The organism is Mesorhizobium sp. M00.F.Ca.ET.216.01.1.1 (assembly GCF_004010325.2).
Taxonomy (GTDB): domain Bacteria; phylum Pseudomonadota; class Alphaproteobacteria; order Rhizobiales; family Rhizobiaceae; genus Mesorhizobium.
Map to the genome: position 1 here is coordinate 1 of NZ_SADR02000036.1, position 52,592 is coordinate 52,592.

Sequence of the window (52,592 nt, forward strand, 5' to 3'; positions counted from 1 at the left end):
TCGGCGATGTCCTCGAAATCATCGCCCGCCGCGATCGTGCCGCAGACCACCAGCAGCAGAACCTCAGACAGAGGATGCGCCACCCGCCACCCCTCCCGGTCATCCTCGATCAGGGCGAAATGGTCCAGCAACAGCCGCAGACGCGGCTTCTCGGCAGTCTCAGGCATGGCGGTGCTCTCCGAATCAACGCCACCAACAGAATCAGAACCGTCGCAATCCCGAAACCGCCGTTAACCCGAGTTCAATGCCGTGTATCGGGCATGCTTGCGGTTGACACGGGCAAGGCTCCTCGTTTATGAGCCACGCACAAGTTCAAAGGCGCGCTTTTTCGAGCGCGCCTTAATAATTCGGCCCGCGACCGGGCCCTGACCGACGGGCAAGACCATGAAGATCAAGAATTCGCTCAAGGCGCTGAAGGCGCGTCACCGCGACAACCAGCTGGTTCGCCGCAAGGGCCGCATCTACATCATCAACAAGACCGCCCCGCGCTACAAGGCGCGCCAGGGTTGAATGCGCAGGGGCCCATGTCCCCCGCATGATGGCTTGCCGGCCCTTTCACGCTAAATTCAGTTTGACGATCCGCCGTCCGGGATTAGATTCCGGTGATGCGGATTCTTTTTGCATTTTTCGCAACCATTTTCCTGTCCAGCGCTGTCTTGCCAGCATGGGCGGACGATCCGGTCGCGCCTCCGGTTGCCGCGACGAAACAGGCCCGGCTCGATCAGTTGTTCGCCGACCTGAAGCGCGAGCGCAATGAAAAGGCCGCCGAGCGCATCGCCGGGAGCATCGGGAACGAATGGCTCCAATCCGGCAGCGCCTCGATCGATCTGATGATGCAATGGTCGCAAAAGGCAGCCGAAGACCAGAAGTTCGACGTGGCACTCGATTTCCTCGATCAGGTGGTGACCTTGCAGCCAGCCTATGCCGAAGGCTGGAACCGGCGCGCGACCGTGCATTTCATGATGAAGAACTACGGGAAGTCGATGTCGGACATCGACCATACGCTACGGCTCGAACCTCGCCATTTCGGCGCGCTTTCGGGCCTGGCGCAGATCATGGCCGAGACCGGCCACAAGCAGTCGGCACTCGAAGCCTGGCAGCGTGTGCTCAGCATCTATCCGATGATGCGCAGCGCCCAGGATCAGGTCGCCACACTTTCGGAAGAGCTTGCCGGCGAAGGCATCTGATTGCCCGGTCGACGGGCAGCTCCGCTAGACTTACGATTTTCAAGGTCATGCGCTAGGGTGAGAACTAATTTCGCTCCGGTCCGTACCTCCACTGCATGAACCTGGTCTATGCCGCCCTCGCCTTCTTCATGGCGCTTGTGTTCACTCTTGCCGGTGTCACTCGCGCCGGTTCGTGGCTGATCGAGCGCCGCAATCCGCCGATCGGCGACTTCGCCGACATCGATGGCGCCCGCATCCATTATGTCCATGTCCCAGTGCCGGCCAATGCCGACCTGCCGCCGGTTGTCTTCATCCACGGCGCCAGCGCCAATCTCAGGGATCAGATGCTGCCGCTGAGGCCGCTGCTCGAAGGCCGCGCCGAGATGCTGTTCTTCGACCGGCCGGGCTTCGGCTGGTCCGGGCGCGGCCCCGGCAACAACGAAACCCCGTCGGCTCAGGCCAACACCATAGCGGTGCTGATGGACCGTCTCGGCATCAAGAAAGCCATCATCGTCGGCCATTCCTTTGGCGGCGCGATAACCACCGCCTTTGGTCGTGAGCATCCCGACAAGACGCTCGGCCTCGTCTTCATCTCGCCTGTTAGCCACCCTTGGCCGGGCGGCGCGACCGCCTGGTACTATAATTTGACGACCATTCCGGTCGTCGGCTGGCTGTTCTCCGAAACGCTGAGCTATCCGGCGGGAACTCTGCGGATGACCGCCGCCACCGGGTGCGTCTTTGCCCCCAACACGGTGCCTGACAGCTATGTCGGCGAGGCCTCCATCCCGCTGGTGCTCCGCCCCGGCGCCTTCCGCGCCAATGCCACCGATGTCGCCGGGCTTTATCGCTATGCGCTCGGCGCTGCGCCGCATTATCGTGACATCAAGGCGCCGACCGTGATTATCTCCGGCGATCGCGACAAGGTTGTCTACGCAACGGTCCATTCGCTCGGTCTTGTCCGCGACATTCCCGGCGCCGAGCTGGTCTGGGTCCACAATCTCGGCCATAAGCCGGACTGGATCGCGCCCGATCTCGTCATCGGCGCGATCGGCAAGGTTGCCGGCAACGACGTGGATCTGCAGGCGATGGCGAAGACGGTGGAAGCGCGGATCGCCGATGACATCCAAGGCGCGGGCAAATGCGCCGACCTGAAGGTACCGGAGGCTGAGCTCGCGCCGATTTGAGCGACTTCATTCGAAGCGGCGGCCGAGTTGCTCGAGGCTCAATCGCGCTCCGGCCTCGTTGTCTTCTGCCCGCAGGCCTTGCGGCAGGTTCTCGAACAGAAGCGTGACTTCCGTTCCACCGGGCACCTCCTCGAACGTCGCCGTCATCGTCATCTCGCCCAGCAAGGCCGGATCGTCGGTGACGAAGTCGATGGCTTCGACGATCCGGTGCGGCGGCGTCAATTCGACGAAGCGCACCTTGACCATGTCCTCCTTGTCGGAGGTCTTGCCACGGAATACGCGCTCGTCGGGCGGATAGAACAGCGACATCCGATATCCGCCGCCGACCCGCGCATCGAACGCGTGGATGAAGCCCGTCATCTCGGCCGGCGGCAGCCAGGCGACGAGCGCGGCCGGATCCGTGAAGGCCGCATAAAGCTCCTCGGGCCGCGCCTTGATCACCCTCGACGTGCGGGTCCAGCTGCCTGTATGATTTTCGCTCATGAGACGGCTCTCCCGTCGCAATCGACAGCTGCATTCGGTCGCGCTACGTCGAACAGGGCTCCGCTGCTGCGCGTTCGGCCGCGCCGATGAACCGGCTCAGCGGCTGGCCTGCACGTCCGATCCGATATAGGCGATGCGCAGCATGTTCGTCGACCCCGGCGTCCTCAGCGGCACGCCGGCCGTGATGATGACGCGGTCGCCTGGCTTGCCGAACCCCTCGTCGAGAGCGATGCGGCAGGCACGATCGACCATATCGTCGAGATCGATGGCGTCGGGAGAAACGACGCAATGCGTGCCCCACAACAGCGACAGCCGCCGCGCCGTGTTGACGATCGGCGACAGCGCCACGATCGGCACTTGTGGGCGCTCGCGCGCAGCGCGCAGGCCGGTCGTGCCGGATGCCGTATAGGTGATGATCGCAGACAGTTTCAGCGTCTCGGCGATTTCGCGGGCGGCAAGCGAAATGGCGTCGGCGCCGGTCGCCTCCGGCTCCGAGCGCTGCGCATTGATGATGCCGGCATAGTTCGGATCGGTTTCCACCTTGGTGGCGATCCGGTTCATCATCGCCACCGCTTCAACCGGGTAGGCACCGGCTGCGGACTCCGCAGAAAGCATGATGGCGTCGGCGCCTTCGAACACGGCGATCGACACGTCCGATACCTCGGCGCGGGTCGGCACCGGCGCGGTGATCATCGATTCCAGCATCTGCGTGGCGACCACCACCGGCTTGCCGGCACGCCGCGCGGCGCGGGTGATCTGCTTCTGGATGCCGGGCACGGCTTCGAGCGGCATCTCGACGCCGAGATCGCCGCGGGCAACCATCAGAGCGTCCGAGAGCTCGATGATTTCGGCCAGCCGGGACACGGCCTGCGGCTTTTCGATCTTGGCCATGATCAGCGCCCGGCCGCGTGCGATCTTGCGTGCTTCCGCCAGATCCTCAGGCCGCTGCACGAACGACAGCGCCACCCAGTCGACGCCGGTGGCCAATACCGCATCAAGATCCTTGCGGTCCTTTTCGGTGAGTGCCCCGACCGGCAGGTCGGTGTCGGGCAGGCTGACGCCCTTCTTGTCGGAAATGCTGGTGCCGGCGACGACGGTGCAGACGATCGCCTTGCCGTTGCTCTTCACCGCCTTCAGCTCGAGCTTGCCGTCGTCGATCAAAAGACGGTCACCGGGCTCGACCGAGCTCAGGATTTCCGGATGCGGCAGGTAGACCCTGGTCGAGTTGCCGGGCTCCGGATTGTTGTCGAGCGTGAAGGCTTGGCCGACGGTCAGCACTTCCTTGCCGTTGGCGAACTTGCCGACGCGCAGCTTGGGCCCTTGCAGGTCGGCGAGGATGCCGATCGGCCGGCCGACCGCTTGCTCGACGGTGCGGATGCGGCTGACAAGTGTGCGCATCAGCTCGTGATCCGTATGGCTCATATTGATGCGGAACACGTCGGCGCCGGCTTCGAAAAGCTTCTTCAGCATCTCCTCGGACGAGGAAGCCGGACCGATGGTAGCGAGGATCTTGACCTTGCGGTTACGTCTCATTGACTGCTTGTTCCCGGGGCGGCTGGAGCGCCTCCCGTTGCGGGCTCATCGGTCAGCTGGACCATCCAGCTCGCCTGTTCACCCGTGTCATATTCCTGGAATCCGGCGCGCTGAAAGCCTCGGGCGACGCAATCGGTCACGCCGGCGATCTTGAACTCTTTTTCGGCCACGCACATGTTGATCGGGCCATCCCAGCGCCCGCCGCGCTCGGCGTCTTCTGCATAGAGATAGTAAAACCTTGATGACAGCGGTCCTTCGATCAGCGTTTTGCAGCTAGAGCCTTCGATGTGCCACCAGCCCTCGGTGATCCAGCCGGCCTTGGCGCGGTAGCCGATGCCGACGCCGACCAGGTTCTGCGTGGCGTTGCAGACGCGGAAGTCGGCGCGGGCGGGCGAGGCCGCGACCACCGACAAACCTGCGATCAGGATCAGGAGCGGCATGGCGAAGGCATAGCGCATGCGCGGCCTGCCGGCGGAACCCATCCTGAAACCCCTTAAGAACCACATTTGCATCTCTCAACGCCCCTTTTGGGAAAAGTCCGGGCGCATGTCAACGCGCCGTTCTGTCCAATTCCAATCGATTTAGGAAGGCCCCGGCGCGCGTTCTGTCGCCTCGGGCCGGATTTTCGCAGAAACCGTGGCCAAACAACGGCATTGCGCAAGTTTCCTCTTCGTGGAATGACGATACCACCCTCCCCGGAAGCCAGCGAACCGACCATTTTCAGCCAATGACCCGATCCACAGTTTTCGCGCCTTTCGATATCGTCGAAGGCGACCGCAGGCGAGGCATCGTGCTTCTGGCCGATCACGCCCGCCGCGATCTGCCTGAGGAGTATGGCAGCCTCGGCCTGCCGGCGGCGGAATTCGACCGCCACATCGCCTATGATATCGGCGTCGAGACGGTGACGCGCGAACTGGCGGCGATGCTCGGGGTGCCGGCGGTGGTCGCCAATTTTTCGCGGCTGCTGATCGACGCCAACCGCGGCGAGGACGACCCGACACTGATTCGCCAGCTCTATGACGGCACCATCGTGCCGGGAAACTATCCTATTGCCTCGGAGGAGCGCGAGAAGCGCCTCGACCGCTTCTACCGGCCCTATCATGACGCGGTCGACGCCATGATCGCCTCGGTGGCGCATGCTTCCGGGCACGCGCCTTTTATCTTGTCGGTGCATTCCTTCACGCCGGTCATGCAGGGGTTTGTGCGACCGTGGCACGTCGGCATATTGTGGGACCTGGACGACCGGGTGGCGCGGCCGCTGATCGACATGCTGGCGGCCGACAAGAATCTCGTCGTCGGCGACAACGAACCTTATGACGGCGCGCTGCGCGGCGATACCATGTTCAGGCACGCCATCGTCAACGGCTTTGCCCATGCGCTGGTCGAAATTCGCCAGGATCTGATCGCAGACCGGAAGGGCGCGCTCGACTGGGCCGAGCGGCTGGAGCCGATCGTTGACGCGATCAACCACCGTCCCGATATACATGTGGTGAAGATCTTCGGCTCGCGCACCGGGCCGCTATGACGGAGGCCGAACAATGACCGAACTCAGCGACGAGCAAAAGCGCGATTTCGAAGCCGCCGCCTTCCGCCGGCTAGTGACGCTTCTGCGCGAGCGCAGCGACGTGCAGAACATCGACCTGATGAACCTTGCCGGCTTCTGCCGCAACTGCCTGTCGAACTGGTATCGCGATGCCGCGGAGGCCGAGGGTGTCGCGCTTTCCAAGGACCAGTCGCGGGAAATCATCTACGGCATGCCTTATGCCGAATGGCAGGCACTCAACCAGACCGAAGCGTCGGACGCCAAGAAGGCGGAATTCGAGGCAAGGCGGCCCCGGGATCACTAGCGGATCCGATCAGCCTATGCCTGGCCCAAGCACTTTCGGGCGAGAGCGCTTGACTGAAAATTGAATCGATCTAATTTGCCGCGCGGCGCCATTTTCGGGACCGATTCTACTCAATGGACGCGCGAAACGTCATGCAGACCGCCATTCGCGGGCGATGGGCCGTCGCCGGTATCTTCCTCGCCAACGGCTTCCTGACCGGCAGCTGGGCGCCGCAGATTCCGGTGTTCCTGACCCGGCTCGACATTTCCAAATTCACCCTAGGTCTTTTGATCCTACTGTTCGGCGCTGGCGCCGTCACCGCCATGACCTGGTGCGGCCATCTGATCTCCAGGCACGGTTCGCGCACCGTGCTGCGCTGGTTCGGCCTCGCCGGCAGCTTCGGCCTGCTGGTCGTGGCGCTGGCCCCCAATGTGCCGCTGGCGGCCATCGCCATGTTCATCTTCGGCGGCTCGATCGGCGGCATGGATGTCGCCATGAACGCCAATGCGGTCGCGGTGGAGCGGCGCTTGTCGCGCGCCATCATGTCGTCCTCGCACGGCTTCTGGAGTCTCGGCGGCTTCGCCGGCGGCGCTCTCGGTGGCTTCGCCATCCAGAATTACGGTCACCTCGCCCATGCCACGGTGGTGACGGCTCTCGCCTTTGCGGTGATCGCGGTGGCAGTCCGCTACCTGATCGCCGAGGGCAAGCCGCAGGTGGCCGAGCACCACAAATTCTCACTGCCGGCAAACCCGGTGGTCTATCTGGTCGGACTGATGGCGTTGTTGACGATGATTTCCGAAGGCGCTGTGCTCGACTGGGCGGCGCTCTACCTGCGACAGGAGCTTGGCGCCGACCTTGCCGTCGCCGGTCTGGCCTACGCCGCCTTTTCCGGCGTCATGGCCGTCATGCGTTTCTTCGGCGACGGGGTTCGCAACCGCTTCGGCGCAGTGATGACGCTGCGCGCCTCGGCTCTTGTCGCCGCAGCAGGCATGCTGGTGGCCGGCCTGTCGCCCTCGCCCTGGCTCGCCATCGCGGCTTTTGCCTTTTGCGGTTTCGGCATCGCCAATATGGTGCCAATCATCTTTTCCGCCGGCGGCAACCAGGAAGGTATGTCGTCCGGCACCGGCATGAGCGTGGTCACCACAATGGGTTACTCCGGCATCCTGGTGGCGCCGTCTGCGATCGGCTTCATCGCCGAGCACTCAAGCTTCGGCCCAATCTTCGTCGCTCTGTCGGGGCTGCTGGTCATCGTGCTGTTGATGGCCGGGCTCGCTCACCGCGCCGAATTCGCTCCCGACGCAGCACCGGCCGAATAGCGCTTCAGCTCCTCGTAGAGGAAATCCGCCACCCGACGGATGCGCACACTGGTGCGCACGTCGCGGTGCATGGCCAGCCACACCGGCAGCACCGGCAGCTTGAGATCCGGCAGCACGGTCTCCACCAGCGGATCACGGTCGGCCAGCGGCTCCTGGCCGAAGCCGATGCCGTTTCCCGCCCGCACCGCTTCCCACACGACGATCTGGTTGTCGGCCCGGAAGCGGAAGGCATTACGGGTCAGCGAAACGCCGAACTGGGCAAAGCCGCGAATGATCTCGTCGCTGCGGTCGAAGCCGATCAGATCGTGGTCGATAAGATCGCCGGGCCGGTGCGGGCGGCCACGCCGATCGAGGTAGGATCTTGCTGCGCAAGCGCGGAGCGGAATGTCGGTGACCTTGCGCGCCACCAGCTCGTTCTGTGCCGGCTTGACCATGCGGATGGCGATGTCGGCATCGCGGCGCAAAAGGTTCTCGACTTGGTTCGATGCGACGATCTCGACCTCGATGCCGGGTTCCTCGACGCCCAGCCTGGCCGTCATCTGCGGCAGCACATAGGCCGCCACCACTTCACTGGCGGCAATGCGCACCGTGCCCTCGATTGCCTCGACCGAACCCAGCGCCAGCAGCGAGAAGGCGCTGGCCTGCTCGCTCACCGCCCGGCCGCGTTCATAAAGCGTGCTGCCGGCCTCGGTCAGCGCATAGCCACGCCGTCCGCGCCGGAACAGCGTGACGCCAAGCACCTGCTCCAGCTCGGCGATATGGCGGCCGAGCGTCGGCTGGCTTGCGGCCAGCTTGCGCGCGGCAGCCGACAGGCTGCCGGTTTCCGCCACGGTGACAAAACTCTTGATCAGGTTCCAGTCAATGTCTGCCATTCAAAATTGAATAACAGATTGCCGATTTCAGTCAATTTCCATTCGTCTGCGATCCGATCATATTCTGGTCGTAACGCAAACACGGAGACGAAAAATGACCAAGATCGCAATTCTGGGCGCCAATGGCCGGCTCGGCCGTGTGGTAGCCAAGGCCTTCATCGACGCCGGCTACGACGTCCGCACCATCACCCGCAACGGCAAGGTGCCGGCGGAGCTCAAGGGCGCTATCGCCGTTGCCGGTGACGCGCTCGACCGCGATGCGCTGATCCGCGCCACGCAAGATGTGGACATCATCTTCAACGGCCTCAGCCCGCTCTACACCGACTGGAGCAAATGCCTGCCGATGGCCGGAAATGTCATGGCCGCCTGCAGAGCGAACGGCGCGCTGCATCTCTTCCCCGGCACCATCTATAATTACGGCTCGCCGACGCCCGTCGTGATCACCGAGGATACGCCCTTTCACCCAACGACGGAAAAAGGCCGCATCCGCGTCGCCATGGAAGACCTCTTTCGCCGCGAGGCCGATGCCGACCGTGTGCGCACCATCATTTTGCGGGCCGGCGATTTCTTTGGCGGCACCGGCAGCGGATCGTGGTTCGATCTGGTCGTCGCCGCCAAGATGAACAAGGGCGTCTATACCGCACCCGGACCGGCCGAGCTCCTGCATGAATGGACCTACCTGCCGGACTTCGCCAAGGCCTTCGTCGGACTGGCTGAGAATCTCGACAAGCTAGGCACCTACGAGGCACTGAACTTTCCCGGCCATGCCGTCACCGATATGGAGATCAAGGCGGCTGCCGAGAAGGCACTCGGACGCACGCTGAAGCTGACCTCGATGCCGTGGTGGGTGTTGCGCGCCGGCAGCCCGTTTGTGGCGATGTGGCGCGAGATCGTCTCGATGTCCTATCTCCGCTTCGAGCCGCACCGGCTTGTTTCCGCCCGGCTTGAAGGCGTCATCGGCACGATCCCGCATACGCCGTTGGACAAGGCTGTCGCCGACGCCCTGAACGACATCGGTATCTCGACCGTTGTCGCACCCAGCAGCCGGAAGGCGGCCTGACAGAACCTGATTAAGAAAGGCAGCGGGCGTCCGATGGGCGCTCGCTGTTTTTGCATTGCATAGATTGGGTCAGATCCTGCCCATCAACACCAGCACCAGCAGCACGACCAGGATGACGCCGACGATACCGGAAGGGCCATAGCCCCACGCGCGCGAATGCGGCCATGCCGGCACCGCGCCGATCAGGATGAGGATCAGAATGATGACGAGAATGGTGCTTAGCGTCATGAAAGATCCCCGCTATGAGGTGCTCCTATACCAGCACAATGCAGAAGGCCGCCCGGTTGTTCCCAGACGGCCTCTTTGCGCGTTCCACTGGACGCACGGTGCTCCAAGCAAAGTCAATCTATTCGGCCGCCTTCGGGAAGGCAATCGCCGGTTCGGCGTCCAGAGCCGGTGCCGGAGCCTCCGACGAGACCTTGCCGCGCCGCAACAGCCGGCTGAGCCAGCCGCGCCGTGCGCCGGCCTTGACCTTGGCTCGGGTGAAGACCATCAGCATCGACGGCGTCACCACCAGTGTCAGCACGGTTGCGAAGGACAGGCCGAAGACGATCGCCGAGGACAGCGAAATCCACCATTGTGTCGACGGCGCGTTGATCGTCGTCTCGTGATGGAAGATTTCGAGGCCGAGGCCGAAGGCGATCGGCAGCACACCGAGGATCGCCGACACTGCCGTCAGCACTACGGGACGGGCGCGTTCGCGGCAGGTCTGCAGAACTGCCTCGACCTTGTCCCAGCCCTCTTCGCGCAGCCGGTCATAGGTATCAATCAGCACGATGTTGTTGTTCACCACCACGCCGGCCAGCGCGATGACGCCGATGCCGGACATGACGATGCCGAATGCCTCGCCTGTCAGCAGAAGCCCCAGGAACACGCCGATCGTCGCCATGACCACGCAGGACAGCACCAGCCAGACGCTGGTGAACTTGTTGAACTGCGCCAGGAGCACAAGGAAGATCAGGAAGATCGCCGCGCCGAAAGCCTTGCTGAGGAAGGCGCTGGCCTCGGCGCTGTCCTCGTTCGAACCGGCCAGCTTCCAGCGTATGCCACTGCCCAGATCCATGTCGGCGACAGCCTGGGTGACCTGCTGCTGGACAGCCGCGACCTGGGCGCCGGCGGCGACGTTGGCCTGGACGACCACTGTGCGCGCGCCGTCGATGCGGTTGAGGATGCCGACCGTCGGCTCGGGCTTGCGCACGACGAAGTTCGAGATCGGCACCGAGCCTTGCGAGGTCTGCACCCGGAGTTCGTCGAGCGTCGACAGCGTCCGCCGGTTCTCGGGCAGGCGCAGCCTGATGTCGACGGCATCGTCGGCGCCGGCGGGTCGGTATTCGCTGAGCTTCAGCCCGTTCGTCACCAGTTGCACAACGGTTCCGACCGAGGTCGGGCTGATGCCGTATTGTGCCGCCTTGGCGCGATCGACCTCGAGTGCCCAGTCGACGCCGGGCGGCGGCAGGCCGTCGGAAATGTCGATGACACCCGGCACCTCGGCAATCCGAGCTGCCACTGCGCGGGCCTTGTCGTCGAGGCCTTTGGGATCGACGGCCGAAAGCCTGATCTGGATCGGCTTGCCGGTGGGCGGGCCGGCTTCCGGCACGCGGACCTCGACATCGACGCCGGGAATGCCGGCCATGACGCCGCGCAATTGGTCGAGGATCTGGTTCGCCGACTTGCGTTCGCGCCAATCGACGAACTCGTACTGGATCACGCCGACCACGTCTTCCGGGATATCCTGGCCGCCGCCTTGCGTCTTGCCGACGCGGGTATAGACCGATTTCACGCCCGGCCAGCCGAGAAGCCGGTCTTCCGCCGCCTTCGTGGCAAGGTCCATTTCGGCGAGCGAAAGGTTGCCGCGGGCGTGCACGTAAAGCAGGCCGTAGTCCGGCTCGACATTCGGGAAGAACTCGACTCCAGCGCCGAATTTTGAATAGGCGTAGCCGACGCCGAACAGCAGCGCGACGGTGAGCACAAGCACGGTGACCGGAAACCGCACCGCCTGCTTGACCACGGCCATGTACCAGCCGTCGCGATTGTCATCCTCGTGGTGAGGCGGCGCCTTGGCGAAAATGGCGCCCAGCGTCGGCGCAAAGACCAGCGCGTAGAGCATCGAGGCCGAGAGCGTGACGATCAGCGTTATCGGCATGTATTTCATGAAGTCGCCGATGATGCCTGGCCAAAACAGCAGCGGCGAAAAGGCAGCGATGCGCGTCATCGTCGCGGCGATGACCGGGCCGGCCATGCGCCTGGCGGCCAGCGCGAAAGCTTCCTCCTTCGGCATGCCTTCGCTCATCCGCCGTTCGGCGAATTCGGTGACGATGATGGCGTCGTCGACCAGCATGCCGACCGCCAGGATGAGGCTGAACAGCACGATCATGTTGATCGTGTAGCCCATCATCGCCAGCAGCAGGATGCCGATCAGGAAGGACGACGGGATGGCCAGTCCGATCAGCAGCGATGCACGGCCCGACAGCGCGTAGAGAATGACGATGAACACCAGGATGACGGCGATCATGACATGGTTCTGCAGATCGCCGAGCAGCTGGTTGACGAACACCGACTTGTCCTGCGTGTAGGTGACGTGCATGCCTTCCGGCATGGACTTGACGAAGGCGTCGGACACCTCCCTGACCTTGGAGATGGTGTCGATGAGGTTGGAGCCGATGCGCTTCTTCACCTCGATGGCGATCGCCGGCTTGCCGTCGAGGCGGGTCACCGTCTCGGCGTCCTTGAAGGTGGAGCGAATGGTGGCGATGTCCTTGGCCTGCACCACGGCATTGGGCGTGGCGACGATCGGCAGGCTGGCAACGTCCTCCGGCGTCTCGATCAGAGACGGCACCTTGACGGCATATTTGCCTTCCGAGCCTTCGATGTTGCCGGCAGCGACGAGGCTATTGGAGGCGGCGACGCCCTGCATCATCTGGTCAAGCTGCAGCCCATAGGACGACAGCTTCATCGGGTCGACAACGACTTCGACGAGGTCGTCGCGGGCACCTTGCAGCGAGCCTTCCAGCACACCAGGCACTTCCTCGATCCGGTCGCGCAATTCGCGCGCCGCCGCCGTCAGCACGCGCTCGGGCACTTCACCCGACAGCGTCACCACTAGGACAGGAAATTCGGAGACGTTGACCTCGGTGACGGTCGGCTCCTCGGCCGCCTGCGGCAGGTCGGCCTTGCCGTCCTGCACCTTGCTGCGCGTGTCCTGCAGCGCCGTCGCCAGGTTCGTCTGTGGCTGGAACTCGACCAGCACGTAGCCGCCGCCCTGGAAGGCGGCCGAACGCATTTCCTTGAGGCCTTTCAGGCTTTTCAGCTTGGCTTCCATCGGCCGCAGCAGAAGGCGCTCCGAATCCTCCGGCGAAATGCCTTGATAGACCAGGCTGACATACATCATCGGGATCGGAACGTCGGGTTCCGCTTCCTTCGGTGTCGACTGATAGGCGACCGCACCCGCAAGGATGAGGAAGACCAGGACCGAAATGGTCAGGCGGGCGTTGTGGATTGCAAGTCTGACGATATCCATGACTGATGCCTGCTGTTAACCTCGGGGCTGCACAGCAGCCGATTTCCGTCACTCAAGGGATATCCCCTCCACAAGCCGGGCTATTGCGTCCCGGCCGTTGCTTCGTCCAACAACTTCTTGATCGTCGCCTGGTCGGCTTCGACCGGGTTGACCACTTCGCCTTCCTTCACCAGCTCCTGGCCAGCGACGATGACGCGCGCGTCGGCCGGGATGCCGCCAAGCACCAGGCCCGTCGGCGTGTCGTCGACCAGGTCGATCGGGAAGAACACGACCTTCTTGTCCTTGTCGACGGCGCGGATGCCGAGATCTCCCTTGTCGCCGAGCGTCACCACTGAGCGCGGCAGCATGACGGCGTCGGTCGGCAGTGCGCTGAGTGCGATTTCCGCCGTCATGCCGGCCGGGATGGTGCCCTCCGGATTGGGGATCGCGACCTCGACGCGGAAGGTGCGGGTCATGGATGACGCGTCGCGGCTGATGTAGCGCACGGTGCCCTTGACCGTCTGGTCATTGACCAGGCGCACATTGGCCTCGTCGCCGATCTTGATGTAGCGCAGGTCGCGCTCGCTGACTTCACCCCTGGCGATCACCGGGTCGAGGCTGAGGATGGTTGCCACCTCGCCGCCCTGCATCACGGAGCTGCCGAGTTCCACCGGCACCCGGTCGATGACGCCGTCGAAGGGCGCCTTGACTTCGTTGCGGTCAAGCTCGGCTTGCGCCGTCTCCAACAGGGACTGCGCCGAGGTCAAATTCGAGCGTGCGGTATCGAGCTGCAGCTTGGGCAGGTTGCCGGTCCGCGCCAGCCGCTGTGCGGCATCCAGCTCGGCCTGGCGCTGAACCAGGAGCTGCTTGGCGTTGCTGACAGCCGAAAGCTTTTCCTCGGCGGCAAGCATCAGCACGAGATCGCCGGTCTTGACGTGCTGTCCCTGCTTGACCGGCAGCTTGTCGATGACGCCGGCGACGCGTGTCGCCAGGACCGCGCGCTTGTCGGCTTCGGTCAGCCCGGAAATACGGATGGCGCGGGCAAAGGTGCGCCGCGGCGGCGCCACCACCGCGACGGTACGCGGGGTTGCCTTGGGCTGCTCGGCTTCGGCAGGCTTTGGCTTGCCGGCGTCAGCCGTTTTGGGCTGCTCGGCTGCCTTCGCCTTGCTGTCGGCGGATGCACTGCCGACGGACGAGAACACGCCTGTTCCAATCCAGGCGGCGAACCCGATAAGCACAACCACGGCTGCAAGCTTGTGAAACTTGAATTTCGGCATCGTCGTTTTCCACTGCGCGGGGTTCGGCCAGGCCGCGTCTTCTACTCGGGCGCGTCGCCGATATGGGTGCGCGCTAGGCCGTGCTCAAATTGCCGTGATCGGCGAAGCGCGCTTGTACATCAAAGTTGCATCGCAATATAGTCAGAAAAGTTGATAGGTTATTGCGTTGCTGGACAAGATATCCCTGCCGCCATCCACCTCTCGATTACCTGATACGCCTCCGGCGCCAGCTCACGGTCCGCTCCTGGCGCCCAGCCCAGCCGACCAGCCGGTCGTCGCGGACATGCAGCGCGACATCTTGCAAGCAGCGACCGCCCGCGGGCGGCTCCTTGATCTGGACGCAGATTTCCGTCGGGGATTTGTCGAACCAGGTCATCTCCGACGGCACAAGGCGCCGGTTCTCGGCGCCGGGTGGCCCATCTATTGCATTGCAATTGCTGGATAAATTGCAAGGCGTGCAGCGCAGGCCCGGATTGCCTAAGCCAGCCGTCCGCGCCGCGCTGGACGTTGAAGTCATGAACGCGCGTGCCACCGCAATGCGCGCCGGACCAGCGGCCGGCGTCCGCGACATGACAGCCGGCGCAGCAAGGATGCGAGAGCACCGCATAAACCCTGTCCAATTCGGCCAGACCTCTGCGGCCTCGACCGCCACCGGCGCCGGCGCCCGGCTTTCTTGTGCGGTTGCGAAAGGCCTAGCCGAAACCAGAATGGCAGCAGGCGTCAGCATGATAAGAAATTTTTTCTCAATAGGGTCGTCGTGATCAAAAATTTTTTCACGCGAAGGCCACTCCTTTGGACAACGGCAGCGTCCGGATGCGTTTGCCGGTAAGCGCGAAGACGGCATTGGCGAGCGCTGGTGCCGCCGGTGGCGTACCGATCTCGCCGACGCCGCCCATCTTGTGGAAATTCTCCAGGATGGCGACTTCGAAGGTTGGGCATTGGAAAATGCGCATGGCATCGTAGTCATGGAAGTTGGACTGTTCGACCATGCCGTCGGCAAAAGTGATTTCCTGCGCAACCGCCGCAGACAGACCATAGATGGCGGCGGAGATGAGCTGTGCTTCGATGATATCAGGATCGAGCGCGGTGCCGACATCGGCGGCAATCCACACCTTCTCAATGCGGATTCCGGCAGGCGTGTCCGCCACCTGGACGATCTCGCCGACCCAACTGCCGAAGCAGAGCGTAAAGGCCATGCCCTTCGCCTTGCCGGCGGGCAGCGCCTCGCCCCATTTCGCCATCGCGGCAACTTTCTCGACCACCTTCACCGCCGCCGGATAGGCTGCCATCAGCATCTTGCGCAATTCGACCGGATCGGTTTTTCCAGCCACGGCGATCTCGTCCAGGAAGCCCTCGTGGAAGAAGCTGTTGATCGAGCTGCCCACTGATCGCCAGGAGCCGACAGGAATGGAGACGGTGGCCGCAATGCCGCTCACCCGGTAGTTTGGGATGGTGTAGGGCTGGTCGTAAGCCCCGTCGACGATGGTCTTGTCCGGGCCGAGCGGCGATATCGAGGGAAATAGCCGGCGCAAGGTGCCGGCGATCACCGACGGCGAAGCGATCTTCATGTCGACGGCGACCGGCAGCCCATCGTCGCCGAGCCGAGCCTGAAACTTGCCGACGGCAGCCGGCCGGTAAGCGTCGTGGCGCATGTCCTCCTCGCGCGTCCACGTCACCTTGACCGGGCGCCCGCCCGCTTGCTTCGCCATCAGCGCGGCACAGAGCGCATAGTCCATCTCGACGCGGCGGCCGAAACCGCCGCCCATGAAGGTGGTGTGAACCGTGACCTTGTCCTGTTCGATGCCGACCGCATTGGCGCAGAGCTGCCGCACCAGGGTCGGCGCCTGGTTGCCGCACCAGATATCGAGCGCCCCGTTCTTCAGCTGCGCCGTGGCATTCATCGGCTCCATCGTCGCATGCGCCAGGTAAGGCACGGCATAGTCCGCCTCGACTATTCTTTCGCGCGGTGCATCGGCGAAGGCCGTATCGACATCGCCATCGTCGCGCATCGCCGAACCTTTGGCGCCAAGCGCCTGCTTCAGCACCTCTGCAATGGCGGCGCTGTCCAGTGGATATTCGGGATCGGCCCATTTGGCGTCGATCGCTTCCGCCGCCTTGAACGCCGCCCAGGTGTTTTCCGCGATGATGCCGAAGCCATGGCCGTAATTCGTTTCGATCGACACGATCTTGATTACGCCCGGCATCTTTTCGGCCTTGGAGAGATCCGCCGTGACCGGCCTGGCCCAGAAGCGCGGGCTCATCTTCACCGTGCCGTACAGCATGTCCGGCAGCCTGACATCGATGCCGAAGATCGGTGCTCCGGTGACCTTGGCCAGCATGTCGATGCGCTTTTGCGATTTTCCCAGCAGCTTCCAGTCGGCTTTGTCCTTGAGCCTGACTTCCGCAGGCGGCGCCATCGCGGCAGCGGCCGCGGCGACCGCTCCATAGGTCAGCGATTTGCCCGACGCCTTGTGCAGGATCGAGCCGTTGGCCGTTTCCAGCTCGGCGGCGGCGACGCCGAGCTTCTGCGCCGCCGCCGCAATCAGCATCTGCCGCGCAGCGGCACCGGCCTGCCGCATCTTGTCGAAACCGTCGCGCGTCGAGGCGGAGCCGCCGGTGGCCTGCAAAGCGAGGAATTTCCCGATCACGCCCATTCCGGCGCGCACGGCTTCAGCCGTCATGCTTTCGTCGAAAAAGGCAAACGGGCCACCCTCTTCCAGGATCGCTGCGTTGTAATAGGCGTAGGAGGCCGGCCCGTGTTCGACCTTGACCTGGTCGAGGTCGACATCGAGCTCTTCGGCGACCATGGCGGCAAGCGTCGTCGAGATGCCCTGCCCCATCTCGGCGCGCGGCGCGACAATGGTGATGGTGTTGTCGGCGCCAATCTTGACATAGGGGTTGAAGGTCGCTTCGCCCTTGGCGAGATCGCCCTCCAGCGGATTCGGAAAAGGCTTGCGATAGTAATAATAGCCGACGGCTACACCGCCCGCGATGGCAGCCGCACCGATGAGAAACGTGCGGCGGGCGATCTTTCCCACACTGGCCATGATCAGAGCCCCGCCGTCTTGAGCACGGCAGCTCGTTTAATGGCTGTCCGGATCTTCGGATAGGTGCCGCAACGGCAGAGATTGCCGCCCATGGCGTCGTCGATGTCGGCATCGCTCGGGGCGGCAACCTCTTCAAGCAGCGCCACCGCGCTCATGATCTGGCCGGCCTGGCAGTAGCCGCATTGCGCGACCTGTTCCTCCAGCCATGCCTGCTGCACCGGGTGCAGCTTGCCGTCGATGCCGATGCCTTCGATTGTGGTGACCGCACCGGTGACCTGGCCGACCGGAAGCGAGCAGGAGCGAACGGCCTGGCCGTCGACATTCACCGTGCAGGCGCCGCAGGCAGCGATGCCGCAGCCGAACTTCGGCCCTGTCTTGCCCATGAGATCGCGCAGCGCCCAAAGCAGCGGCATTTCGGGATCGGCATTGATGTCGAATTGCTGGCCGTCGACGGTGAGGCGCATGGGGTACCCTTGTTGATCCCGGCGGCGAAACAGCCCCCATTGGGCTAGCTCGTCCCCTTACATCTTGACAAATTACGTCATTTTGTCAATAGAGCTTTTGCAGGATAAAGTTGCACCATGATCGAGATCGAGGACATCGCCGCCGACCCAAAACGTGCCCGCATTCTGGAGGGCGCGATGAAGGTGTTTCTGGCCTATGGTTTTGCCCGCACCACCATGGACGACATTGCCCGCGCCGCCGAAATGTCGCGGCCGGCGCTTTATCTCCTGTTCAAGAACAAGACCGACATTTTCCGCGCCATCGCCCTGATGCTGCTTGGCCGCTCGGTCGAGCAGGCGAAAACGGAACTCGAAAGCAAGGGCGCTTTCGCCGAACGCATGATGCGCGCAGTCGACGCCGCACTGATTTCGATGATGGGCGTCGTCCATGCCTCGCCGCACGGCGCCGAGCTGCTCGATATGAAGTCGAGCGTCGCCGACCTCGTCGGCCGCTGGCGTGGCGGTCTTGTCGAACACATCGCCAAGGCGGTGGAGAGCGAAGCCAGGCAGAACGGCGTCGATCTTGCCGCCAAGGGCCTGTCAGCGCGGCTGCTCGCCGACATGCTGCTCGACGGGCTGGAAGGCATGAAGACGCGTATCAGTGATCCGAGCGAGCAGCGTCAGGCGGCGGCAGCGCTGATCCGGGTGATTGATCTCGCGCTAAGTGCTGAATGAGGTACGGCATGGCAGGATCTGTTGAGATTCGGGTCAGGCCGAGTCGAGAACGGTGGGTTCCGAGAACCGGAACGGAGCGTACTTTTGGGTACGTGAGTACTGGAAGCGCAGGAAACCGCCGTTCGCAGGCCGGCATCACCCGAATATCAACAGATCCTAAGCCTGACGGCGCGCTGACTCGGGCTTCTTGCGCGCTGCAAGAAATTCCTTGACCCGCCGGCCCGGCGCCGGACCGCGCATCGGCTTGAAGCCGTCGTCGAGTTCGCCGGAGAGATCGAGCGTCGGCCGTTCACCGACGGCGTCGTAATTCTCCTCCAGCCAGTCGCTGGCCGCGGTGCGGCCGAGGTCGCGCAGATAGGTCAGGAACGCCCATTCTGCATTGACCTTGGACGATGCCGACAGGTCCTTGAATGCCTCGTCGGCATCGATGCGGTGCATGCGGATGTCGCGGTATTCGCCATGCGGCAACCGGCCGGCAGCGATCAGTTCCTTGACGAAGGCGATCGAACGGAACTCGCGCAGCAGCCCGGCATTGAAGGTGATCTCGTCGATGCGGTTCTGGATCTCGTTGGCACTCTTCGGCGTCCCTTCGCGAACCACCGGATTGATCTGTACCAAAAGCACGTCCTCGGTCGCCGCCGTCTTGAAGAACGGGAACAGTGCCGGATTGCCGCCATAGCCGCCATCCCAGTAGGGCACGCCCTTGATATCGACGGCGCGAAACAGCTGCGGCAGACAGGCTGAGGCCATCACCGTGTCGAGGTCGATCTCGCCGTCCGAGAAGACGCGCAACTGTCCGGTCTCGACATTGGTCGCGGAGATGAACAGCTCCATCGACTTGCAGGCGCGTACATTGCCGAAATTGATCTCCTGTTCGACTACGTCGCGCAGCGGGTTGAGGCCGAGCGGATTGGCGACATAGGGCGAAAACACCCGCGACATGGTGTCGAAGAAAAAATAGCCCGGCGTGTTCTCGATCGACCAGTTGCCCCAGGCGACATCCCACGGCATGCGCTGCACCGGGCTGAACCGGCCCTTGAGCGCCACCGCGTGCCAGAAGTCGTCGAGTTTGCGCCGCGCGCCTTCGACACCGCCGCGGACGAACCCATCGGCCAGCGCCACCGCGTTCATGGCGCCGGCGCTGGTGCCGGAAACCGCCGTGATGTCGAGCCGTCCGTCCTCCAGCAGCCGGTCGAGCACGCCCCAGGAAAAGGCGCCGTGCGAGCCGCCGCCCTGCAGCGCGATGTTGATCTTCTTGATCTCCTCCGCCTTGCCGTTTTTCGTCATGGCGAATTCCTTCGATGTTGGGGGATTGCGGCAGAAGCTACGCCCGCCGCCGAGCCGTCCCCTGTTCGCGAGAGAAAAGAACCGAGCGCGGTCGAGCTAGATGCGCGTTGAATGATGGCGGTCTCCGGCCTCACTCGGCGGTCCAGCCGCCATCGACCGAAATATGCGTGCCGTTGACTTGCGCGGCCGCATCCGAACACAGGAACACCGCCGCGGCGGCAATCTGCTCAACCGTGACGAACTCCTTGGTCGGCTGCTTTTCCAGCATGACCTCGCGGATCACCGTCTCGCGGTCCATCTTGTTGGCCTTCATCTGGTCGGGGATCTGCGCCTCGACCAGCGGCGTCAGCACATAGCCGGGGCAGATGGCGTTGCAGGTGATCTTGTCGCGCGCCAGTTCAAGCGCCACCGTCTTGGTCAGCCCCATGATGCCGTGCTTGGCCGAGACATAGGCCGACTTGAACGGCGAGGCGACAAGGCCGTGGGCCGAGGCGATGTTGACGATCCTGCCGCCGCCGGCCTCTCTCATCAGCGGGATGGCGGCAGCGATGGTATGGAAGGCCGACGACAGGTTGATGGCGATGATCGCGTCCCACTTCTCGATCGGGAATGTTTCCACCGGCGCGACATGCTGGATGCCGGCATTGTTAACCAGGATATCGACCGAGCCAAATGTCTCGGCGGCCTTCGCCACCAGCGCCCGGCACTCGGCCGGCTTCGACATGTCGGCCTTGATGTAGGCGGTCTTCACCTTGTGGTGCTTCGCGATCGCATCGGCAACTGCATGGTCGTCGGCCGTGTCGGAAAAGGAATTGACGACGACGTTGTGGCCTTCAGCGGCAAGTGCGTGGGCGATGGCCAGACCGATGCCCGAGGTGGAACCGGTGACGATGGCTGTCTTTGTGCTGGGCAAGGCGAAATCCTTCAGTGCTGCTCTGACGGGACATGTTGCACTGCAGCATATATGTCTTATGCGGCGCAAGAAACAGCGATGCGGCTTGCCGGCGACATGAAATTTTTGTCATGAACGGCCGCCTTCTCAGGTTCGCCGAGAGGAAGAGGCCGAACCGGTGTGGACAGCCAAGGGCCGGCGTTGTCCGTCATACGGCTCTTTGGATGCTGCTCCGCCCGTACAACGGGCGGAGCAAGGGCGGTTTCAGGCGACAAGGTCCCGCATCGGCCCGACATAGCGCGACTGCGGGCGGATCAGCCGGCCGGCCGTCTGCTGCTCGCGCGCATGGGCGATCCAGCCGGCCACGCGGCCGGTGGCAAAGACGTTGGTGAACGCATCCTTGGGAAAGCCCGCCGCCTCCAGCAGAAGCGCGGTGTAGAACTCGACATTGGTCTGGATCGAGCGCGACGGCTTGGCGGCCCGAAGCACGTCGAGCGCCGTCTGCTCCACTCGTTCGGCGAAGGCGAGCCGCCGGCCGGTTCCGTCCTCGCTGCCGAACTGTCTTACGACCGCTTTCAGCACGTCGGCGCGCGGATCGCGCACGCGGTAGATGCGATGGCCAAACCCCATGATGCGCTCGCCGCGCGCGATTTCATCGCGCAGCCAGCCGGCCGCATCGCCATGCGCCCTCGATCGCGTCCAGCATCTCGATCACCGGGCCGGGCGACCGCCATGCAGCGAGCCCTTGAGCGCACCGAGCCCGGCCAGCACGGCCGAGGTCAGGCCGGCCTGCGTCGAGGCTACCACGCGCGTTGCGAAGGTCGATGCGTTGAGGCCATGGTCGCGCACCATCAGCGATCCCGGGCCCTCGTCGCGTGCTCCTGGGATTGCGCTTTAGATGGAATGGTCATCTGGCTCATGAAAAGACGCAGAGCCCTCTGCACGGCGAGAGATGGCGGCTCGGACGGATGCCACTCCGGAAAATGACCATCAATCGCCATGCGTGCCAACCCATAAACAAACGCACGCGCGGCGAGCACCAGATGATCGAAGTCGGTGTTCGGAGCAAGCCGACCCTGTTGTTGGGCTTGGGTCAGCAGGTCAATCATCTTCCGGCGAATGGCTTCATTCTGATCACGAAGACTTTCCGACGCATCAAAATCGATCAGCGTCCGGGAACTGATGATCTGGAAATGCGTGGGATTGGTAATCGCCCATTCCAGATAACCTTGTCCGATTGCTTCAAAAGCCGCGACGGGATCTGCGCTGTCGACTTTTGACTGTGCATTGGCAACGGCCTCTGTCAGCCGGTTCATGGCCTGTTCGGCGACTGCGGTCAGCAGTGCTGTTTTCGATCGAAAATGCCGGAATGGCGCACCGGGCGAAACGCCGGCACGCTTTGCGGCCTCGCGTACAGACACATGCTCTGCTCCGCGTTCCTCGATGATCTCCACGGTTGCAGTGATCAAGGCCTCGACCAGATTGCCGTGATGATAACGCTTGGTGTTGCCGGCTTCGCCGGAATCAGTGGTCTTGGTCATGCCTCCCAATAGCACGAGGCCAAAATGTAATCACTGATTATTTTCCTTGCGCCTGAGCGATTTAAATGTAATCAACGATTACACATCAACGGAGATTACCATGCTTCGCATCATCGCAACGACTGCCCTCGCTTTCTCCTTATTGTCGCTCGGATCAGCCCAGGCGGGGGATCGGCCCATCCTGGAAATCGTCTGGCCGACGGCCGGTTCCGTCATCGAACTCGGCGACGATTCCGAGAAGGCGATAGGCGTCGTCGTTAGGAGCAACTACAAGCTGCTCCCCGCGGGTGAATGCGGCGACGTCAGCCAATGCGGCCATCTGCATATGAAGATCGATCCCGCCGGAGACAGCTGCAACATCCCCGGCAAGCCGTACAACAGCATGAATAGCGATTTTGGCGGTGACCTTATCAAGGCTCGCTTTGGCCATTGCCCGGATGCCGCCAGCAAACACGTGATCGGCGTCCTCCTTGCCGATGATTATCACCAGCCCATTCTTGTGGACGGCAAACCTGTTACCGCTCTGGTGACCGTGACGACGAAGTAGGCCGATAAGACTGCTGTGCCGGAAAGGGAGGGGTATATAGCCGGGTTATGTAGCCGGGATCGATCGTCGACAGACGTCTCTGTCAACAGGGAGCAAGCAGCGAAATGGCACTGTCGGTCCTCGCCTTCAATCTTTTTCGCTGCATTGATATTGATCTGAGGCCAATGGCGAAATAGGCGGGGGCGGGATGGTATCTCTGCCTCATTCAAGGCAGAGACGTTTTGACACGGCCTGCTGGGAGAGGTTTCGGCCAGCCTTCGTCCAGTCGGTGATCACGACATGGTGTCGAGCTTGCGCTGCATGGCGGCGATCTGTTCCTTCAGCTCCTGAAGGTCATCGGTTTTTTCCGGCGCTTCCTTCCTGGCCGGCTCACTTGGAGCCGCCGCCGAGTTGTTGCCGGCAGGCGGGAAGGGCGTGAACAGCCGCATGGCGTTCTGGAACATTTCCATGTTGCGGCGCGTCTGCTCTTCCAGTGCCTTGATCGGCGTGGTCATCTTCATCATGTCGATCGGCGACTTGCCGAATGCGCCCTTCATCTGCTCGCGGAAGCGTTCCTGCTCCTTGGCGAAGGCGATCATCGACTGTTCGAGGAAGCTCGGCACGATCATCTGCATCTGGTCGCCGTAGAAGGCAATCAGCTGGCGCAGGAACGGGATCGGCAACATGTTTTGCCCATCCTTGTTCTCTAGCTCGAAGATGATCTGGGTGAGCACCGGATGCGTGATGTCGTCGCCTGTCTTGGCATCCTGGACGGTGAACTCCTCGCCCTTCTTGACCATGTCGGCAAGGTCTTCGAGCGTCACATAGGTGCTGGTTCCGGTGTTGTAGAGGCGGCGATTGGCATATTTCTTGATGATGATCGGGTCGTCTTTTGCGGCCATCAGTATCCTCCCGGGACACCGGCGCGCTTGAGGTAAGCAGCCGGGAACGATTGTGCCTTTTTGAGGATATGCGAAAAAGTGTCACAATTCCAAGTGGTTTGTGCAGTGCGGGATCAATTAATGCTGCACGGCAGGCGGAATATGCTGCGCAGCAAAGGCCGAGCTGCCACGATGGCAGCGAGTGGCCCGCTTGCAGTGCATGGCCGGGATGTCCATTTCCGGTTTGACTTGGATCATGGAAAGGGCAAGAAAAGTCCCTGACCATAACCCTAAAACCTCGACAACCCCGAAGCCTGGAGAAGAAAATGTCCGCTGCCATCGTTGTCGCAAGCGCGGCGCGTACACCCGTCGGTTCCTTCAACGGTGCCTTTGCCGCCACCCCGGCGCATGAGCTCGGCGCCGTCGTCATCAAAGAACTATTGTCGCGTGCCGGTGTCGAGCCGGCCGAGGTCGACGAGGTTATCCTCGGCCAGGTGCTGACCGCCGCTCAGGGCCAGAACCCTGCCCGTCAGGCATCGATCAATGCTGGCCTGCCAAAGGAAACCACCGCCTGGGGCCTCAACCAGGTCTGCGGCTCGGGCCTGCGCGCTATCGCGCTCGGCATGCAGCAGATCGCCACTGGCGATGCCAGGGTGATCGTCGCCGGCGGGCAGGAATCGATGTCGCTGTCACCGCACGCTCAACACCTGCGTGCCGGCGTCAAGATGGGCGACTACAAGATGATCGACACCATGATCAAGGACGGCCTGTGGGATGCCTTCAACGGCTACCACATGGGCAACACCGCCGAAAACGTCGCCCGCCAATTCCAGATTACCCGAGAGGACCAGGACCGGTTCGCATTGGCCTCCCAGAACAAGGCCGAGGCTGCCCAGAAGGCCGGCAGGTTCAAGGACGAGATTGTTGCCGTCACCGTTAAGGGCAGGAAGGAGGATACGATCGTCGATCAGGACGAGTACATCCGCCACGGCGCCACGATCGACGCCATGACCAAGCTGAAACCGGCCTTCGACAAGGACGGCACGGTGACCGCCGCCAACGCCTCCGGCCTCAATGACGGCGCCGCCGGCGTGGTGCTGATGACCGAAGCGGACGCCGCAAGGCGCGGCATCATGCCCTTGGTGCGCATCGCTTCCTGGGCGACCGCCGGCGTCGATCCGCAGATCATGGGCACCGGGCCTATTCCTGCCTCGCGCAAGGCGCTGGCGAAAGCGGGCTGGTCGGCTGGCGATCTCGACCTAGTCGAGGCCAACGAGGCCTTCGCCGCCCAGGCCTGCGCCGTCAACAAGGACATGGGCTGGGATCCGTCCATCGTCAATGTCAATGGCGGCGCCATCGCTATCGGCCATCCGATCGGCGCCTCCGGTGCCCGTATCTTCAACACGCTGGTCTACGAGATGAGGCGCCGCGGCGCCAGGAAAGGCCTCGCGACGCTTTGTATCGGCGGCGGCATGGGCGTCGCAATGTGCGTGGAAGCGATGTAGCGGTAGAGATATCCGGGCGGCGCAAGCCGCCCGCTCTATCCAGTGCATGAAAAGCCCGAAAACAGGGCTATATCAAAAAAGGGGAAACGGATGAGCAAGGTTGCAATCGTCACCGGTGGGTCGCGCGGCATCGGTGCCGCGATATCGATCGCGTTGAAGAATGCCGGCTATTCGGTTGCCGCGAATTACGCCGGCAATGATGAAGCGGCACAGAAGTTTAGGGCGGAGACCGGCATACCGGTCTACAAATGGTCGGTCGCCGACTACGACGCCTGCGCCGCCGGCATCAAGCAGATCGAGGCCGACCTCGGCCCGGTTTCCGTGCTGGTCAACAATGCCGGCATCACCCGCGACGCCATGTTCCACAAGATGACGCGCGAGCAGTGGAAAGAGGTCCTCGATACCAACCTGTCCGGCGTCTTCAACATGACGCACCCGCTGTGGGGCGGCATGCGCGACCGCAAATTCGGCCGTGTCATCACCATCTCCTCGATCAACGGCCAGAAGGGCCAGACCGGCCAGGTCAATTATTCGGCCTCGAAGGCCGGCGACATCGGCTTCACCAAGGCGCTCGCGCAGGAGGGTGCGCGGGCCGGCATCACCGTCAACGTCATCTGCCCCGGCTACATCGCCACCGAAATGGTCAGGGCGATCGACGAGAAGGTGCTGAACGAGCGCATTATCCCGCAAATCCCCGTCGGCCGCCTCGGCGAGCCGGAAGAGGTTGCGCGCTGCGTCGTCTTCCTCGCTTCCGACGATGCCGGCTTCATCACCGGCTCGACGATCACCGCCAATGGCGGCCAGTATATTGCCTGAAGCTTCATCAGCAGCCTGGAGACGAGGCGCTGTAACGGACAAGCACCAAGGCAAAGGGGCGGGAGCCGGTCCGTTTTTTCATTTGTAAGCTCGTTACGGCGGGCTCCAGTGCGACGCACTGCCCCAATCCGGCACGCAAAGGTTAACGGCGGCTGCGCAGCTTGTGCGAAATTTGTTCCCCAACCTGTGGATTCTCGGTGGAAAACCTGTTCACAACACAACATGTTGGGGTGAACAAATCGGGAAAGTTTAGCTATCGCTGATTCGTCGCCGATTCGTTCCGGCTTTGGCCAGAACGTTAACGGCAAAGGCCGAAACCAACGCCCAAATTATTAACGCCCGTTAAGAAAAGTCAATAATTTCATAAGCTTGGACGACGTCGGGCCGGCGGCGACGATCGTCCGCCGGCAAAGGTTAACGGCAATGCCCGCCTTGCATGAATCGGGCCAGTTCGGGCGATTCAGCATGTGGTGAGACTCACCGTAAAAAAATCCACATATAGCCGTGAACAAACCCTGAATCTGGATGAGTCAGTGATTCGTCGCCGATTCGTTCCAGACTCGTTCCACCTGTTAATCGGGAACGGATTACGGACCTCGGGCAGGAGCTGCTGGCCCGCCGGCGGAACATTCTGCTTTCGCTTCGCGCGCTAAGTCCCTATGTGTCGCCTGTCATACGCGCCACAACAAGGCGCGCTCCCGACAACACGCGGCAGAAAGCCTTGTTTCCGAGCCGATGAATATCCCGCCAAAACACATTCAGCCGCTGATCTTGTCGGGCCGCGACGTGACTGCTGTGCTTGGCCCGACCAACACCGGCAAGACCCATCTCGCCATCGAGCGCATGGTGGCGCATGAGAGCGGCGTCATCGGGCTGCCGCTCAGGCTGCTTGCCCGCGAGGTCTATTCGCGCGTCTGCGAGAAGGTCGGCGCACACAAGGTGGCGCTCATTACCGGTGAGGAGAAGATCCAGCCAGCCGGCGCCAGATATTCGGTCTGCACGGTGGAGGCCATGCCGCGCGAGACCGACGCCGCCTTTGTCGCCATCGACGAGGTGCAGCTGGCCGGTGATCTCGAGCGTGGCCATATCTTCACCGACCGCATCCTGCATCTGCGTGGCCGCCAGGAAACGCTTCTGCTTGGCGCAGCGACCATGCATGGCATCCTCCAGCGGCTGCTGAAGGGCGTGTCGGTGGTGACGCGGCCACGGCTGTCGCATCTCGCCTATGCCGGTTCGAAGAAGCTCACCCGCCTGCCGCGACGCACGGCGATCGTCGCCTTCTCCGCCGACGAGGTCTATGCCATCGCCGAGCTGATCCGCCGCCAGCAAGGCGGTGCCGCAGTCGTGCTCGGCGCGCTGTCGCCGCGCACTCGCAACGCTCAGGTGGCGCTGTTCCAGTCGGGCGACGTCGACTACCTGGTCGCCACCGATGCCATCGGCATGGGGCTCAATCTCGATCTCGACCATGTCGCCTTCGCCCAGAACCGTAAATTCGACGGCTTCCAGTATCGCAACTTGGCGTCCGCTGAGCTCGGCCAGATCGCCGGCCGCGCCGGGCGGCACCTGCGCGACGGCACCTTCGGCGTCACCGGCCAGGTCGACCCGCTGGATGAAGAGTTGGTCAAGAAGATCGAAGGGCACGAATTCGATCCGGTGAAGGTGCTGCAGTGGCGCACCGCGCATTTCGACTTCGCCAGCCTCGACGCGCTGAAGCGCTCGATCGAGGCCAATGCGCCGGTCGAAGGCCTGACGCGCGCCCTGCCGGCGGTGGACGCTCAGGCGCTCGAGCACCTGTCGCGTGACGAGGACATCCGCGCCTTGGCCACCGACGCCAGGCGCGTGGCGCTGCTGTGGGAAGTCTGCGCCCTGCCCGACTACAGGAAGATCGCGCCGGCCCAGCACGCCGATCTCATCGCCTCGATCTACATGGACCTTGCCAGGCATGGCCATGTCGACGAGAATTACATGGCCGAGCAGGTGCGCCGTGCCGATACGACCGAGGGCGATATCGACACGCTGTCGCACCGGATAGCTCAGATCCGCACCTGGACTTTCGTATCCAACCGGCCGGGCTGGCTGGCCGATCAGGCACACTGGCAGGAAAAGACACGCGAAATCGAAGACAGATTGTCGGATGCGCTGCATGAGCGGTTGACGAAACGCTTCGTAGACCGCAGGACTTCCGTCCTCATGCGGCGCCTTAGAGAAAATACCATGCCTGAAGCCGAAATTAGTCCAACCGGAACCGTCCTCGTAGAAGGCCACCATGTCGGCGAGTTGCAGGGCTTTCGCTTCACCGCCGATCAGAGCGCCGGCGGTGAGGATGCCAAGGCCGTGCGCACGGCCGCCCAGAAGGCGCTTGCAGCCGAGTTCGAGGCGCGGGCCGAACGCTTCGGCGCCTCGGCCAATGGCGACATCGCGCTTGGCTCCGACGGCACGCTGCGCTGGATCGGTGCGCCGATCGGCACGCTGGTCGCAGGCGACGAGGCACTGAAGCCGCGCCTCGTGCTGCTGGCCGACGAGCAGCTCACCGGTCCCGCCCGCGACAAGGTTGCGGCGCGCGGCGAGCGCTTCGTCAATTTCCAGATCGAGTCGCTGCTGAAGCCGCTGGTCGACCTCAAGAACGCCGAGCAGATCACCGGCATCGGCCGCGGCATCGCTTTCCAGCTCGTCGAGCATTTCGGCCTCATCAACCGCCGCGACATCGCCGAGGAGATGCGGTCGCTCGATCAGGAAGGCCGCGCTGCGCTGCGCCGGCTCGGCGTGCGCTTCGGCGCCTACCACGTCTTTGTGCCCGCGCTGATCAAGCCAGCGCCGGCCGGGCTGGTGACGCTGCTGTGGGCGTTGCAGAACGACGGCAAGGACAAACCGGGATTTGGTGACGTGGTTCACGCGCTGGCTTCCGGCCGTACCTCAGTGGTCATCGACCCGACCTTCGACAAGACGTTCTACAAGCTGGCCGGCTACCGCAATCTCGGCCGGCGCGCGGTGCGCGTCGACATTCTGGAACGGCTGGCCGACCTGATCCGGCCGGCGACCAACTGGAAGCCGGGCCTCGGCCAGCGCCCCGACGGCGCCTATGACGGTCAGTCTTTCATGGTGACGCCGCCGATGATGTCGATCCTCGGGGCGACGGCCGACGACATGGAAGAAATCCTGAAAGGCCTTGGCTATCGCGCCGAGCCGAAGCCGGCGGCCGAGGTCAAGGCGCGGCTCGAAGCACAGGACAATGCCGCGCGTGAAGCTGCCGCGGCCAAGCTGGCGGCGGAAGAGGCGGCGAAGGCCGAGCAGGCCAGGGCGCCGGAAGCTGCGGCTGCGGAAGCCAGTGCCGAGACGCCGGTCGAGGGTTCTGAACCTGTCACGGATGCAGCTGTCGTGACGGAAGCCGCGATCGAAGTTTCGGCCGAGCCTGTTGCCGACGTGGCGGAGCCTGTCGCGGAAGAGCCGCCTGTGGCTTCAGCCGAAGTCACGCAAGAGGCGCCGCTCGCCGGGGAAGCCGTCGCCGAAAAGCCTGCTGAAGCTGCGCCCGAAGCCGAGTCGCCCGAAGCTCCCGAAATTGAAGCCGCGCCGGCAGAGCCGGCTGCTGAGGCTTCGCCTGCGGAAGAAGCGGTGCAGGCCGACCCTGCCGCGGCGGCCGAAGCCGCCACCGGCGAGGCTGCGCCCGAGGCCGAGGAGCCAAAACCCATATTGTTGTGGCGGCAGGGCCGCTTCGACCAGCGTCCGCGCCACCGTCATGACAACCGCAGAGACAATCGCCCGCGCCACGGACAAGCCGCAAGCGATTCGCAGGCAGGCGCTGATGGCGCGCAGGCCAGCCGGCCGGCCCATGAGGGACGCCGCGACCAACGCGACGGCGCCAGCAAGCCGCGCTTCGATCGCAGCAAGTTCAAGCCCAGGCCGCAGGCCGAGGCAGGAGAACGGCGCGATGGCAAGCCGCAAGGCGAACGCCCCGAACGTCGCGAAAACCGCTCCGACTGGAAGGGCCGACAGGACGGCAAGGGCGCGCAAGGCGGAAAGCCCGCGTTCCAGCCGAAGCCGCGCGAGGAGCGTCCGGTGCGCTTCGACCCGGACTCGCCCTTCGCCAAGCTCGCCGCATTGCGCGACCAGCTGAAGAAGTAGGCGCTGCCAAGTCCGATGGTTGCCGAAGGCCGCCAGCGCATTGACAAATGGCTGTTCTTCTCACGCGCGGTGAAATCGCGTTCGCTGGCGGCCAAGCTGGTGGTCGCCGGGCGCGTCCGCATCAATCGCGACAAAGCAGCGCAGGCCTCCGATATGGTCCGGCCCGGTGACGTTCTGACCATAACGCTCGAGCGGCGCATCTTCGTCTGGAAGGTGCTGGGCACGGGGACCCGGCGCGGCCCTGCCGAGGAGGCGCGCACGCTCTACGAGGACATCTCGCCTCCGCCGGCACCAAAGGGCGAGGCCGTTCCCGATGCGATTCCGCCACTGCGCGAGGCTGGCAGCGGCCGCCCGACCAAGAAGGAGCGCCGGGAGACCGACCGGCTGCACGGCGAAGACGAACCATAACCGGTCTTCACCACGCCGGCCCGCTGGAATTCCATTCCGGAAACGCTGGCCTCACCGGGAATGGCTGCCCTTGCCAGCGGCTGGCAAAGGCGTTACCTCACCAAAAAAGCTTAACAAAACGGGATGTCCCGGAGCCAAACGATGACCTATGTCGTGACCGACAATTGCATAAAATGCAAATACATGGACTGCATCGAGGTCTGCCCGGTCGACTGTTTCTACGAAGGCGAGAACATGCTCGTCATCCATCCCGACGAGTGTATCGACTGCGGCGTCTGTGAACCGGAATGCCCAGCCGATGCGATCAAGCCCGACACCGAGCCAGGCCTCGAAAAGTGGCTGCAGATCAATACCGAGTATGCCGAGAAATGGCCGAACATCACCGCCAAGAAAGAGCCGCCGGCCGACGCCAAATCCTTCGACGGCGAGACCGGCAAATTCGAGAAATATTTCTCGGCCGAGCCCGGCGAAGGCGACTAGCGCATGACCCCGAAAATCGGATTCGATTTTCGGAAAGGATCATGCGCAAAGTCAAAAATGTTACAGCGTCTTTGTGCGCCAGAAAGAGCGCGCGGCACTGTAATGGTGACGTCGGCTGGGCCGGCATGACGTTGCGTAACAGTCCTGACACGCCAACTGTCTTGACAGGCGGCGTGGGTTGCGGCCCTCGCGTATGCAGCAAAACCTTGATTCTTCCGACTTTTTGTGTTATATGAGCGAAACATGCCGGTGACACAACGTCGATTTATGGCGCAAACGCCCCAAATCACTGAAAGGTGAGTCCTCAATCCGGACCAGAGCGATCTGGGGCAGGCGGTCGCATTTTATGCGATTTGCCGGTCCTGGCTTTTCCGGTGGGTTCATCTGTTGTGCGGCTAACGGTCGGTGACCCGATCTAGCGAGTTCGCCGGCAGGTTGCCGGCACCACAACAAGGAGTTCAGGGCGTAATGGCAACGATCACCCCGCAGAAGAAGTCCACCGCGGCACGCCACGGTTTCAAGACCGGCGAGTACATCGTCTATCCGGCGCACGGTGTCGGCCAGATCGTCTCGATCGACGAGCAGGAAGTTGCGGGCCACAAGCTGGAACTGTTCGTCATCGACTTCCAGAAGGACAAGATGCGCCTCAAGGTACCGGTCGCCAAGGCGACCTCCATCGGCATGCGCAAGCTGTCGGAGGAGGACTACGTCGAGCGCGCGCTGAAGGTCGTTCAGGGCCGCGCCCGCGTCAAGCGCACCATGTGGTCGCGTCGCGCCCAGGAATATGATGCGAAGATCAATTCCGGCGACCTGATCTCGATCTCGGAAGTGGTGCGCGACCTCTATCGCGCCGACAACCAGCCGGAGCAGTCCTATTCCGAGCGCCAGCTCTATGAGGCAGCGCTCGATCGCATGGCCCGCGAGATCGCGGCCGTCAACCGCATGTCGGAAACCGAAGCGGTGCGCCTCATCGAGGTGAACCTCAACAAGGGCCCGAAGCGCGGCGCCAAGGCCGACAACGAGGAAGCCGAGCAGGAAGAAGCTGCCTGAGCCTTTTCGCTTTCGAATTCAAGAAAACCCGGCCTCGCGCCGGGTTTTTTGTTTGCTGGCGAAGCGCAATGTGAAGCGATCTCTCATCCGGACCTCCCTATTTAGCCTTCGCCGCCTTCCTTCTCCGCCTCCTGCTTCAGCGTCGCAATGAACCGCTTGGTCCGCTGACGCTCCGGATTGCTGAACAGCACGGCTGCCGGGCCTTTCTCGACAACCGTGCCGGCGTCCAGGAACACCACTTCCCGAGCGATCTTGGAGGCGAGCCGCAGATCATGCGTCGCCATCACCATCGTCGTGCCTTCGCTGGCGAGCTGGCCGAGCACGTCGACCACTTCCTGTGCCAGTTCCGGATCGAGCGCCGAGGTCGGTTCGTCGCAAAGCAGCACTTTCGGCGATGGCGCCAACGCGCGTGCAATCGCCACGCGTTGCTGCTGGCCGCCCGACAGCGTCGCCGGCCAGGCATCGGCCTTGTGCACCATGCCGACCTTTTCGAGCAGAGCGAGCGCCCGCTCGCGCGCCCGGCCCGCTGGCCATTTCAGCACCGTCACCAGCCCCTCCATGACATTTTCGATCGCGGTGCGATGCGGAAACAGCTGGAAATTCTGGAACACCATGCCGGTCTGCAGCCGCAGGCGTTGGATGGCCTTGGTGGAAACCCTGGCGCCGGGGTGGAACTCGAGCGCATCGTCGCCGATGCGCACCGTACCCGAGGTCGGGATCTCAAGCAGGTTGATGCAGCGCAGAAGCGTGCTTTTCCCGCCACCCGAAGGCCCGACAAGGGCGGTGACGCTGCCTTCCTCGATGGTGACGGTCACGCTCTTCAGCACCAGGTTGTCGCCAAAGCGCTTCTCGATATTGATGAGGCCGATCATGAGCGCGCCTCCAGGAAGCCGCCATAACGGTTGAGCCGCTTTTCCAGCCGCGCCTGCAGCGCCGACAGCACCGAGCTCATCACCAGATAGAGCGCCGCCGCCTCGACATAGAGGATCAGCGGCTCATAGGTGGTGGCGACGACGCGCTGCGCCGCCTGGAACATTTCCGGCACGGTGATGGCGGCTGCCAGCGAGGTATCCTTGACCAGGGAGATGAAGGTGTTGGACAGTGGCGGCACCGCGACGCGCCCTGCTTGTGGAAGAATCGTGCGCCGCATCGCCTGGGCCCAGGTCATGCCGATCGAGTAGGCCGCCTCCCACTGCCCCTTCGGCACCGAGCCGATAACCGCACGGATGATTTCGGACGTGTAGGCGCCGATGTTGAGCGTGAAGCCGATCAGCGCCGCGGGAAAGGCATTGAGCAGGATACCCACCGAGGGCAGGCCGTAGAAGATCAGGAAGAGTTGCACCAGAAGCGGCGTGCCGCGGAAGATCCAGACATAGAAGCGGACCACGGCGACCAATGGCTTCGGGCCGAACAGCCGGATGATCGCGGCGATCAGTCCGACGAAGAGGCCGAATGCAAACGACAGCAGCGTCAGCGGCACGGTGAAGATCAGCGCCGCCCGCAATAGCGTGGGCAGCGATTCCAGCATCAATTGCAGCCAATGCGGCACGAAAAGCCCCTCTTTGCCTGATCGCCGTTCTAATGCATGTCGCCCAAAGTGCGCAGCGGTCCGGCCTGGTCGAAGCGCGAATACAAGGCTTCATATCACGCGAAAACCAGCGGGCCGTCAAAGACGGCTCGCCGCGATACAAAACCTGCGACCGGCCCGCTCGCGAAAATGCGTCTACTTCGAAACGTCCTGGCCGAAATAGGTGTCGGCGATCTTCTGGTAGGTGCCGTCGGCCTTGATGTCGGCAAACGCCTTGTTGATGGCGGCGACCAGTTCCGGATCGCCCTTGCGCACGATGACGCCGGAATAGTCGGCGTTTTCTTCCTGCGCCGCGATCTTCACATTGGCGTCTGGCTTGTGCTTCTTGAAGTCGAGGAAGGACAGGCTGTCGTTGATAGTGGCGTCGGCGCGGCCGGTGAGAAGCAACTGGATCGACTGGTCGAAGCCGTCCGTGCCGACGAGCTCGGCCCCATTCGTTTCGGCGAGCTTGCCGAAATTCGAGGTCAGCGACTGCGCCGCCTTCTTGCCCTTGAGGTCGGCGAAGCTCTTGATGTCGGAGTTGTCGCCGCGCACAATCAGCGCCGCCTTGGAGGCGATATAGGGATCGGAGAAATCATACTTGGCTTTACGCGCCTCGGTGATGCCGACCTCGTTGATGACGGCGTCGTAGCGATTGGCGTCGAGGCCGGCGATCAGCCCGTCCCATTTGCCTTCGAGGAACTGGACCTTGACGCCGAGGCGCTTGGCGATCGCCTCTGCGATCTCGACGTCGAAGCCGACCAATGCGCCTGAGGCATCATGATAGGTGAAGGGCGCGTAGGTGCCCTCGGTGCCGACCTTGAAAACGCCAGCCTGCTTGATCTGGTCGAGGTTGGCGCCGGCGTGGCCGGCAGCAACAGCCAGAACCTGCAACGTTCCGGCGATGATGATCGATTTGAGCCATTTCATTTTTCTGTGATCCCGTCCTTGGCCGATGTCCGGCGCATTGTGAGAGCCGGAAACTGACAGATGAAGGCCCGCAAAATAAGGAACCAGATTTTCAAAAATAAGCCGCTTCCGAAATCCAATACTCAAAAACCCACTGCCTCGACCCGACTGGTATCGTCGCCGTACTCTGTGGGACAACACGACCCGAGCGACACCAGCAACGGGAACATTCCCCGGCGTGGCACGTTTCTTGGCTGTTGTAGGGCACGGCGTCGCGATTTCAATCACCTCAGACGCCGTCGCGGCAGCCAGGCCGTCGGCAATGCCCGGAACAAGGAGCCGGCATGATCGAAGACACTGCAGGACGGACCATGGTCCGCGCGGCGATGAAAGCTCCCTATCTCGAGCGTGACGAGGAGCACCTTTTGGCCCTGCGTTGGAAGGAAGACAACGACCAGCAGGCGCTGCACCGGATCACCGTTGCGCATATGCGGCTGGTTATTTCCATGGCCTCGAAATTCCGTCACTACGGCCTGCCCTTGGGTGACCTGATCCAGGAGGGCCATGTCGGCCTGCTGGAAGCGGCCGCGCGTTTCGAGCCCGAGCGCGAGGTGCGGTTTTCGACCTATGCGACATGGTGGATCCGCGCCTCGATGCAGGATTACATCTTGCGCAACTGGTCGATCGTGCGCGGCGGCACCAGTTCGGCGCAGAAGGCACTGTTCTTTAACCTGCGGCGCTTGCGTGCGCGGCTGGCGAACGGCTCCGAGCCGATCTCGAACGCCTCCCTCTATCGCGAGGTTTCGGTGGCGCTCGGCGTCTCCGAGGCCGACGTGGCGATGATGGATTCCCGCCTTTCGGCCCCCGACAGCTCGCTCAACACGCCGCTTGCCGATGATACAGGTGCTACCGAGCGGATGGACTTCCTGATTTCGGAAGATCCCTTGCCGGACGAAGTCGTCGGCGATACCATCGACATCGAACGCCGCTCGCTGTGGCTGAAGCAGGCACTCAATGCGCTCAATGCCCGCGAGCTCAGGATCATCGAGGAACGCCGGCTGAGCGACGAGGGCACGACACTCGAGGCGCTCGGCGAGGCGCTCGGCATTTCCAAGGAGCGTGTCCGCCAGATCGAGGCACGCGCCATGGAAAAGCTCAAGGTGGCCCTGGTGGAGCAGAACCCCGAGTTCCTGGCGACAGCCGCCTGAACCTATCTGTCCCTATTTGTCCCTGTAACTATCTGTCAGTGACGATCTTGACCTTGTCGCCGGCCGAAACGGCAGCACCCGGCGACAGTGCATTGAGCACGCGGAACAGGTCGAGCTTGCGGTCGACGCCGACCATCTGCGCGGCGAGCGAGCCCATGGTCTGTCCGGGCTGCACCGTGACGACGCGAATGCGCAACGGCTTCAGCGCCGCCTTCTCCGCCGTGCTCAAGATGCGGAAGGAGCCGCTGACCGAGCGCGCCACGGCGTCCAGCGAGGTGCTGGCGGACGGCGCCGCGGTCAACAGCCGATAGACTTGGCCACCGGCGCGGATCACCGCGATGTCGAACTGCCAGCCTTCGGCACCAGCATGCGCGGTCACCGCCTCGTTGCCGTTTATCGTCTCCTGACGCACGCTGCTGTCGTCGAGGCCGGCCACCCAGCCGCTGCGGATATAGTCGGTCAGCGAACGGTTCTCGTCGATCGAGACGCCGTCGAAGCGGATCGCCATGTCGCCGGGTCCGGTAGCGGTCACCGCGGCGGCCGAATTGTCGATGATGAAACCGTCGGGCACCGAGAACGACACGCCAAGACCCGGATGCAGGAAGGTTTGGCCCCGCACATAGCCTTCCTCAGGTGTGTCGCCATAAAGCAGGCCGTCGATGCCGGCGAGGAAGGAATCGCGGTCGCGCGTGCCGACGCCCGGTGCACCGAACTGGCGGGCATGGCGCTGCGCCAGATCGATGCGCTGCGGCGTGTTGGGGTGCGTGGCCAGGAAGTCGAGGCTGGCATCGGTGGCACCGCTGATCGAGCGGAAATCGGTATAGGCCGACATCGACTGCAGGAAGCGGCCGGCTGCATAGGGATCGTAACCCGCCTCGCCGATCGACTTGATGCCGATGGCGTCTGCCTCCAGCTCCTGGTTGCGCGAGAACTGGGCCAGCCTCAGCTTGCCGCGGATCAGCGCCGCCTTGGCGGTCGGACTGTCGCCGAGGACATCCGAGACGACCTTGGTGGCCAACCCCTCCTCGGCCTCCAGCTGCTGACGCTGCAGGCCGTGGTTTGCGGTGACATGGCCCATCTCGTGCGCGATGACGGCGGCGAGCTCGGCCGAATCGTTGGCCAGCGCCAGCAAACCGCGGGTGATGTACAGATAGCCGCCGGGCAGCGCAAAGGCGTTGACGTTGGGCGAATTGAGGATGGTAATGCGATAGGTCTGTGTGGGGTTGGCCGAAACCACGGTCAGGCTGCCGACGACCTTGGCGACCATACGCTCAAGCTTGGGATCGGAATATTCGCCGCCATAGGTAGCGAGGATGCGCGGGTGCTGCGCCTTCGCCATTGCGGCAAGTTTGCTGTTGGCGACGACATTGTCGACCGTGATAGGCTTATCGGAGGGCTGGAAGCCGGATTCCTGCATATCCGGAGGCGTGAACATCTGGCAGCTTGCCAGCGCCACAGCAAAGCTGGCCAGCGCGAGAAAGCGCGCCAGAGGGAACATCCGCGATCTGTCCAAGCCGGTCGGCAGGTCGGCTTCCTTTCGGTATTCGCGCATGAAGGCCGCGCGGCGCTGTAGTGGCAAATCACGGCCAATGCCGGACCAGTACACTCCTCCAACCCTGGCAAGCAAGCGCCACATCGCCCGAGGCCGGTTTGGCCGTAAATTATGTCCGCTTCCGGGCAATATCTCGTGATCCGGCGCCATCCGGATTTTCCCCGATATAGCGCCGAAAGATTTCTGGTCCAGCCCCTGCGAAGAAATCGGCGGCGATCCCTGTCGCGGCAACCGTACCATTATCCAGAAAAACCATGTTGTGGCCGATGCGGCGTGCATCTTCCGGCTGGTGCGTGACGAACAGTACCGTCATGCGTCGCTCCGCATGGACGCCGGCCACCAGGTCGAGCATGTCGTCGCGCAGCGCCGGTCCGAGCGAGGCGAACGGCTCGTCGAGCAGAAGCACCGGCCGGTCGCGCACCAGCACCCGGGCAAGCGCCACGCGTTGCCGCTCGCCGCCGGAGAGTTCGCGCGGCAGGCGCCTCTCCTTGCCGGCAAGGCCGACGCGCTTCAGCGCCGCGGCAATTGCGCCGTGATCGGCATCGGTCAGTCTGAGCGAAGGCGAGCGGCCGAGCCCGACATTCCGTTCCACCGAGAGATGGGCAAAGAGATTGTTTTCCTGGAACACCATCGACACCGGCCGTGCCGAAGGCGGCTCGATGCTGACGTCGGCACCGCCGATCAGCACGCGGCCCGAACTTTGCGTCTCGAAACCGGCGACAAGATTGAGCAGCGTCGATTTTCCCGAGCCGGATGGCCCCATGATCGCGGTGATCTTCGACACGGCAAACTCGACATCGAATAAAAACGGCGCTTCGCCATAGCTGAACAAAACCTTTTCCAGCCGCACAGCCGCGCCTTTTTCCATCCCGCTGCCCTTGCTGGCCGGCGTCATGATCTTTCTCCCCGTCCCAGCCAGTCTGCGGCCAGCACCAGCGCCAGACAGACGACGCCGAGCAGCAGGGCCAGGCCGGCGGCGTCGACAGTGCGGTAGCTGCTCATGCGCGCCAGCAGCAGGTAAGGCAATGTCTGCACGGAATCGCTGCCAAACAGCGCGATGACGCCGAGATCGCCGAGCGACAGTGCCATGGCAAAGGCGAAGGCGGTGGCGAGCGGCCGTCGCAGCGACGGCCAGTCGATCAACCACAGGCGGTTCAAGGCCGAAATGCCGAGCTGTGCGCAGAGCCGTTCGTGGCGTTCGCTTGCCGCGTCATAGGCGGGGCGCAGCGCACGAATGGCAAAGGGCATCGCCATCACCGCATTGACGGTGACGACCATGACCGGGGCGATGGCAAAGACATCGCTGATCGTGCGCAGGAGCAGGAACCAGCCGGCGCCGACGACGATCGGCGGCACGACGAGGACGAGACCGGCGCCGGTATCGGCGGCATGTTCGAGCAGCGTCCTGGGGTCCATGCTGCGGCTCAAGTTGCGGCGGCTCAAGGCCAGCGCCCGGCGCGCCATAACGAGCGACAGCGACAGCGCCACGGAAAGCAGTGCCGACAGCAAGGCGAGGACGGCACTGGTCAGCGTCGCCTGCCGCACTGCACTCTCGCCCGCCAGACGGCCGAGATCGGCACCAAGGCCGGCTGCCAGCGTGGCTGCCATCGGCCCGGCGACGAACAGCAATGCCAGAACGATAAATGCGGCGTTCAGAACGCTCTCGGCCGTACCGGCCGAGAGATATCGGCGCGGCGCCACCGGCAGGTTGGCGTCGCCAACAGTGTTGGCGCCGAGCCGCATCAATGCCAGCACCACGACGAAGGTCAGGCCGATCTGCAGCAGCGTCAGCGTCACCGCCCGCGCCGGATCGAAATCGAAACGCAGCGCCTGATAGATGGCGACCTCCAGTGTCGTCGCACGCGGCCCGCCGCCCAGCGTCAGCACAATGGTAAAGGAGGTTATGCAAAGCATGAAGACAAGCCCGGCGACACCCGGCAGCGCCGCGCGCAGCGTCGGCCACTCGACCAGCCGAAATGCCGGCCTGGCGCCCATGCCGAGCTGGCTTGCCAGCCGCCACTGGTCGGCCGGTACCGTTCCCAGCGCCTCAAGGAACAACCGCGTTGCCAGCGGCAAGTTGAAGAAGACATGAGCGACGAGAATGCCGGACAGACCATAGATGCCCGGCCAGCTTTGACCGCCTAGCGTGCCGAGCACACCAGCGAAATAGCCGACTCGGCCATAAAGGGCGAGAACGCCGAGCGCCGCGACGATGGCCGGCAGCGCCAGTGGCACGGCGAAGAGCTGCAGGATGAAGCCGCGCCCGAAGAAGCGCGGATGGCGCGACAGCGCACGCGCGACAAGCAGCGCCGGCACGACGGAAAGCAGGGTCGACAGCAAGGCCTGCCACAGCGTGAAGCGAGCAACACGGAAGAGATAGGAATCGAAGGCCGAAGCGGCACCGGACGGGTCACGCGTTCCTTCGAGGATGAGCCCGGCGAACGCACCGCCGATCAGCAACGCAATGGCGGCAAGCGCAACGATGCCGGCGGTGACGCGGGAGTCAGACGAGGGTGCGTGCTGCACTTTCGACCACCTGACTCGGGAGTGCCAAGCTTAACGAAGGTCGCGTTCCTTTGCGCCCCCTTCTGTCCTGCCCTCTTTGCCAAAACTTGGCATCTCCCCCACGAGGGGGGAGATTGGCAGCTTTGCCGATCGCGTCCTTCTTGCGAGGCTGGTGATTGGCGAAAGCCGAAGCGGCGCCCGATCTCCCCCCACGTGGGGGAGATGTCCGGCAGGACAGAGGGGGGCGCCATAGAGCGATCATCTTCGATCAGGCGGCCAAAGCTACTTGCTCATCGCCGCCAGCCATTCGTCGACCCAGGCCTTGCGGTTGGCGGCGACCTCCTCGGGGCTGAACAGCAACGTCCTGGTCGGCTTGACGAGCTTGTCGAAAGCCGGGTTGAGCGGCTTATCGGTCTTGCCGGCCGGGAACATCCAGTTGGTCTCGGGAATGGCATCCTGGAATTTCGGCCCAGTCATGAAGGCCATGAACTTCTCCGCCAGCGGGTTCTTCGCACCGGTGGTGGTGACACCGGCAACCTCGATCTGCAGATACTCGCCCTCCTCGAAGGACGCCGCCTGGTAGCGCTCGGTGTTTTCGGCGACCATGTGATAGGCCGGCGAGGTGGTGTAGGACAGCACCATCGGCGCCTCGCCCTTGGTGAACAGGCCATAGGCCTCGCTCCAGCCCGGCGTCACGGTGAGCACTTTTGTCTTCAGCTTGGCCCAGGCTTCCGGCGCCTGGTCGCCATAGACCGATTTCACCCACAGAAGCAGCCCGAGGCCCGGCGTCGAGGTGCGCGGATCCTGGATGACGATCTTCTCATCCTTATTGCCCTCGACCAATTCCTTCAGGCTCTTCGGCGGGGTCTTCAGCTTTTCGGTGTCGTAGACGACGGCGAAATAGCCATAGTCGAACGGCACGAAAATATCGTCGTTCCAGCCGCCCGGCACGTCGACGTCCGTTATCGCGCCGGGCCGTGAAAACAGGCCGGTGGCCTTGGCCTCCGCCGTCAGGTTGGTATCGAGGCCAAGCACGATGTCGGCCTTGGTCGCGGCCCCCTCCAGCTTGACGCGGTTGAGCAGCGCCACGCCGTCGGCGACCGAGATGAATTCGAGGTCGCAGCCGCACTCGGCCTCGAAGGCCTTCTTCACCGCAGGACCTGGACCCCAGTCGGCGGTGAAGCTCTCATAGGTGTAGACGGTGAGCTTATCCCGTGCGGATGCCGGTCCGGAGCCGGCGACGACGGATGCCGCGAGCAGCATGGCTGAGACAAGAGAGGATAAAAGCGTGCGCATCGGCGCCTCCTTCGTTCGCATTGAAAGGAATTGAGGCGTCGGGTTGTCCGAAACGTCTAATCCCTCCGCCGGTACAAACCGGATCAGGTTCAGCGGGTTGGCAAACTTGCCTCTCAGCCGGTCCGCGAAGATCGCGTCCGGCACCCCGTTAGAGCGTTTCGACACATAGGCCCGGCCAATGCGCCGCGCAAGCGGAAGTTTGCCGGGCGTCGAAACCGCAGCTTCCGTTTCGCAAGCAGGGCTGGTAAGGGCCACGCATATGAGCAAATTCACCATCCTGCTTGGCGGCGATCTCATCCGCACGCCGCTGCTCGACCGCCAGGTCGCCGGCACCCGTGTCATCGCCGCCGATGCCGGCATCGGCCATGCCCGTATGCTGGGCGTGATGCCGGAACTCTGGGTCGGCGATTTCGATTCCGTGCCGGCGAATTTGCCGGACGATCTGGCTGCCGTGCGCCGGCAAGTGTTTCCGGCCGAAAAAGACAGTACCGACGGCGAACTGGCCATTGCCGCAGCCCTTGAACGCGGTGCGACCAGCCTCGTGCTGGCCGGTGCTTTCGGCGGCAAGCGCGCCGACCACGCCTTCCTGCATCTGGCGCTCAGCGTCCGGCTGGCCGAAGCCGGCATAGAGGTGCTTTTGACCAGCGGCGCGCAGGAAGGCATCCCCTTGCTACGGGGACGAGCCGGCTTCGACTATCCCGACGGCACGCTGTTTTCAGTCCTCGGCTTCTCCGATCTGTCCGGCCTGACCGTCACCGGTGCGAAATGGCCGCTGAACGGCGTCGAGATCGCATTCGGCTCGTCGCTGACCATTTCCAACGAGGTCAAGGGCCGGCTCGAAATTGCGCTCGACAGCGGCCACGCGCTGTTGCTAGCCCATCCTTTTCCACTACCTGAAAGCTGATATGGCGCCGCCGCTTCTCAATCTGGACGGGATAAAACTGACCTTCGGTGGCACGCCGCTGTTCGATGGTGCGGAACTCGCCGCATCCGCTGGCGACAAGATCGCCCTGGTCGGCCGCAACGGCTCCGGCAAGTCGACGCTCCTGAAGATCGCAGCCGGCTTGATCGAGCCGCAGGACGGCGAGGTGTTCCGCCAGCCTTCGGCGACCGTACGCTATCTGCCGCAAATACCCGACATGGACGGTTTTGCGACCGTGCGCGCCTATGTCGAGGCAGGGTTAGGACCGGCCGATGATCCCTACCGCGCCACCTATCTGATGGAGCATCTCGGCCTGTCCGGCGATGAACGGCCCAGTGACCTTTCCGGTGGCGAGGCACGCCGCGCCGCCCTGGCCCGCGTCATGGCACCGGAACCCGACATTCTTCTCCTCGACGAGCCGACCAACCATCTCGACCTGTCTGTCATCGAATGGCTGGAGGAGGAGCTTGTCCGCACCTCCTCGGCGTTGATCGTCATCTCGCACGACCGTCGCTTCCTCGAACGCGTCTCGCTCGCCACAGTCTGGCTCGACCGCGGCCAGACGCGCAGGCTGGACAAGGGTTTTGGCCATTTCGAGGAATGGCGCGACACCGTGCTGGAAGAGGAAGAGCGCGAGCAGCACAAGCTCGGCCGCCAGATCGTGCGCGAGGAGCACTGGCTGCGCTATGGCGTGACGGCAAGGCGCAAGCGCAACATGCGCCGGCTCGGCGAATTGCAGACCATGCGCCAGCGCTTTCGCAGCCACCGCGGCGCCGAGGGTTCGGCGACCATGATGGCCAGCGACGCGGCCGAGTCCGGCAAGCTGGTGATCGAGGCGAAAAACATCGACAAGAGCTTTGGCGACCTCACCGTGGTCAAGGGATTCTCGACGCGCATCCAGCGCGGCGACCGCGTCGGCCTGGTCGGGCCGAACGGCGCGGGCAAGACGACGTTGCTGAAGATGCTAACCGGCGAGCTGGAGCCGGACGCAGGTTCGGTGCGGCTCGGCACCAACCTGGAAATCGCCACGCTCGACCAGAAGCGCGAGGCGGTCGACCCTGCCGAAACGCTGGCCCAGTATCTCACCGACGGGCGCGGCGAGAACCTCGTCATCAATGGCGAGCAGCGCCATGTCGTCTCCTATATGAAGGATTTCCTGTTCAAGCCGGAACAGGCGCGCACGCCAGTGCGCGAGCTTTCCGGCGGCGAGCGGGCACGGCTGCTGCTGGCGCGCGTGCTGGCGCGGCCGGCAAACCTCCTGGTCCTCGATGAGCCGACCAATGACCTCGACATGGAAACGCTGGAGCTGCTGCAGGAACTGGTCGCCGGTTTTGCCGGCACCGTGATCCTCGTCAGCCATGACCGCGATTTCCTTGACCGCACCGTGACCAGCGTGATCGCACCTGAAGATGGCGGCCGCTGGATCGAATATGCCGGCGGCTATTCCGACATGCTGGCGCAACGCGGCGGCACCAGGCTCGACGATCGCAAAGCAAGGCCGAAGGCGGGAACCAGCGAAGCCACGGCAACAAGCAGGACCGAAGCGGCTGCACCGAAAGGCCCAGCGAAGAAACTGTCGTTCAAGCAGAAGTTCGCACTGGAATCGTTACCAAAGAAGATCGAGGCGGTGGCGGCCTCGATCTCGCGGCTGGAGAACAACATCGCCGACCCGGCCTATTATGAGCGCGACCCAGCCTCGTTCCAGAAGACCATCGCTGCCCTCGACAAGGAGCGCGCCACGCTGGCGGCGCTTGAGGAGGAGTGGCTGGAACTGGAGATGCTGAGAGAAGAGATGGAGGGGTGAGGAGCGTTCGGCCGTAGGCCGATCGAGCGATAACGATTTGTCGATTAAGGCAACGAACGCCCGAAGCCATAGCGGAGGGCTGGGCGCGCGCGATCAGACACCGCTTCGTCGTTGCTGCGGTGGGGAAATGCGCATACATCATGCGCACACTGAGGAGGTCACAATGCGCAAGCTAGCCCTGAACGCGGTTCGCCAGCCGGCAAACCTGTCGATCGACTCGAAACTCATGAAGGAAGCCAAGGGACTTGACGTGAACGTCTCACGCGCCGCGGAGGCCGGCATTGCAGAGGCGGTTGCTGCCGAAAAAGCGAGACTATGGAAGCTTGAGAACCGCGCCACGATAGAGGCGTGGAACGAATACTTCGAAAAGCACAGTATTCCGCTAAAAGAATATCGGCAGTTCTGATGGCGCGCTACGATGTCTTCGCGGGTCGGGTCGAAGGCAGCTATTTGCTGGACGTTCAATCCGACCTTCTCGACGAGTTCGAGACACGGGTGGTTATCCCGCTTCTCCCGGTCACGACGACGCCGCTGCCGATGCGAAAGCTCCATCCCATCGTCGAGATCAATGGCCGAAAATTGGTTATGGCCACCCATCTGATCGCTACGGTTCCGACCGAGGAATTGGGCGAAAGTCGTTTGAACATCGTCAGGCACCACGACGACATCGTAGCCGCACTCGACATGCTGTTCCAGGGCTTCTGAACCGACCGCCGGAAGCTTCCGGCTGGGTCTCTCAGCCCGCCGTCTTCGCCTGCCAGGCCTTCAGCGCCTCGTCGAATACCTTCTCGCCGGGAATGCCTTTTTCCATCGTCAGCAGCGCCCGCCGTCCGGTCTTGTAGACCACCGGCACGTCGATCCAATCCTGGCCTCTGAGCAAGGTCAGGTTGGCGTCCTCGTCAGCCTTGGTGTCGTTGAGCGCGACGAGGAAAAAGCCGTCGGCGATTTTGGCCGGGATGCCGATCAGCGGACTGCCGGCATCCTGCTCCGAACTCTTCATGGCGACGCGCAGAATGTTGTCGACACCACCGCCGTCGAAGCCGTCGGGGGTCAGGAAGATCATCTCGATGATATGGCTGGCCGGCAGCGTCTGGTCGGTGTTGCGGCGGATGGTCATGCGCAACTGGATGTCCTTGCCGGGGATCGTCGCTTCGGCGCGGATCGCCGGTTCCGGCGGCAGGTCGCCACCGGGCGATTCCTGCACCAGCGACCAGACGATGCTGCCGGGTTCAGCCGAACCCTGGGCTGTGCTGGTGCGCTCTTCATAGAAGATCGCCTTCTGACCGACCTGCAGCGTGGTTTCCGCCGGTGCCGTTGTCGGCGCAGCGGGTGTGGCGCCGACGGCCGGCGCCGGATTGGCCGCGGGACCAGCCGGCGCTGCGGGCGCTGCCTCGCCAGCGGGTGGCGTGGCGGCAGGCGCATTCGCGGCTGGAGCGCCGGTAGCTGGCGGCTGGCCGGCAGGTGCTGGAGGAGTGGCCGGCGGTGGCGTCGTCAGCGCGGCGACGGACTCGCCCTCGCCAATACCGCTTTGTCCGGCGGCCGGGCCAGGATCGATCTCCTTGCCCTCGGGCGTCAGGCGCTGGGTAAACTTCGGCGCCTCGGCGGCGTCTGTTGCTGCGGGTGAGGCCGGCGGTGTTGCCGCGGCGTCGGTCGCCGGCTTGCCCGGGGCAGGTTTGACCGGGGCCGGCTTCACCAGCGGCTCGGTGGTGACGGTCTTGGTCTCGCTAGGGCTGAACATGGCGCCGAATGCATCCCTGTTCAGCCAGACACCATAGCCGCCACCGCCGATCACCAGCAACGCCGCAACCGCTGCGACCAGCCCGCCATAGCTGCGTTTGCGCACAGCCGGGCGCAAACGCTGAAACGTGTCCGCTGCCGGTTCCTCGTCATTGGCAAAGCCGTCGCCTTGGCCGGTCGGCAACGATGCGTCCATGCCGGTAGGACGCGCATCGGCGTCGTCGAAAGGCGGCGGCGTTTGCGCCGGCTTCGGCCAGCTCGGCTCCGCCGTGGCGGCAGGCGTCTCCAGCCTGAAAGGCTCGTGCTTGGCGAGTTCCGGCTTGGCGGGTTCGGCCTTGGCTGGTTCCGGCTTGGCGACCGGTTGCCGGACATGGCTTGGTTGGTTCTTGTTGCGATCGATGGAGGAGAATATGTGTTCCAGTTCCGCGAGCGGATCGGCCGCAGGCGCAGGTTTGGCGTACTCCCGCTCAACGGTCGAGATGGCGTCTTCCAGACTACGCTTCTGTTTGGCGGCATCCGACGGCGTAAGCGGCGGATCGTGCTCGGCAATCTTCCTTGCGATCGTCGCCCGGGCCTTGTCATAGAGCTTCGCCCGCATGTCCGGCGTGTTTTCGCCGAGACTGCCGATCGTCTTTTTCAGAACAGCAACGAAATCTGCCATGCTTCGGTTGACCTGTATTTTGTTCCTGGGCCGCCTCCCGCAAGTCGGCGGTGATGCCCGGAAAAGGCTGAGAAACTAGTCTTGAAACGGGTCGGTCACAAGTATCGTGTCGTCCCGTTCCGGGCTGGTGGAAAGGAGTGCAACCGGTGCGCCGATCAGCTCCTCGATATGGCGGACATATTTGACGGCCTGGGCCGGCAGATCGTTCCAGCTTCTGGCACCGGCGGTGGTGCCTTTCCAGCCTTCGAGCGTCTCGTAGACCGGTTCGACCCGCGCCTGCGCGCCCTGACTGGCCGGCAGATAGTCGATCGCGTCGCCATCGAGGCGATAGCCAGTGCAGACCTTGATCTCGTCGAGGCCGTCGAGCACGTCGAGCTTGGTCAGCGCGATGCCGTTGATGCCGTTGACGGCGACGGCCTGGCGCACCAGCACGGCGTCGAACCAGCCGCAGCGGCGCTTCCTGCCGGTGACGGTGCCGAATTCATGGCCGCGCGTGCCGAGGAACTCACCGACCTCATTGTCCTGCTCGGTCGGGAATGGACCCTCGCCGACACGCGTCGTATAGGCCTTGGTGATGCCGAGCACATAGCCGATCGCGCCCGGCCCGACGCCGGAGCCGGGCGCCGCCTGGCCCGCAACGGTGTTGGACGAGGTGACGAACGGATAGGTGCCGTGGTCGATGTCGAGCAGCGTGCCTTGCGCACCTTCGAACAGGATGCGCTCGCCGGCACGACGCCTGTCGTCGAGGATTTTCCAGACGCGGTCCATATAGGGCAGGATCCGGTCGCCGACCGAGGTCAGCTCATGCATGATCGCTTCGTGCGAGACTTCCGCATGACCAAGCCCGCGGCGCAGCGCATTGTGGTGCGTCAGCAGCCTGTCGACCTTCAAGGGCAGCGTTTCCAAATCAGCCAAGTCCATCACCCTGACCGCGCGCCGGCCCACCTTGTCCTCGTAGGCGGGGCCGATGCCGCGGCGGGTCGTGCCAATCTTCGTTCCGGAATTGGAGGCGGCGTCCTCGCGAAATCCATCCAGCTCCCGGTGCAGTGACAGGATAAGCGCGGTGTTTTCGGCTATTTTCAGGCGATCTGGCGTTACTTCGACGCCTTGCGCCTTCAATTTAGCCACTTCGGCGACGAAGGCGTGCGGATCGAAGACGACGCCATTGCCGATGATCGACAGCTTGCCTTGCCGCACCACGCCGGAAGGCAGCAGCGACAGCTTGTAGACCTTGCCGTCGACGACCAGCGTATGGCCGGCATTGTGGCCGCCCTGGAAGCGCACGACGACATCGGCCCGTTCCGACAGCCAATCGACGATCTTGCCCTTGCCCTCGTCACCCCATTGCGAGCCGACGACCACTACATTGGCCATGTTTCTTTTCCCTTGAGATGCCGCCCATGCGGCTTGAAACGACAGGCCTCTATAACGTCAAGACCTGGCGAGCGCGACCATTCTTTGCCGCCGAAAACGCCCTGAGGCACAACAATTTCCACCTTTGACATCATTTACTTGGCCATGCCGCTGCCATAGGCCGCAAAGACCCTCGACTCAACTGCCCCCGGAACTTCGCAATGCACCGCAGCGCCTATCTGTTCCTGCTGATCACCACCTTGCTGTGGGGCGGCAACTCCGTGGCCGGCAAGCTGGCGGTCGATCACATCTCGCCGATGATGCTGGTCTTCCTGCGTTGGGTGCTCGCGGTTGCGATCATGCTGCCGGTCGGTTGGCGGACACTGCGCGAAGACTGGCCGGTGGTGCGCAGGCATTGGCTGCTGCTTGGCGGGCTCGGCGCTTGCGGCTTCACCATCTTCAACGTGATCTTCTACACCGCGCTCAACTATACCACGGCAATCAACGTCTCGATCGAGCAGGCGGCGATACCGATCGTGATCATCCTCGCCAATTTCGTGCTGTTTCGGCTGCGCGTTCATCGGGTGCAGGTTGTCGGTGTGGTGCTGACGATCGCCGGCGTCGCCCTGACCGCCAGCCATGGCGACCCACGCCAGCTTCTCAGACTGGACCTCAATTTCGGCGACGCCATCATGCTGATCGCAGTGCTTTGTTACAGCTTCTATTCGGTAGGGCTGCGGCTGAAACCGGTTATCCGCTGGCAGAGCCTGATCCTGACGCTGTCGATTGCCGCACTTGTTACCTCGCTGCCGTTCTTCATCTGGGAAGCCGTGGCCGGCAAGGTCATCGTTCCTGATGCGCGCGGCTGGACGGTCGCCGTCTACACCGCGGTCGGCGCCTCGATTGTCTCGCAGATCTTCTACATCAGGGGCAACGAGTTGATCGGCGCCAACCGCGCCGGCCTGTTCATCAACCTGGTGCCGATCTTCGGCACGCTGCTTTCGGTGCTGATCGTCGGTGAGAAATTCCAACTCTACCAGGGGCTGGCGCTCGTGCTGGTGCTGGGTGGCATCGGTCTGGCAGAACACAGTGGAAGGAAGATTGTGTTATAGGCAACTGGCCGTTGAGCAGGGAAATATCCAAGTATTCTAATGTATTAAGGACGCTGAAGGACAATAACAGAGGTATTAAGGATATTCCGGCTATACAGTACGATCACCGGGAGATTGACTTTTTCATCTTTCGGCACTCAGTTTCCGATGTCAGTCAGGCTGGTTTCGATGCGAAGGGCGAAGATCATGAATTTTCGAACGATTGCTGCCTCATCGCCGCTTTTGTCGGCCTGGCGGCCTTTCCCGTTTCGGCATCGGCAGCCACCGCCCACACCACCACGTCATTGAATGTGCGAAGCGGTCCAGGCCCAGGATATGCGAGGGTCGCAACATTGCCGGCCGGCCACAGGGTGACGCTGTTCCATTGCGAAGGCAGTTGGTGCGCAATCCGCACCGGCGGCATAAGCGGCTGGGCCAGCTCGAGCTACCTGGAGCGCTCCTATGTCGTGCGACCGGTTATCGTGCAGCCGCACATTGTCATTCGCCCGCCGCATTATCGCCCTCATAGGCCACACAGGCCGCCACATAGACCTGAGAGGCCCCACAAGCCTCTCCTGGCAAGTGCAAGATCGCACCTGGCTTCCCCTGCAAATAGACCGCTCGGGCAATCTTCCGGGCACCTACGTCTTTGCCAAGCCCCCATGTGCAATTCCACGCGGGGCGCTCGGATGTAACTCCACGATCGACCGTGAACGTCGTCGCGATCAGCGGCCGGACAGCCTTTACGCTTCGCCCACATCGAACTGCAGCCTCTTGGCCGAGTCGATCGACTCGTGCGACCGCAGCTGATCCAGCACCTTTTCGGGGAACGGCGCGTCGAGATAGAGCAGCGCGATGGCATCGCCGCCCGGCCGATTGCGGCCGAGCTGGAAATTGGCGATGTTGACGCCGTTCTCGCCGCAAACGGTGCCGAGAAGGCCGATGATGCCCGGCGCGTCGGCATTGGTCGTGTAGAGCATGTGCTTGCCGACCTCGGCGTCGAGATTGATGCCCTTGATCTGGATGAAGCGCGGCTTGTGGTCGGAAAAGCAGGTGCCGGCGATCGAGCGGGTCATATGCTCGGTCGTGACCGTCAGCTTGATATAGCCGTCGAACACGCCCGATTTGTCGCGCTTGACCTCGGCGACGATGATGCCGCGCTCCTTCACCATGATCGGCGCCGACACCATGTTGACGTCGGAGACCTGCGGCCGGATCAGGCCGGCAAGGGCAGCGCTGATCAGCGCCCGTGTGTTCATCGTCGCAGTCGAGCCGTCGAACAGTATCTCGACCTCCTTGATCGGGTCTTCGGTGACCTGGCCGACAAAGGCGCCCAGCACTTCGGCCAGCTTGACGAAAGGTTTCAGCCGCGGCGCTTCCTCGGCGGTGATCGACGGCATGTTGATGGCGTTGGAAACCGCGCCCTTGATCAGATAGTCCGACATCTGCTCGGCGACCTGCAGGGCGACATTCTCCTGCGCCTCGGTGGTCGAAGCGCCGAGATGCGGTGTCACCACGACATTCTCCATGCCGAACAGCTCGTTGTTCTCCGCCGGTTCGACCTCGAACACGTCGACGCCGGCGCCTGCCACCTTGCCGCTCTTCAGCGCGGCGATCAGGTCGGCCTCGACAACCAGCCCGCCGCGCGCGCAGTTGATGATGCGTACGCCGGTCTTCATCTTGGCGATTGCCGCAGCGTCGATGATGTTGCGCGTCTTGTCGGTCAGCGGTGTGTGTAGCGTGATGAAGTCGGCGCGTGCAAACAGCTCGTCGAGCTCGACCTTTTCAACGCCAAGCTCCTCGGCGCGGCTGTCCGACAGGAACGGGTCGAAGGCGATGACATGCATCTTCAGCCCGACCGCGCGCGTGGCGACGATCGAGCCGATATTGCCGCAGCCGATAATGCCCAGCGTCTTGCTGGTGATCTCGATGCCCATGAAGCGGTTCTTTTCCCATTTACCGGCATGGGTCGAGGCGTTGGCTTCCGGGATCTGGCGGGCCAGCGCAAAGATCATAGCGACGGCGTGCTCGGCGGTGGTGATCGAATTGCCGAAGGGCGTGTTCATCACGATGATGCCCTTGCGGCTCGCAGCCGGGATGTCGACATTGTCGACCCCAATGCCGGCCCGGCCGACGACCTTCAATCTAGTGGCGGCATTGATCAGCTTCTCGGTGACCTTGGTCGCCGAACGTATGGCGAGGCCGTCATACTGGCCGATGACTTCGAGCAGCTTTTCCTTGTCCTTGCCGAGATCGGGCAGGTAGTCGACGTCGATGCCGCGATCCTTGAATATCTGCACGGCGGTGGTGGAAAGTTTGTCTGAGACGAGAACGCGAGGCATGGGATTTGATCCTTTGCGATTGGCGTCCCTCCCCCTTGAGGGGAGGGTCGGCGCGGAGCGCCTGGGTGGGGTCGTTGCGGCCGGACGCGGCCAGATTTCTTGGTTGACGGATCGTTGGACTGAGTGGGGACGACCCACCCGGCCCTTCGGGCCACCCTCCCCTCAAGGGGGAGGGATCAGGCCGCCGCCTTGAGCGACGCCTTCTGTGTGGCAAAGGCCCAGTCGAGCCAGGGCAGCAGCGCTTCGAGGTCGGAGGTCTCGACCGTCGCGCCGCACCAGATGCGCATGCCGGGCGGGGCGTCGCGGTAGGCGCCGATATCGTAGGCGACGCCCTCCTTGTCGAGTGCGGACACCAGCCCCTTGGCGAAAGCCGCCTGTCCGTCAGCGTCGAGCGCGGCGACATCCGGGTCGGTGAAGGAAAGGCAGACCGAGGTGTTCGACCGCGTCGCCGGATCGACGGCAAGATGGCCAAGCCATGGGGATTTGCCGACGAAGCCGTCGATCACCGCCGCATTGGCGTCGGCGCGAGCAATCAGCGCCCCAAGGCCACCGACCGACTTCGCCCAGTGCAGCGCATCGAGATAGTCCTCGACGCACAGCATTGACGGCGTGTTGATGGTCTCGCCCTTGAAGATGCCTTCGATCAGCTTGCCGCCGGAGGTGAGGCGGAAGATCTTCGGCAGCGGCCGTGCCGGCTTGTAGGTCTCCAGCCGCTCAACAGCGCGCGGGCTGAGGATCAGCATGCCATGCGCGCCCTCGCCGCCCAGCACCTTTTGCCATGAGAAGGTGACGACATCGAGCTTCTCGAAATCGAGCTTTTGCGCAAAGGCGGCCGAAGTGGCGTCGCAGATGGTCAGGCCCTTGCGGCCGGCCGGGATGAAATCGCCGTTGGGCACGCGCACACCTGAGGTGGTGCCGTTCCAGGTGAAGACCACGTCGCGGTCGAAATCGATTTTCGCCAGATCCGGCAGTTCGCCGTAGCCGGCCTCGATCCTGCGCACGTCGGCGAGCTTCAGCTGCTTGACCACATCGGTGACCCAGCCTGAACCAAAACTTTCCCAGGCGACCATGTCGACGCCGCGTTCGCCGAGCAGGGACCACAGCGCAATCTCGACCGCGCCGGTGTCCGATGCCGGCACGATGCCGATGCGGTAATTTGCCGGAACCTGGAGGACCTCGCGCGTCAGCTCGATCGCCTGTTCGAGCTTGGCCTTGCCAATCTTGGCGCGATGAGAGCGCCCGAGCGCGGCATTTTTCAGCGCCTCAACCGACCAGCCGGGGCGTTTTGCGCAGGGACCTGAAGAAAAATTGGGATTTGCCGGACGCAGTCCGGGCTTCGTATGCGTCGTCATCGTGGTCTATCCTTCCAGATAGTGGCCCCTCGTTGGGGAGGGGTGGCCCACGGACGGCGATATGCGTTCAGGCTTCAGGCGTCAAGGGGAAAGTTTTTGTCGCCAGGGCTTCGAACTCGGGTTAACGCGCTTTAGGGATTGCGGTTGATCTGATTCCATGGGGCTTCCATGATTCGGAGCCCTGTCATGACCATTGCCGCCCTCGAAGGATTTGAGAAGCCATGCCTGAAGGCGCTGCTGGAGCATTTTTCAGCCATTGAAGATCCGCGTGAGCCATGGCGGGTGGCACATCCGCTGCCGGAAGTGCTGCTGCTGGTCGTCTGCGGCACGATCTGCGATTGCGACGACTA

48 protein-coding genes, 1 pseudogene and 1 riboswitch are annotated in these 52,592 nt (G+C 63.3%); of the genes and pseudogenes, 23 read left to right on the plus strand and 26 right to left on the minus strand.

The features are described from left to right. A partial coding sequence (locus EN859_RS31485) for a transposase family protein (RefSeq protein WP_135913561.1) occupies positions 1 to 167 on the minus strand: 167 nt, incomplete at its 3' end. Positions 168 to 384: 217 nt separating this feature from the next. On the opposite strand from EN859_RS31485, the gene ykgO reads away from it, so the two are divergent. The 3 genes from ykgO to EN859_RS31500 all read left to right on the plus strand — a co-directional run bounded on the left by ykgO (position 385) and on the right by EN859_RS31500 (position 2,350). Continuing rightward, positions 385 to 510, plus strand: a complete 126-nt coding sequence (gene ykgO / locus EN859_RS31490) for a type B 50S ribosomal protein L36 (protein WP_006203764.1) — start codon at positions 385 to 387, stop codon at positions 508 to 510. 95 nt (positions 511 to 605) lie between these two features. After that, positions 606 to 1,187 carry a hypothetical protein gene (locus tag EN859_RS31495; RefSeq protein ID WP_127856501.1) on the plus strand — a complete coding sequence of 194 codons (582 nt, stop codon included), beginning with the start codon at positions 606 to 608 and terminating at the stop codon, positions 1,185 to 1,187. 95 nt (positions 1,188 to 1,282) lie between these two features. Further along, positions 1,283 to 2,350, plus strand: a complete 1,068-nt coding sequence (locus tag EN859_RS31500; protein ID WP_127856502.1) for an alpha/beta hydrolase — start codon at positions 1,283 to 1,285, stop codon at positions 2,348 to 2,350. A 6-nt stretch (positions 2,351 to 2,356) separates the two neighbouring features. Here EN859_RS31500 and EN859_RS31505 read toward each other — a convergent pair whose 3' ends face one another. From EN859_RS31505 to EN859_RS31515, 3 genes are all read right to left on the minus strand, one after another. Then, positions 2,357 to 2,791 (minus strand): SRPBCC domain-containing protein, encoded by a 435-nt coding sequence (locus tag EN859_RS31505; RefSeq protein WP_245525803.1) that lies wholly within the window; start codon positions 2,789 to 2,791, stop codon positions 2,357 to 2,359. Between the two features lie 138 nt (positions 2,792 to 2,929). Next, on the minus strand, positions 2,930 to 4,366 hold the full coding sequence (gene pyk, locus EN859_RS31510) for a pyruvate kinase (RefSeq protein ID WP_127856504.1): 1,437 nt from the start codon (positions 4,364 to 4,366) through the stop codon (positions 2,930 to 2,932). Beyond that, positions 4,363 to 4,824: a DUF1036 domain-containing protein gene (locus tag EN859_RS31515; protein WP_189502364.1), complete on the minus strand. Its 462-nt coding sequence runs from the start codon at positions 4,822 to 4,824 to the stop codon at positions 4,363 to 4,365. Before EN859_RS31515 ends, pyk begins: the two co-directional genes overlap by 4 nt. Positions 4,825 to 5,093: 269 nt before the next feature. Here EN859_RS31515 and EN859_RS31520 point away from each other — a divergent pair, with 269 nt between their 5' ends. The 3 genes from EN859_RS31520 (at position 5,094) to EN859_RS31530 (ending at position 7,508) form a co-directional block, all read left to right on the plus strand. Continuing rightward, complete coding sequence (locus tag EN859_RS31520) at positions 5,094 to 5,891, plus strand: N-formylglutamate amidohydrolase (RefSeq protein ID WP_127856506.1); 798 nt, start codon at positions 5,094 to 5,096, stop codon at positions 5,889 to 5,891. Between the two features lie 13 nt (positions 5,892 to 5,904). Further along, on the plus strand, positions 5,905 to 6,213 hold the full coding sequence (locus tag EN859_RS31525; RefSeq protein ID WP_127856507.1) for a DUF1244 domain-containing protein: 309 nt from the start codon (positions 5,905 to 5,907) through the stop codon (positions 6,211 to 6,213). A gap of 113 nt (positions 6,214 to 6,326) precedes the next feature. After that, positions 6,327 to 7,508, plus strand: coding sequence for an MFS transporter (locus EN859_RS31530; RefSeq protein WP_127856508.1), 1,182 nt, complete (start codon positions 6,327 to 6,329; stop codon positions 7,506 to 7,508). Here EN859_RS31530 and EN859_RS31535 read toward each other — a convergent pair. Further along, positions 7,466 to 8,380, minus strand: a complete 915-nt coding sequence (locus EN859_RS31535) for a LysR family transcriptional regulator (RefSeq protein ID WP_127856509.1) — start codon at positions 8,378 to 8,380, stop codon at positions 7,466 to 7,468. The genes EN859_RS31530 and EN859_RS31535 overlap by 43 nt on opposite strands. A gap of 94 nt (positions 8,381 to 8,474) precedes the next feature. On the opposite strand from EN859_RS31535, the gene EN859_RS31540 reads away from it, so the two are divergent. Further along, a complete protein-coding gene (locus tag EN859_RS31540; RefSeq protein ID WP_127856510.1) occupies positions 8,475 to 9,440 on the plus strand; it encodes an SDR family oxidoreductase in 966 nt (321 codons plus the stop codon). 69 nt (positions 9,441 to 9,509) lie between these two features. Here the strand turns inward: EN859_RS31540 and EN859_RS31545 are convergent, their stop codons facing one another. The 5 genes from EN859_RS31545 to EN859_RS31570 form a co-directional block, all read right to left on the minus strand. Continuing rightward, positions 9,510 to 9,668: a DUF3309 family protein gene (locus tag EN859_RS31545; protein ID WP_127856511.1), complete on the minus strand. Its 159-nt coding sequence runs from the start codon at positions 9,666 to 9,668 to the stop codon at positions 9,510 to 9,512. Positions 9,669 to 9,786: 118 nt separating this feature from the next. Further along, entirely contained in the window at positions 9,787 to 12,957 is a 3,171-nt protein-coding gene (locus EN859_RS31550; RefSeq protein ID WP_127856512.1) for an efflux RND transporter permease subunit, read from the minus strand. Positions 12,958 to 13,037: 80 nt separating this feature from the next. Next, the gene (locus tag EN859_RS31555; RefSeq protein WP_127856513.1) at positions 13,038 to 14,213 is read right to left on the minus strand and encodes an efflux RND transporter periplasmic adaptor subunit; all 1,176 of its coding nucleotides are present in this window, start codon (positions 14,211 to 14,213) and stop codon (positions 13,038 to 13,040) included. A gap of 773 nt (positions 14,214 to 14,986) precedes the next feature. Beyond that, positions 14,987 to 17,260, minus strand: coding sequence for a xanthine dehydrogenase family protein molybdopterin-binding subunit (locus tag EN859_RS31565; RefSeq protein ID WP_127856514.1), 2,274 nt, complete (start codon positions 17,258 to 17,260; stop codon positions 14,987 to 14,989). A gap of 2 nt (positions 17,261 to 17,262) precedes the next feature. After that, the gene (locus EN859_RS31570; RefSeq protein ID WP_127856515.1) at positions 17,263 to 17,724 is read right to left on the minus strand and encodes a (2Fe-2S)-binding protein; all 462 of its coding nucleotides are present in this window, start codon (positions 17,722 to 17,724) and stop codon (positions 17,263 to 17,265) included. A gap of 117 nt (positions 17,725 to 17,841) precedes the next feature. Here EN859_RS31570 and EN859_RS31575 point away from each other — a divergent pair, with 117 nt between their 5' ends. Further along, a complete protein-coding gene (locus EN859_RS31575; protein WP_127856516.1) occupies positions 17,842 to 18,438 on the plus strand; it encodes a TetR/AcrR family transcriptional regulator in 597 nt (198 codons plus the stop codon). Between the two features lie 156 nt (positions 18,439 to 18,594). Here the strand turns inward: EN859_RS31575 and EN859_RS31585 are convergent, their stop codons facing one another. The 4 genes and pseudogenes from EN859_RS31585 to EN859_RS31600 form a co-directional block, all read right to left on the minus strand. Next, on the minus strand, positions 18,595 to 19,725 hold the full coding sequence (locus tag EN859_RS31585; protein ID WP_127856518.1) for a patatin-like phospholipase family protein: 1,131 nt from the start codon (positions 19,723 to 19,725) through the stop codon (positions 18,595 to 18,597). Positions 19,726 to 19,855: 130 nt separating this feature from the next. Continuing rightward, positions 19,856 to 20,638: a 3-hydroxybutyrate dehydrogenase gene (locus EN859_RS31590; protein ID WP_127856519.1), complete on the minus strand. Its 783-nt coding sequence runs from the start codon at positions 20,636 to 20,638 to the stop codon at positions 19,856 to 19,858. Between the two features lie 243 nt (positions 20,639 to 20,881). Further along, a pseudogene (locus EN859_RS31595) lies at positions 20,882 to 21,469 on the minus strand (citrate/2-methylcitrate synthase). Further along, on the minus strand, positions 21,469 to 22,158 hold the full coding sequence (locus EN859_RS31600; protein ID WP_127856520.1) for a TetR/AcrR family transcriptional regulator: 690 nt from the start codon (positions 22,156 to 22,158) through the stop codon (positions 21,469 to 21,471). Before EN859_RS31600 ends, EN859_RS31595 begins: the two are co-directional and overlap by 1 nt. Positions 22,159 to 22,258: 100 nt before the next feature. On the opposite strand from EN859_RS31600, the gene EN859_RS31605 reads away from it, so the two are divergent. Beyond that, entirely contained in the window at positions 22,259 to 22,705 is a 447-nt protein-coding gene (locus EN859_RS31605) for a hypothetical protein (RefSeq protein ID WP_127856521.1), read from the plus strand. Between the two features lie 272 nt (positions 22,706 to 22,977). Here the strand turns inward: EN859_RS31605 and phaR are convergent, their stop codons facing one another. Next, on the minus strand, positions 22,978 to 23,586 hold the full coding sequence (gene phaR, locus EN859_RS31610; RefSeq protein ID WP_127856522.1) for a polyhydroxyalkanoate synthesis repressor PhaR: 609 nt from the start codon (positions 23,584 to 23,586) through the stop codon (positions 22,978 to 22,980). A gap of 305 nt (positions 23,587 to 23,891) precedes the next feature. On the opposite strand from phaR, the gene EN859_RS31615 reads away from it, so the two are divergent. The 6 genes from EN859_RS31615 to EN859_RS31640 all read left to right on the plus strand — a co-directional run bounded on the left by EN859_RS31615 (position 23,892) and on the right by EN859_RS31640 (position 31,943). Continuing rightward, the gene (locus EN859_RS31615) at positions 23,892 to 25,070 is read left to right on the plus strand and encodes an acetyl-CoA C-acetyltransferase (protein ID WP_127856523.1); all 1,179 of its coding nucleotides are present in this window, start codon (positions 23,892 to 23,894) and stop codon (positions 25,068 to 25,070) included. 90 nt (positions 25,071 to 25,160) lie between these two features. Then, positions 25,161 to 25,886 carry an acetoacetyl-CoA reductase gene (gene phbB / locus EN859_RS31620; protein WP_127856524.1) on the plus strand — a complete coding sequence of 242 codons (726 nt, stop codon included), beginning with the start codon at positions 25,161 to 25,163 and terminating at the stop codon, positions 25,884 to 25,886. Positions 25,887 to 26,621: 735 nt separating this feature from the next. Next, positions 26,622 to 30,005 (plus strand): helicase-related protein, encoded by a 3,384-nt coding sequence (locus EN859_RS31625; RefSeq protein ID WP_127856525.1) that lies wholly within the window; start codon positions 26,622 to 26,624, stop codon positions 30,003 to 30,005. A gap of 15 nt (positions 30,006 to 30,020) precedes the next feature. Then, complete coding sequence (locus EN859_RS31630) at positions 30,021 to 30,413, plus strand: RNA-binding S4 domain-containing protein (RefSeq protein WP_127856526.1); 393 nt, start codon at positions 30,021 to 30,023, stop codon at positions 30,411 to 30,413. Positions 30,414 to 30,554: 141 nt separating this feature from the next. Further along, positions 30,555 to 30,893 (plus strand): ferredoxin FdxA, encoded by a 339-nt coding sequence (gene fdxA, locus EN859_RS31635; RefSeq protein WP_127856527.1) that lies wholly within the window; start codon positions 30,555 to 30,557, stop codon positions 30,891 to 30,893. 468 nt (positions 30,894 to 31,361) lie between these two features. Then, the gene (locus EN859_RS31640) at positions 31,362 to 31,943 is read left to right on the plus strand and encodes a CarD family transcriptional regulator (protein WP_006327799.1); all 582 of its coding nucleotides are present in this window, start codon (positions 31,362 to 31,364) and stop codon (positions 31,941 to 31,943) included. A 101-nt stretch (positions 31,944 to 32,044) separates the two neighbouring features. On the opposite strand, the gene EN859_RS31645 is transcribed toward EN859_RS31640, so the two are convergent. From EN859_RS31645 to EN859_RS31655, 3 genes are all read right to left on the minus strand, one after another. Continuing rightward, a complete protein-coding gene (locus tag EN859_RS31645; RefSeq protein ID WP_127856528.1) occupies positions 32,045 to 32,815 on the minus strand; it encodes an amino acid ABC transporter ATP-binding protein in 771 nt (256 codons plus the stop codon). Further along, complete coding sequence (locus EN859_RS31650) at positions 32,812 to 33,492, minus strand: ABC transporter permease subunit (RefSeq protein ID WP_127856529.1); 681 nt, start codon at positions 33,490 to 33,492, stop codon at positions 32,812 to 32,814. Before EN859_RS31650 ends, EN859_RS31645 begins: the two co-directional genes overlap by 4 nt. Before the next feature lie 174 nt (positions 33,493 to 33,666). Then, positions 33,667 to 34,440 (minus strand): amino acid ABC transporter substrate-binding protein, encoded by a 774-nt coding sequence (locus EN859_RS31655; RefSeq protein WP_127856530.1) that lies wholly within the window; start codon positions 34,438 to 34,440, stop codon positions 33,667 to 33,669. A gap of 323 nt (positions 34,441 to 34,763) precedes the next feature. On the opposite strand from EN859_RS31655, the gene EN859_RS31660 reads away from it, so the two are divergent. After that, on the plus strand, positions 34,764 to 35,627 hold the full coding sequence (locus tag EN859_RS31660) for an RNA polymerase factor sigma-32 (protein WP_127856531.1): 864 nt from the start codon (positions 34,764 to 34,766) through the stop codon (positions 35,625 to 35,627). A gap of 28 nt (positions 35,628 to 35,655) precedes the next feature. Here the strand turns inward: EN859_RS31660 and EN859_RS31665 are convergent, their stop codons facing one another. From EN859_RS31665 to thiB, 4 genes are all read right to left on the minus strand, one after another. After that, on the minus strand, positions 35,656 to 37,125 hold the full coding sequence (locus EN859_RS31665) for a M48 family metalloprotease (protein ID WP_127856544.1): 1,470 nt from the start codon (positions 37,123 to 37,125) through the stop codon (positions 35,656 to 35,658). Positions 37,126 to 37,288: 163 nt separating this feature from the next. Further along, positions 37,289 to 38,074, minus strand: coding sequence for a thiamine ABC transporter ATP-binding protein (thiQ, locus tag EN859_RS31670; protein ID WP_127856532.1), 786 nt, complete (start codon positions 38,072 to 38,074; stop codon positions 37,289 to 37,291). Then, positions 38,071 to 39,705 carry a thiamine/thiamine pyrophosphate ABC transporter permease gene (gene thiP / locus EN859_RS31675; protein WP_127856533.1) on the minus strand — a complete coding sequence of 545 codons (1,635 nt, stop codon included), beginning with the start codon at positions 39,703 to 39,705 and terminating at the stop codon, positions 38,071 to 38,073. Before thiP ends, thiQ begins: the two co-directional genes overlap by 4 nt. Before the next feature lie 261 nt (positions 39,706 to 39,966). Beyond that, positions 39,967 to 40,980: a thiamine ABC transporter substrate binding subunit gene (gene thiB, locus EN859_RS31680; protein ID WP_127856534.1), complete on the minus strand. Its 1,014-nt coding sequence runs from the start codon at positions 40,978 to 40,980 to the stop codon at positions 39,967 to 39,969. 43 nt (positions 40,981 to 41,023) lie between these two features. After that, a riboswitch (TPP riboswitch) is annotated at positions 41,024 to 41,138 on the minus strand. Positions 41,139 to 41,239: 101 nt separating this feature from the next. Between thiB and EN859_RS31685 the strand changes: the two genes are divergently transcribed. The 4 genes from EN859_RS31685 to EN859_RS31700 all read left to right on the plus strand — a co-directional run bounded on the left by EN859_RS31685 (position 41,240) and on the right by EN859_RS31700 (position 44,411). Next, a complete protein-coding gene (locus EN859_RS31685) occupies positions 41,240 to 41,884 on the plus strand; it encodes a thiamine diphosphokinase (RefSeq protein ID WP_127856535.1) in 645 nt (214 codons plus the stop codon). 1 nt (position 41,885) lies between these two features. Continuing rightward, positions 41,886 to 43,706, plus strand: a complete 1,821-nt coding sequence (locus EN859_RS31690) for an ABC-F family ATP-binding cassette domain-containing protein (RefSeq protein ID WP_127856536.1) — start codon at positions 41,886 to 41,888, stop codon at positions 43,704 to 43,706. A 163-nt stretch (positions 43,707 to 43,869) separates the two neighbouring features. Beyond that, positions 43,870 to 44,112, plus strand: coding sequence for a type II toxin-antitoxin system CcdA family antitoxin (locus EN859_RS31695; RefSeq protein ID WP_127856537.1), 243 nt, complete (start codon positions 43,870 to 43,872; stop codon positions 44,110 to 44,112). After that, positions 44,112 to 44,411 (plus strand): CcdB family protein, encoded by a 300-nt coding sequence (locus EN859_RS31700; protein WP_127856538.1) that lies wholly within the window; start codon positions 44,112 to 44,114, stop codon positions 44,409 to 44,411. Before EN859_RS31695 ends, EN859_RS31700 begins: the two co-directional genes overlap by 1 nt. Positions 44,412 to 44,442: 31 nt before the next feature. On the opposite strand, the gene EN859_RS31705 is transcribed toward EN859_RS31700, so the two are convergent. Next, complete coding sequence (locus EN859_RS31705; RefSeq protein WP_127856539.1) at positions 44,443 to 46,104, minus strand: hypothetical protein; 1,662 nt, start codon at positions 46,102 to 46,104, stop codon at positions 44,443 to 44,445. 75 nt (positions 46,105 to 46,179) lie between these two features. After that, positions 46,180 to 47,478, minus strand: coding sequence for an adenylosuccinate synthase (locus tag EN859_RS31710; protein ID WP_127856540.1), 1,299 nt, complete (start codon positions 47,476 to 47,478; stop codon positions 46,180 to 46,182). A gap of 200 nt (positions 47,479 to 47,678) precedes the next feature. On the opposite strand from EN859_RS31710, the gene EN859_RS31715 reads away from it, so the two are divergent. Together EN859_RS31715 and EN859_RS31720 are read left to right on the plus strand one after the other, a co-directional pair. Then, positions 47,679 to 48,569 carry a DMT family transporter gene (locus EN859_RS31715; RefSeq protein WP_127856541.1) on the plus strand — a complete coding sequence of 297 codons (891 nt, stop codon included), beginning with the start codon at positions 47,679 to 47,681 and terminating at the stop codon, positions 48,567 to 48,569. 290 nt (positions 48,570 to 48,859) lie between these two features. Beyond that, positions 48,860 to 49,243, plus strand: coding sequence for an SH3 domain-containing protein (locus EN859_RS31720; protein WP_245525804.1), 384 nt, complete (start codon positions 48,860 to 48,862; stop codon positions 49,241 to 49,243). A 48-nt stretch (positions 49,244 to 49,291) separates the two neighbouring features. Here EN859_RS31720 and serA read toward each other — a convergent pair whose 3' ends face one another. Together serA and EN859_RS31730 are read right to left on the minus strand one after the other, a co-directional pair. Continuing rightward, the gene (gene serA / locus EN859_RS31725; RefSeq protein WP_127856542.1) at positions 49,292 to 50,890 is read right to left on the minus strand and encodes a phosphoglycerate dehydrogenase; all 1,599 of its coding nucleotides are present in this window, start codon (positions 50,888 to 50,890) and stop codon (positions 49,292 to 49,294) included. Between the two features lie 176 nt (positions 50,891 to 51,066). Continuing rightward, the gene (locus EN859_RS31730; RefSeq protein ID WP_127856543.1) at positions 51,067 to 52,242 is read right to left on the minus strand and encodes a phosphoserine transaminase; all 1,176 of its coding nucleotides are present in this window, start codon (positions 52,240 to 52,242) and stop codon (positions 51,067 to 51,069) included. Between the two features lie 186 nt (positions 52,243 to 52,428). On the opposite strand from EN859_RS31730, the gene EN859_RS31735 reads away from it, so the two are divergent. Continuing rightward, the coding region (locus tag EN859_RS31735; protein WP_245525805.1) for a transposase family protein at positions 52,429 to 52,592 on the plus strand (164 nt) is incomplete at its 3' end.

What these genes read in the sequence shown, in the direction of transcription:
- ykgO (WP_006203764.1), top strand. Translation starts at nt 385, where the DNA reads ATGAAGATCAAGAATTCGCTCAAGGCGCTGAAGGCGCGTCACCGCGAC.
- EN859_RS31495 (WP_127856501.1), top strand. Translation starts at nt 606, where the DNA reads ATGCGGATTCTTTTTGCATTTTTCGCAACCATTTTCCTGTCCAGCGCT.
- EN859_RS31500 (WP_127856502.1), top strand. Translation starts at nt 1,283, where the DNA reads ATGAACCTGGTCTATGCCGCCCTCGCCTTCTTCATGGCGCTTGTGTTC.
- pyk (WP_127856504.1), bottom strand. Translation starts at nt 4,366, where the DNA reads ATGAGACGTAACCGCAAGGTCAAGATCCTCGCTACCATCGGTCCGGCT.
- EN859_RS31515 (WP_189502364.1), bottom strand. Translation starts at nt 4,824, where the DNA reads ATGCGCTATGCCTTCGCCATGCCGCTCCTGATCCTGATCGCAGGTTTG.
- EN859_RS31520 (WP_127856506.1), top strand. Translation starts at nt 5,094, where the DNA reads ATGACCCGATCCACAGTTTTCGCGCCTTTCGATATCGTCGAAGGCGAC.
- EN859_RS31525 (WP_127856507.1), top strand. Translation starts at nt 5,905, where the DNA reads ATGACCGAACTCAGCGACGAGCAAAAGCGCGATTTCGAAGCCGCCGCC.
- EN859_RS31530 (WP_127856508.1), top strand. Translation starts at nt 6,327, where the DNA reads ATGGACGCGCGAAACGTCATGCAGACCGCCATTCGCGGGCGATGGGCC.
- EN859_RS31535 (WP_127856509.1), bottom strand. Translation starts at nt 8,380, where the DNA reads ATGGCAGACATTGACTGGAACCTGATCAAGAGTTTTGTCACCGTGGCG.
- EN859_RS31540 (WP_127856510.1), top strand. Translation starts at nt 8,475, where the DNA reads ATGACCAAGATCGCAATTCTGGGCGCCAATGGCCGGCTCGGCCGTGTG.
- EN859_RS31545 (WP_127856511.1), bottom strand. Translation starts at nt 9,668, where the DNA reads ATGACGCTAAGCACCATTCTCGTCATCATTCTGATCCTCATCCTGATC.
- EN859_RS31550 (WP_127856512.1), bottom strand. Translation starts at nt 12,957, where the DNA reads ATGGATATCGTCAGACTTGCAATCCACAACGCCCGCCTGACCATTTCG.
- EN859_RS31555 (WP_127856513.1), bottom strand. Translation starts at nt 14,213, where the DNA reads ATGCCGAAATTCAAGTTTCACAAGCTTGCAGCCGTGGTTGTGCTTATC.
- EN859_RS31565 (WP_127856514.1), bottom strand. Translation starts at nt 17,260, where the DNA reads ATGGCCAGTGTGGGAAAGATCGCCCGCCGCACGTTTCTCATCGGTGCG.
- EN859_RS31570 (WP_127856515.1), bottom strand. Translation starts at nt 17,724, where the DNA reads ATGCGCCTCACCGTCGACGGCCAGCAATTCGACATCAATGCCGATCCC.
- EN859_RS31575 (WP_127856516.1), top strand. Translation starts at nt 17,842, where the DNA reads ATGATCGAGATCGAGGACATCGCCGCCGACCCAAAACGTGCCCGCATT.
- EN859_RS31585 (WP_127856518.1), bottom strand. Translation starts at nt 19,725, where the DNA reads ATGACGAAAAACGGCAAGGCGGAGGAGATCAAGAAGATCAACATCGCG.
- EN859_RS31600 (WP_127856520.1), bottom strand. Translation starts at nt 22,158, where the DNA reads ATGACCAAGACCACTGATTCCGGCGAAGCCGGCAACACCAAGCGTTAT.
- EN859_RS31605 (WP_127856521.1), top strand. Translation starts at nt 22,259, where the DNA reads ATGCTTCGCATCATCGCAACGACTGCCCTCGCTTTCTCCTTATTGTCG.
- phaR (WP_127856522.1), bottom strand. Translation starts at nt 23,586, where the DNA reads ATGGCCGCAAAAGACGACCCGATCATCATCAAGAAATATGCCAATCGC.
- EN859_RS31615 (WP_127856523.1), top strand. Translation starts at nt 23,892, where the DNA reads ATGTCCGCTGCCATCGTTGTCGCAAGCGCGGCGCGTACACCCGTCGGT.
- phbB (WP_127856524.1), top strand. Translation starts at nt 25,161, where the DNA reads ATGAGCAAGGTTGCAATCGTCACCGGTGGGTCGCGCGGCATCGGTGCC.
- EN859_RS31625 (WP_127856525.1), top strand. Translation starts at nt 26,622, where the DNA reads ATGAATATCCCGCCAAAACACATTCAGCCGCTGATCTTGTCGGGCCGC.
- EN859_RS31630 (WP_127856526.1), top strand. Translation starts at nt 30,021, where the DNA reads ATGGTTGCCGAAGGCCGCCAGCGCATTGACAAATGGCTGTTCTTCTCA.
- fdxA (WP_127856527.1), top strand. Translation starts at nt 30,555, where the DNA reads ATGACCTATGTCGTGACCGACAATTGCATAAAATGCAAATACATGGAC.
- EN859_RS31640 (WP_006327799.1), top strand. Translation starts at nt 31,362, where the DNA reads ATGGCAACGATCACCCCGCAGAAGAAGTCCACCGCGGCACGCCACGGT.
- EN859_RS31645 (WP_127856528.1), bottom strand. Translation starts at nt 32,815, where the DNA reads ATGATCGGCCTCATCAATATCGAGAAGCGCTTTGGCGACAACCTGGTG.
- EN859_RS31655 (WP_127856530.1), bottom strand. Translation starts at nt 34,440, where the DNA reads ATGAAATGGCTCAAATCGATCATCATCGCCGGAACGTTGCAGGTTCTG.
- EN859_RS31660 (WP_127856531.1), top strand. Translation starts at nt 34,764, where the DNA reads ATGATCGAAGACACTGCAGGACGGACCATGGTCCGCGCGGCGATGAAA.
- EN859_RS31665 (WP_127856544.1), bottom strand. Translation starts at nt 37,125, where the DNA reads ATGTTCCCTCTGGCGCGCTTTCTCGCGCTGGCCAGCTTTGCTGTGGCG.
- thiQ (WP_127856532.1), bottom strand. Translation starts at nt 38,074, where the DNA reads ATGACGCCGGCCAGCAAGGGCAGCGGGATGGAAAAAGGCGCGGCTGTG.
- thiB (WP_127856534.1), bottom strand. Translation starts at nt 40,980, where the DNA reads ATGCGCACGCTTTTATCCTCTCTTGTCTCAGCCATGCTGCTCGCGGCA.
- EN859_RS31685 (WP_127856535.1), top strand. Translation starts at nt 41,240, where the DNA reads ATGAGCAAATTCACCATCCTGCTTGGCGGCGATCTCATCCGCACGCCG.
- EN859_RS31690 (WP_127856536.1), top strand. Translation starts at nt 41,886, where the DNA reads ATGGCGCCGCCGCTTCTCAATCTGGACGGGATAAAACTGACCTTCGGT.
- EN859_RS31695 (WP_127856537.1), top strand. Translation starts at nt 43,870, where the DNA reads ATGCGCAAGCTAGCCCTGAACGCGGTTCGCCAGCCGGCAAACCTGTCG.
- EN859_RS31700 (WP_127856538.1), top strand. Translation starts at nt 44,112, where the DNA reads ATGGCGCGCTACGATGTCTTCGCGGGTCGGGTCGAAGGCAGCTATTTG.
- EN859_RS31705 (WP_127856539.1), bottom strand. Translation starts at nt 46,104, where the DNA reads ATGGCAGATTTCGTTGCTGTTCTGAAAAAGACGATCGGCAGTCTCGGC.
- EN859_RS31710 (WP_127856540.1), bottom strand. Translation starts at nt 47,478, where the DNA reads ATGGCCAATGTAGTGGTCGTCGGCTCGCAATGGGGTGACGAGGGCAAG.
- EN859_RS31715 (WP_127856541.1), top strand. Translation starts at nt 47,679, where the DNA reads ATGCACCGCAGCGCCTATCTGTTCCTGCTGATCACCACCTTGCTGTGG.
- serA (WP_127856542.1), bottom strand. Translation starts at nt 50,890, where the DNA reads ATGCCTCGCGTTCTCGTCTCAGACAAACTTTCCACCACCGCCGTGCAG.
- EN859_RS31730 (WP_127856543.1), bottom strand. Translation starts at nt 52,242, where the DNA reads ATGACGACGCATACGAAGCCCGGACTGCGTCCGGCAAATCCCAATTTT.